Consider the following 52559-nt stretch of genomic DNA (forward strand, 5'->3'; position numbering starts at 1 on the left):
CGACGATGTGCACGTCGGCTTCCACGGCCTGGCGCGCGACCTCGTCCGGGGTCTGGAACAGCGGGCCGACGTCCACGTCGAAGCCGAGGTCGGCGAACGCGGTCGCGATCACCTTCTGGCCGCGGTCGTGCCCGTCCTGGCCCATCTTGGCGACCAGGATGCGCGGCCGACGCCCTTCGGCCTCGGCGAACGCCTCCACCACCTCGCGCGTGACCGCGACGTTGGACACCGCTCCGGCCTCCTCCCGGTACACGCCGGTGATGGTGCGGATCTGCGCCGAGTGCCTGCCCCACACCTTGCCCAGCGCCTCGGAGATCTCGCCGACGGTGGCCTTGGCGCGGGCCGCGGAGATGGCCAGCTCCAGCAGGTTGCCGTCCGAGCCCGCCGCGTTGGTCAGCGCGGTCAGCGCCGAGTCCACACTGGACTGGTCGCGTTCCGCGCGCAACCGGGCCAGCTTCGCCAGCTGCTGCGCGCGCACCCCGGCGTTGTCCACCTTGAGCACGTCGATCTTCTCGTCGAACTCGACCTGGTACTTGTTGACGCCGATCACGGGCTGCCGGCCGGAGTCGATGCGCGCCTGGGTGCGCGCGGCGGCCTCCTCGATGCGCAGCTTGGGGATGCCCGCGTCGATGGCCTGCGCCATCCCGCCTGCGGCCTCGACCTCGGTGATGTGCGACCACGCGCGGTGCGCCAGGTCGTGCGTGAGGCGTTCCACGAACGCGCTGCCGCCCCACGGGTCGATCACCCGCGTGGTGCCGGACTCCTGCTGGAGCAGCAGCTGGGTGTTGCGGGCGATGCGCGCGGAGAAGTCCGTCGGCAGGGCCAGCGCCTCGTCCAACGCGTTGGTGTGCAACGACTGCGTGTGCCCCTGCGTGGCGGCCATCGCCTCGACGCACGTGCGGGCGACGTTGTTGAACACGTCCTGCGCGGTCAGCGACCAGCCGGACGTCTGGCAGTGCGTGCGCAGGGACAGCGACTTCGGCGACTTCGGGTCGAAGCCCTTCACCAGCTTCGCCCACAGCAGCCGGGCGGCGCGCATCTTGGCGACTTCCATGAAGAAGTTCATGCCGATCGCCCAGAAGAACGACAGGCGCGGCGCGAACGCGTCGATGTCCAGTCCCGCGTCACGGCCCGCCCGCAGGTACTCCACGCCGTCCGCGAGCGTGTACGCCAGCTCCAGGTCGGCCGTCGCGCCTGCTTCCTGCATGTGGTAGCCGGAGATGGAGATGGAGTTGAACTTCGGCATCCGCCGCGACGTGAACCCGAAGATGTCGGAGATGATCCGCATCGACGGCTTCGGCGGGTAGATGTAGGTGTTGCGGACCATGAACTCCTTGAGGATGTCGTTCTGGATGGTCCCGGCGAGCTGCTCGGGCGCCACCCCCTGCTCCTCGGCCGCCACCACGTACAGCGCCAGGATCGGCAGCACCGCGCCGTTCATGGTCATCGACACGCTCATCTTGTCCAGCGGGATGCCGTCGAACAGCTGACGCATGTCGTAGATCGAGTCGATGGCCACGCCCGCCATGCCGACGTCGCCCGCCACGCGCGGGTGGTCGGAGTCGTAGCCGCGGTGGGTGGCCAGGTCGAACGCGACCGAGAGCCCCTTCTGGCCGGCCGCGAGGTTGCGGCGGTAGAAGGCGTTGGACTCCTCGGCGGTGGAGAACCCGGCGTACTGCCGGATCGTCCACGGCTGGTTGACGTACATCGTCGGGTACGGGCCGCGCAGGAACGGCGCGATGCCCGGGTAGGTGGCGAGGAAGTCGAGGCCCTCGGTGTCGGCGGCCGTGTAGACGGGCTTGACGCCGATGCCCTCGGGCGTCTCCCACGCCAGCGCGTCCGCGCCCTTGCCGGTCGCTTCCTGGAGCGCGGCGTGCCACTGCGCGGCGTCGGCGGCGGTGGGCTCGCCGAGGTCGACGTCGGCGAAGTTCGGGATCATCGCTGGACTCCAAGGGACTCGAACGCGTGCTCCAGCACGTCCAGCGCCGGGCAGCCGGTGAACACGTACTCGTCGATCTCGGCCTCGGACTGCTTCCCGGCCAGCAGGATCCGCTCGGCGCCCGCTTCGCGCAGCGCTCGCGCGACCGGTGCGGCCAGTTGGGCGTAGCCGGTATCGCTGCCGCACAGGCAGGCGATCCGGGCGCCGCTCTCGCGGAACTTCGCGACCACGTCGTCCACGGTCTTGGTGGGCCCGGCGTTCGGCGTCTCGATGCCGCCCGCCTGGAAGAGGTTCGCCGCGAACGTGGCCCGCGCGGTGTGCGCGGCGACGGGGCCGAGCGTGGCCAGGAAGACCTTCGGGCGTTCGGGGCTCGCGTCGGCCGCGTCCCGCAGCGCCTCGAAGTCCTGGGCGTAGCGGATGCGCGGCAGCCCGCCGCCCGGCTCCTCCGGCGCGGGTTCGCGGGTCACGGGCTGCTCGGCGAGGTTCGGGAACTCGCTCACGCCGGTGAGCGCGTCGGTCCGGTCGGCCAGGTTCGCCCGCCGGCGCTCCCAGGTGGCCGCGATCCGGTCCCCGACCAGGTCGAACGCCCGGGGCAGCCCGCCGGCGGCCTCGATCTCGCGGAACCACGCCCACGCGGCGTGCGCGAGGTCGTCGGTGAGCCGTTCCACGTACCAGGAGCCGCCCGCCGGGTCGATCACGCCGGCCAGCTTCGACTCCTCCAGCAGCAGCGACTGCGTGTTGCGGGCGACGCGCCGCGCGAAGTCGTCGGACAGGCCGATCGCGTGGTCGAACGGCAGCACGGTCACCGCGTCCGCCCCGCCGAGGCCCGCGCCGAAGCACGCCACGGTGGTGCGCAGCATGTTCACCCACGGGTCGCGGCGGGTCATCATCGCGGGCGACGTGACCGCGTGCTGCACCTGCGGGCTCGGCGCGCCGGCGACCTCGGTGACCCGCGCCCAGAGCCGCCTGGCGGCCCGGAACTTCGCGATGGTGAGGAACTGGTCGGCGGTCGCCGCGTACCGGAACTCCAGCAGCCGCACGGCTTCCGCCACGCCCAACCCGGCTTCGGTCAGGTGCCGCAGGTAGGCCACGCCGGCCGCGAGGGACGCGCCCAGCTCCTCCGCGTCCGAGCCGCCCGCCTCGTGGAACGGCAGGCCGTCCACGACGACCAGGCGCAGTCCGGGGAACGCGCGGGCCCTGCCGAGCAGGTCGGTCAACGCCTTCAGGTCGGCGGGCCGTCCTGTGCGCGCCTGCACGCCCAGCGGGTCCGCGCCGACGTTGCCCCGCACCTCGTCGGCGAGCACCGGCCGCTGGTCCCAGACCCGCAGCATGGCCCGCCCGGCTTCGAGGAAGTCCGCGCCCGCGTCCACGACCACCGGCGCGAGGTCCAGGTAGACGTCGGCCAGCACGTCGTCGTACGTCGCCGGGTCGAGGCCCTTGAGCCAGAGCGACGTGACGCCGTTCTGCAGGTCGGCCATCACCGCCTCGCGGTCGGCCACCCGCTGCTGCTGGCGGACGTCCCAGCCCTCGACCGCGCCCTGCGGCCGGCCGCCGCGGGTGAACGGGGCCAGCCCCGGGAAACCGGCGTCCGGAGCCCGGTCGTCGGCGGTGTAGAGCGGTTGCACGGCGATGCCGTCGTAGGTGGTGGTGATCAGCGACCCGAAGTCCGCACCCGACTTGCGCAGCACGCCGTGGACCAGGTCCAGCCACTGCTCGCGGTCAGGGGTGGGGAACTCGGCGGCCAGCGCCAACTCGCCTGACGGCTCCATCATGCCCCGCAGTGTTACTCACCAGTAGAACGACGGCTATGTGAGGTTCACCGCCGTGAACGATGCAGAGGCCAGTCTTCCACGCTGGTGAATGATGGCCGAGTGGAATCCGAGCGACTGATCGCCGGCCGCTACCGCCTGCGGCACGTCCTGGGGCGTGGCTCGATGGGCACCGTCTGGGCCGCGCACGACGAGGTCCTGCGCCGGGACGTGGCGGTGAAGGAGATCCTGCGGCCGGCCGGCGCGCCCGACGACGAGGCCGAGGTGCTGCGGGAGCGCACGTTGCGCGAGGCCCGGTCGGCGGCGGCGCTCGCGCACCCGAACCTGGTCACGCTGTACGACGTGGTGCAGGTCGACGGCGACCCGTACGTGGTGATGGAGCTGGTGCCGTCGTCGTCGCTGGCGGAGGTGGTGCGGCAGCGGGGGCCGTTGACCGACGTGCAGGGCGCGGTGGTGGCGGACGCGGTGGCCGCCGCGCTGGAGGCCGCGCACCGGGCCGGGATCACGCACCGGGACGTGAAGCCGGGCAACGTGCTCGTGGCCGACGACGGCCGGGTGAAGCTCACCGACTTCGGCATCGCCCGCAACGTCGCCGAGGCCACCCTGACCAGCCGCGGCATCATGCTGGGCACGCCCGCGTTCATCGCGCCCGAGGTGGCGGCGGGCGGTGCGGTGTCGTTCGCGGCGGACCAGTGGTCGTTGGGCGCGACGCTGTTCGCCGCGATGACCGGGCAGCAGCCGTACGAGGGCACGAACGTGCTGCGGACGATCAACGAGGTGGTGCACGGCGACGTGCCGTCGGCGGCGGCCTGCGGTGCGTTGGAGGCCGTGGTCGCGGGGCTGATGGTGAAGGCGCCGGACGAGCGGATGCCGTTGGCGGAGGTGCGGCGGCTGGTCCGGCCGTTGCTGCCCGAGCTGGGCACGGACGTGTTCCCGGCGTCGACGGCCGCCCGGCCGGTGGTGGAGATCGTGCGGCCGGCGCCGGCCAAGCCGCCGATACCGCCGGACACGCCGTTGGCCGCCGATCCCGGCCCGTTGCCGTTCATGGCGGCGGACGCGCCGACGCGCGAGCTGACCCGTCGGCCGGGGTTGACGGTGCTGGTGGCGCTGTCGGCGGCGGTGCTGTTCGCGATCGGCAGCGTGTCCGGCTTCGCCCTGACCAGGACGGTCGCGGGCGCGTCCCTCCTGCCCCCACCCACCCAGGACGCCCCGTCGCCGCCCGCGATCACCGAGACGCCGTCGCTGCTGCCGACCACGGCGTCGGCCGCGACGGCGAACGGCGAGCAGGGCGCCGAGTTCACCATCGAGGTGGGGCCGGACTGGACCAGCTTCCTGGAGCAGCGGGTGAACAACGGGCTCGGCCCGAGCACGGCGGTCCACCTGGTCTCGCCGAACGGGTGGTACGAGGTGACGGTGCAGCGGTTCCCGGACTACTACGAGCGGAACACGATCAAGGACTACCTGCAGCTGGTGCGGTCGAGGTGGGCGGAGGACCAGTACTTCGGCGAGGTGGTGGAGGGGACCGACGTCCTGCCGCCGGGTGGGAAGGAGTCGGGCGTCCAGTACAGCTACCGGACCGTCGAACGCGCCACCCCACTGGCCCGCGGCACCGCCTCGCCCGGCCCCGACCTGCGCCGCAGCCGCTACTCCCGCGTCCTGCCGCGGGGCAACGACCTGTGGGTGGTGGAGGTCGTGGTGCCGACGGAGCAGGAGGAGACGGGGCGGAGCAGGCTGTTCGACACGATCGCGCCGACCTTCAGGGTGAACGACTAGCGGACGTCGGCGGATCGCGCGGTGACGGTGATCGTGGCCGCCGCTCCGATGACCGCCGTCGTGATCACGGCGGTGGTCGGCCAGCCGAACCACTCGACCGCCGTCGCGCCGAACGCGGTGCCGAGGCTGCCGCCCACGAAGTACACCAGCATGTACGCGCTGTTGAACCGCGCCGGAGCCGAAGGGTCGAGGGCGAGCACGGTGCTCTGGTTCGCGACCTGGGCGGCGAAGAGGCCGGCGTCGAAGAGGGCCAGGCAGACCACGGTCACGACGGTGTTCGCGAGCGTGAAGCCGATGACCACCGCGGCGGCGCCCGCCAAGGCCAAGCCCACCAGGACGACGCGCCGAGCGCCCACCCGGTCGGTCCAGGCGCCGGCGACCCGCGTCGCGAGGACACCCGAGAGGCCGGCCAGCGCGTACAGGCCGATCCGCTCGGCCGAGTACGAGTGCGGTGGCGCCGAGAGGGCTGCCGCGAGCCCGGACCACAGGGCGCAGAACCCGAAGAACCAGAGGGCGCCGCGCAGTGCCGCGAGCCGGAGCGGTGCGTGCCGGGCGAACAGTCCGGGAAGTGAGCGCAGGGTGGCCAGGTAGCCGTGCTCGACGCCGCCCCGCGCGGCCGGGAGCACCGACAGCGAGCACAGCGCGACCACCGCGCAGGCGGCGGCGAACACGAGGACCATGCCGCGCCAGCCGAGCTGGTCGGCGAGCCACCCGCCCGCGATCCGGCCGGCCAGGATGCCGGCCGAGATCCCGGCGGTCACGATGCCCAGGACCGTCGCGCGTCGCCGTGCCGCGGCGAGCCGCCCGGCTACCGAACTGAGGCCCGCGCCCACCGCCGAGCAGGCGCCGATCACGCCGATCACCGATCCCAGCACCGGCACATTGCCCACCGCTGCGCTCAACGCCAACGCGACCGCCAGGACCCCGAACTGAGCCGCGAGCACCCGTCTCGGGGAGAAGCGGTCGACCAGCGGGACGAGCAGGCCCAGTCCGACCACGTAGCCGACCGGCCCGCACGCGAGCGCGAGTCCGACCGCGGCGATCGACGAGCCCAGCGACTCGGCGACGTCCGCGATCGCGGGCTGCAACGGGTAGGTCGTCGACGTCCCGAGCGCGGCCGCGAGCGACATGAACCACACCGCGGACCCGCGCAACGGGGTGGCGTTCGCGGTTTCGGCGACAGAATGGACATTCACAGGAATCGACCGTAGGGAGGCGGAAATGCCCGTGCCGGCGGAATTTCGACCAACCGTTCCGGCGAATCCCGGTCTCGGGTTCAGCAGCGCCCAGACCGGCTGCGGCGAGCCGTCACCACGGCACTGCGGGCAACGGCGTCAGGCGGCGATTAGGCTCGCGGCGTGACCGGTATCGATGAGAAGACCACCCCTGAGGCCCTGGCCACCGACGCGGCCAAGGCGTTGGCCGAGCGGACCGGGGTGGACAGGCACGACATCGCCGTCGTCCTCGGGTCGGGGTGGCGTCCCGCCGCCGACCTCATCGGCGAGCCCACCGCCGAGGTGCCCATGGGCGAGCTGCCCGGGTTCGAGGCGCCCACCGCCGTCGGCCACGGCGGCACGGTGCGGTCGGTGCGCGTCGGCGACAAGAACGTGCTGGTCATGCTGGGCCGGACGCACGGGTACGAGGGCAAGGGCGTGGCCAAGGTCGTGCACGGCGTGCGCACGGCCGCGGCGTCCGGTGTCGGCACGGTCGTGCTGACGAACGCGGCGGGCGGCCTGCGGCAGGGCATGACGGTCGGCCAGCCGGTGCTGATCAGCGACCACCTGAACCTGACCGCGTCGTCACCGCTGGTCGGGGCGCGGTTCGTGGACCTCACCGACCTCTACTCGCCGCGGCTGCGCGACCTCGCCCGGGAGATCGACCCGTCGTTGGAGGACGGCGTCTACGCGGGCCTGCCGGGGCCGCACTTCGAGACGCCCGCCGAGATCCGGATGCTGCGCACGATGGGCGCGGACCTGGTCGGCATGTCCACCGTGCTGGAGGCCATCGCGGCCCGCGCGGAGGGCGTGGAGGTGTTCGGCCTGTCCCTGGTGACGAACCTGGCCGCGGGCATCACCGGCGAGCCGCTCAACCACGAAGAGGTGCTGGAGGCGGGCCAGGCGGCGGCGAGCCGGATGGGCGCGCTGCTGCGCGAGCTGGTGACCCGGGCATGACCCTCGCCCCGGCCCTGCGCGACGCCGCGTTCCGCTGGATCGCCGACGACCCCGACCCGGCGACGCGCCTGGAACTGCAGACCGTCGTGGCGCGGGCGATGGGCGGTGACGCCGCCGCGGCCGACGAGGTCGCCGACCGGATGGCGGGCCCGCTGACGTTCGGCACGGCGGGGCTGCGCGGTCCCGTGCGGGCCGGGCCGAACGGGATGAACCGGGCCGTGGTCATCCGCACCACGGCGGGCCTCGCCGCGTGGCTCAAGGCGCACGGGCACGTCGGCACGGTGTTCGTCGGCCGGGACGCGCGGCACGGGTCGGAGGACTTCGCCGCGGCCGCGGCCGGTGTGCTGGCGGGCGCGGGGTTCACCGTGCGGGTGCTGCCGGGGCCGTTGCCGACGCCGGTGCTGGCGTTCCTGGTCAAGCGGCACGACGCGGTGGCGGGCGTGCAGATCACCGCGTCGCACAACCCGCCCGCGGACAACGGCTACAAGCTGTACCTGGCGGGCGGCGGGCAGATCGTGCCGCCGGAGGACCGCGAGATCGAGGCGGCGATCCGGGGCGTGCCCGCGGCCGTGTCGGTGCCGTTGTCGGACGACTACCTGCCGGTGTCGGACGCCGAGGTGGACGAGTACCTGGAACGGGTCGCGTCACTGCCCCGCGGCACGGCCCGTGACCTGCGGGTGGTGTTGACGCCGATGCACGGCGTCGGCGGCGCCACGGCGGTGGAGGCGTTGCGGCGGGCCGGGTTCACCGACGTGCGGGTGGTGCGCGAGCAGGCCGTGCCGGACCCGGGGTTCCCGACCGTGGCGTTCCCGAACCCGGAGGAGCCGGGCGCGGCGGACCGGTTGCTGGCGCTGGCGGCGGCGGAGGAAGCCGACCTGGCCATCGCCCTCGACCCGGACGCCGACCGGTGCGCGCTGGGCGTGCGCGAGCGGGACGGGTCGTGGCGGATGCTGCGCGGCGACGAGACCGGTGTGCTCCTCGGATCGATGGTGCTGTCCACTGTGGAGAGCCCTGATCCGTTGGTCGCCACGACGATCGTGTCGTCCTCGTTGCTGAAGTCGATCGCGCAGGCGCACGGCGCGCGTTACGCGGAGACGTTGACCGGGTTCAAGTGGCTGGTGCGCGCGGGCGACGGCCTGGTGTTCGCGTACGAGGAGGCGTTGGGCAACTGCGTCGACCCCTCGCACGTGAACGACAAGGACGGCATCTCGGCGGCCGTGGTGGCGTGCGACCTGGCGGCCGGGTTGAAGGCGGCCGGCCGCACCCTGCTGGACGCGCTGGACCAGCTCGCCGTCGACCACGGCCTGCACCTGACCGACCAGGTGTCGCTGCGGTTCACCGACCTGAGCCGGATCGGGGCGTTGATGGCCCGGTTGCGCGGCCGGCCGCCGGAGGGTTTCGCGTTCGAGGACCTGCTGCCCGAGGCCGACGTGGTCAGGCTGACCCGCGAGGGCGTGCGGGTGGTCGTGCGGCCGTCCGGCACCGAGCCGAAGCTCAAGGCGTACCTGGAGGTCGTCGAACCGGTGTCCGACGACCTGCCGGCCGCCCGCGTGCGCGCCCGGGACCGGTTGGCCGAGCTGCGGGCTCAGGTGTCCGAGCTGCTCGCGGACTGAACGGTCACGACTCGCAGGTCACGAGGCTCACGAGGCCAGGGCGATCAGCAGGCACAGCACGGCGACGACGAGCGCACCACCCGCCACCAGGTAAGGACGCCTGGTCGGCGGGCTCACCGGACGTGACCGGTGCTGCGTGACGGCGGCCACCGAGATGCGGCCGGAGATGTAGCTGACCGTGCAGAGCGCGACGCCGGTCGCGAGGATCATCGTGTTGACGTCCCACGGGCTGTGGTCGACCCCCGGCCACAGTGCGATGAAGACCAGCGGCAGGCCGATCAACCCGACCCCGATCCCCACCCCCGCGCCCCAGGTGATCCGCCGGTTCCGCTTCATCGTGGCGATGCTGCGAGTTTCCATGACTCCCTCCCGCTCACTACTACTGAGGACGTGCGACGGCCCCGCGGGTTCCCGCGAGCCATCCATCAGTGGGGTTGAGGCCATGCTAGCGAGCGGTTGCCGTCCCGCGCCGCTCGCGGCAACCTGGGCCGCGTGCCCCGCCTGTTGATCGTCCACCACACGCCGTCGCCCGCCATGCAGGAGCTGTTCGAGGCGGTGGTGGAGGGCGCGACCGACCCGGAGATCGAGGACGTCGAGGTGGTCCGGCGGCCCGCGCTGTCCGCCACCGCGTCCGACGTGCTGGCGGCCGACGGCTACCTGCTCGGCACGCCCGCCAACATCGGCTACATCAGCGGCGCGTTGAAGCACTTCTTCGACACGATCTACTACCCGTGCCTGGACGCCACGCGAGGTCGGCCGTTCGGGGCGTACGTGCACGGCAACCTGGGCACGGAGGGCGCGGTGAAGGCGCTGCGGGACATCACGGCAGGCCTGAAGTGGCGGGCCGTGGTGGAGACGTTGAGCCTGACGGGCGCGCCGGACGGTGACGCCAGGCAGCGGTGCCGCGAACTGGGCGCCACCGTCGCGGCCACGTTGATGCCCTAGCGCCGCGGCACTAGCGGCCCAACGAGGGCATCACCTCGGTCGGGTAGCGGGTGCCGGCGACCGCGTCCGGCGGCACGGCGGCGGCGATCCGGGCCAACTGCGCCTCGGTCAGGCGGAGGTCCGCGGCGGCGGCGTTCTCCTCCACGTACTTCACCCGCTTGGTGCCCGGGATCGGCACCGCGCCCTGGTGGTGGACCCACGCCAGCGCGATCTGAGCCGGCGTCACGTCCTGCTCCCGTGCCACCTCGCGCAGCGACTCGACCAGCGCGAGGTTGCGGTCGAAGTTCCCCTCGGCGAACCGCGGCTGGCCGGCCAGCCGGAAGTCGCCGGGCGCGAAGTCCTCCTTCGACGTGTACTTGCCGGTGAGGAAGCCGCGGCCGAGCGGCGAGTACGCCACGACGCCGATGCCCAGCTCACGGCACGTCGGCACGACCTCGGCCTCGATGTCGCGCGACCACAGCGACCACTCGGTCTGCACGGCCGCGACCGGGTGCACGGCGTGCGCGCGCCGGATCGTCTCCGCACCCGCCTCGGACAGGCCGATGTGCCGGACCTTGCCCTGCTCGACCAGCTCGGCCATCGCGCCGACGGTCTCCTCGATCGGCACCTTCGGGTCGACGCGGTGCTGGTAGTACAGGTCGATGTGGTCCACGCCCAGGCGCCGCAGCGACGCGTCGGCGGCCTGCCTGACGTACTCCGGGTCGCCGCGCAGGCCCCACTCGGACCGCGGCAGCCCGGGCTCGCGGACGATGGCGAACTTCGTCGCCAGCACGACCTCGTCACGGCGGCCCGCGATCGCCCGGCCCACCAGCTCCTCGTTGGTGAACGGCCCGTACATGTCGGCCGTGTCGAGGAACGTGACGCCGAGGTCCAGGGCGCGGTGGATGGTGGCGGTGGACTCGGCCTCGTCACCGGGGCCGTAGAAGTCGCTCATCCCCATGCAGCCCAAACCCTGCGCGCTCACCTCGAGCGCGCCCAACCGGCGGTTCTCCACGGTCGTCCTCCTGCGGTCACTTGTTCGACAGTTCCAGGAACTCCGGCGGGTACCGGTCGCCCGCGACGGCGGGTGCGGCGTCCTCGATGGCGCGGAGCTCCTCGGCGCTCAGTTCCAGGTCGGCGGCGGCGGCGTTCTCCTCCAGGTACCTCACCCGCTTGGTGCCCGGGATGGGGACGACGTGCTCGCCCTGGTGGTGTACCCAGGCCAGCGCGAGTTGACCGGCCGTGACGCCGCGTTCGGCGGCCAGCGCGCGCAGCGCGTCCACGATGGCCGTGTTGCGGGCGAAGTTCTCCTCGGCGAACCGGGGCAGGCCGCGGCGCATGTCGTCCTCGGCCAGGTCGGCGACGGACGTGACGCGGCCGGTGAGGAAACCGCGGCCGAGCGGCGAGAACGGCACGATGCCGATGCCCAGCTCACGGCACGTCGGCGCGATCTCGGCCTCGACGTCACGCGTCCACAGCGACCACTCGCTCTGCAGCGCGCTGATCGGGTGCACGGCGTGCGCCCGGCGGATCGTCGCGGCGCTCGCCTCGGACAGGCCCAGGTGGCGGACCTTCCCCGCGGCGACCAGCTCGGCCATCGCGCCGACGGTCTCCTCGATCGGCACGTCCGGGTCGACCCGGTGCTGGTAGTACAGGTCGATGTGGTCCACGCCCAGGCGGCGCAACGACGCGTCGACGGCCTGCCCGACGTACGCGGCGTCACCGCGCGGCCTGCGGTCCGGGTCGGCGAGCCCGAACTTGGTCGCGAGCACGACCTCGTCCCGGCGGCCCTTGACGGCCCGGCCGACCAGCTCCTCGTTCGCGCCCGCGCCGTAGACGTCCGCGGTGTCGAGGAGCGTGACGCCGAGTTCGATCGCCCGGTGGATGGTGGCGACGGACTCGACCTCGTCCCCGGCGCCGTAGGACTGGCTCATGCCCATGCAGCCCAGGCCCTGATCGCCGACCTGGAGTTGCCCCAACGACCTCACGCGGTGACCCCTTCGATGAACGTGTGCTCGATCTGCTCGTAGTGCGTGATCTTGTACTCGAGCACTTCCAGGCACGACTGGAGCTCGGCGATGCGCTCGCGGACCGACGCCCGGTGCTCGAACAGCATCTGCTTGCGGCGGCCGGCGGTGGCCGCGCCGCGGTGCCTGAGCTGCGCGTACTCGCGCATCATGCGAATGGGCATGCCGGTGGTGCGCAGCCGGGTCAGGAAGACCAGCCAGCCGAGGTCGTCGTCGCTGTAGCTGCGCCGCCCGCCGGAGTCCCGGGCGGGCGGGTCGACCAGGCCGATCCGTTCGTAGTAGCGCAGGGTGTCGATCGACAACCCACTGCGCTCGGCCGCTTGAGCGATCGAGTAAGTCACGGTGTCGACCGTAGGAGCTGGAGTGCACTCCAGGTCAACCCGATTCGCGGTATCCGGCGACGTGGGCGCCGGTCGTTCAGTCGTCCTTGGGCATTCCCCATGCCTCCAGGTGGGCGGCCATGCCGCCCACGTCGATCTGCTCCCGGCCGAGCGCGCGCACCAGGTCGAGGGCTTCGTCCTCCTCGGCGTCGATCCACCAGCCGTTGATGTCGCACAACGTCACGGCGGCGACCCAGCCCAGCCGCCAGTTGCCCTCGGCCAACGGGCGCGTGCGGACGATGGAATCGAGCAGCGCGGAAGCTTTGAGCCAGAGCGTGTCGTACGCCTCGACCCCCAGCACTGTGGCCCTGGGGCGGTGGGCTGCGGAGTCGAGGAGACCTAAGTCGCGCACGACCAGATCCCCGCCGGTGACGGCGGTCGCCAGCACGAGCAAGTCGCCGGCGTCGAGGTAGTTGACCACTGCTTGACGCGCTCCCTGTCCTGAGGGGCGGGGACTCCGGCGCGGCCACGCCGCATCCGGGACGTCTCTGGCGCCACTACCCACCCCCTCAGGTCCGTATCGCCTCCCCGCCCAGCCGGCGGCGAGGATGTTGTCGGCCGCGTTGTGCACCGAAGCGCAACCTGGACGCAGCCCGATCTTCAACGGCGCACCATACCGGTGCGCTTCGGGCCGCCGTGGACGTTCACACAGGTATATGGGTGAACGACCGATGCCGCGCCGGTTGAGCTGCATGGATCGATCGTATCGAACATGTGTTCGAACGGCGAGGGCGTGAGGGGTCGACCACCCGAAGGTGTGTCGATGTGGGCAGCGAGTAGTCGGTCGGGCGCCCTCAGTACGGGAACCCGCAATCCGGGTCGGCGTGGATCAGGCGGAACCGAGGCGGTCGAGCAGGCCCCGGTACTTGGGGAGCACGCGTCCGAGGACCTCGGACAGCTGCTCCTCCTTCTGCAATCTGGCCCACCGCTCGGCCAACGCCAAGCGCACGACCTCCTGCTTCGAACGGCCCTCGGCTGCGGCGAGTTCGTCGAGCCGCCGGTTCTCCTCGTCGCTCAGACGCAGAGTCATCGCCATGGAGAATGACGGTACCAACTTGATACCACGATGGCCAGACCGCGAATTATAACAGTGTTGCGATACGATGCCCCGGTGCCACGACCGAAGACACACGACGATGCGCTCCGCGGCCGACTGCTCGAGCGGGCGGGCGAACTGCTGTCCACCGAAGGCCCCGGCGCTCTGAGCTTGCGCAGGCTCGCGGCGGATGTCAACACCTCCACCACGGCCGTGTACTCGCTGTTCGGCGGCAAACCGGCGCTGCTGAACGCCGTGTACGAGGAGGCGTTCCGCCGATTCGGTGAACGCATCGCGAGCGTGCCGCAGACCGACGACCCGGTGGAGGATCTGGTCCAGATCGGCTTGGCGTACCGGGCGAGCGCGTTGGCCGACCCGCAGTTCTACCTGGTGATGTTCAGCAAGGTCGTGCCCAACTTCGAGCCGTCCGACGAGACGAAGGAGGCGGCCGTGCAGACGTTCCTGCCGGTCGTGCGGGACGTCGGGCGCGCGGTGGAGTCGGGCGCGTTCACGCAGGAGCCGCCCGAGCGGATCGCGTTGGCGATGTGGGGCATGGTGCACGGCCTGGTGAGCCTGGAGCTCAACGGCAACCTGCCGCCGGGCGTCGAGATCGCTCCCGTCTACGAGCGCGCCCTGCGTGCGCACGCGGACGGGTGGCGCGCCTGATCGTGGTGCGGGTGCACGTCGCGTGAAGGTGGGGCCCGGGGAGGTGGCCGCCGCGAAACCTCCCCGGACCCCGTGGACCGTCCGACTAGGACAGTCCGCTGGTGAGCGCCTTGATCAGCTCGCCGTCGGCGGTGTCGCCGTCGAGCGACCAGATCATCGCGCCGCCAAGGCGCCGTTCGGCCACGTAGCGCCCCTTGCGCTTCAGCTCGACCGGGTCGTCCCAGGTCCAGAACGTGGTGCCGTCGAACAGCCACGCGTGCCCGGCCTTGGCATCCCGGTGCACGGTGAAGTCGGCCAGTCGGGCCTTGAGGATCCGGTAGTCCTCGTACCCGGCCTCGTAGGTCGCGGGCGCGGGTCCGGTGGCGGGCTGGAACAGGCCGTCGTTCTCGTCGCGGACGCCGGTCCAGCCGCGGCTGTAGAACGGCACGCCCATCACGACCTTGCTCTTCGGCGCGCCGTTGCGCAGGTAGTGGTCGATCGCGACCTGCGAGCTGAACGGCGGCGCGGTCGGGTCGGCCGCGGGCGTGCGGAGCGCGGACTGCTGGTTCGTCAGCGGCTCCCACGCGCCGTGGTAGTCGTAGCCCTGGATCGTGGCGAACGTCAGCAGGTCGAAGACCCTGTTCACCTCGAAGCCGCGGTCGACCTGGGCGGGGTTGGCGGGCAGGAACGCGGTGAGGTCGTAGCGCTTGCCCGTGCGCCAGGTCAGCTTGCCCAGCTGCTTGCGGTACTCCACGAGCAGCGCGGTGAAGTTCTGCTTGTCCTCGGGCCGCACGACGTTGCCGGGCGCGGCTTCGGACGACGGCCACTCCCAGTCGAGGTCGACGCCGTCGAACACGCCGGCCGCCGCACCGGGCGTGGCGCCGGGCAGGTTGCCCTTGAGCCACAGGTCGAGGCACGAGGCCACGTGCGCGGCGCGTGACTCCGGGGTGAGGGCGGCGTTGGAGAAGTACTTGGAGCCGGTCCAGCCGCCGAGCGAGATGTTGATCCGGAGCTTCGGGTGCTTCGCCTTGAGCTGCTTGAGCTGGTTGAGGTTGCCGGACAGCGGCTGGCCCGCGACGTCCGCCGTGCCGTCGACGCTCTGCTCGGCGCTGAAGGGCCGCTGGTAGTCCGCCCACGGGTCGGCGCTGACGCACTTGCCCGTCTCGTCGAGGAAGCCGAAGGCGTAGTTGAGGTGGGTGAGCCGCGGTGCGGTGCCGTTGGCGACGAGGTCGCGCACCAGGAAGTTGCGGTCGTAGCCGCTCCACTGGGTGTAGTACCCGACGACGCGCTCGGCCTTTCCGTGCCCGCCGTGCCCGTCGTGGGCAGCGGCCGGCGTCGCCGGCGACACGGCCATCGCGGTGGCCAGGAGGGCTGGGAGCACCCATCTCCTGCTCGACATGCTTCTCCTCGCGGGCTGCGGTGTGTGGTCTGGACCACGGTAGTGATGAGGTCTAGACCACCTCTACGGCCGTTCGGCCGAATCCGGTAACGCGAAGTTCTCTCGCGTCCGCTGCAAAGTTTTGCATGTGCGAGGTGGGTGGTGATCGCGCTAGCTTCGGCGCTGTTCAAGTTTGAATACCTGTCTGGGGAGGGCTTGTGACGATCCTGGTCACCGGGGCTACCGGAACCATCGGCAGCGCGGTCGTTCGGCAGTTGGCGGCGGCGGGCGTGCCGGTGAAGGCGTTGACGCGCAACCCGGCTCGGGCCGTGGTGCCCGCGGGTGTGGAGGTGGTGGGAGGTGATCTGACGCGGCCGGGCGAGCTGCCGTTGGCGGGCGTGACGGCGGTGTTCCTGCTGGCGGCGATCGAGTCGGACGACGCGGCGGGGCACGCCCGGGCGTTCCTGGAGCAGGCGGCGGACCTGCGGCGGGTGGTGTTCCTGTCGAGCAGCGCGGTGACCGTGAAGCGGCCGGGGAGCTACGAGCTGCACCACGACGTGGAGCGGGTGATCGAGGCGTCCGGGGTGGCGTGGACGCACGTGCGGCCGGGCGAGTTCATGGCGAACAAGCTGATCTGGGCGCGGACGATCAGGGAGGAGGACGTGGTGCGGGCGCCGTTCCCGGAGTCGGTGGGCGCGCCGGTGCACGAGGACGACGTGGCGGAGGTGGCGGTGCACGCGCTGCTGCGTGACGGGCACGCCGGCAAGGCGTACACGTTGAGCGGGCCGGAGGCTCTGACGCACGTCGAACAGGCCGCCGCCATCGGCCGCGGCCTGGGCCGTCCGATCGCGTTCGAACGCCTGACCTACGGCCAGGCCCGCGCCACCCTGATCCGCGACGAGGGCTTGCCCTACGACGTCGCCGAGTACCTGCTGGGCTACATGGCCCAGCACGCCGAGGAACCGGCCTCCGTCACCCCCGACTTCACCACCGTCACCGCCCACCCCGGCCGCACCCTCACCACCTGGGCCACCAACCACTCCACCGCCCTAACCCCCTAACCCGCGTGTCGAACCTTCACGTCGCGCGTGTCCTACGTTCAGGTCGGGCGTGTCCTACCTTCAGGTCGGGCGTGTCCTACGTTCAGAACAGGCGAGTTCAACGCTCAGAACAGTCGATCTTGTTCTGAGCGTTGAACTCGGGGTACGCGAACGTAGGACACGCGCGTTCCGAACGTAGGACACGCGCGTTAACGTAGGACACGCGCGTTCTGAGTGTTCGACACGCGCAAGGGTTTTAGTGGACGGCGCCGTATTGGCGGTCGCCGGCGTCGCCCAGGCCCGGGACGATGAAGCCCGAGTCGTTCAGGCGTTCGTCGATGCTCGCGGTGATCAGGCGGATCGGGTGGGCCGAGTCTTCGAGGTGCTTGATGCCCTCGGGGGCGGCCAGGGCGCAGATCGCGGTCACGTCGGTGGCGCCGCGGTCGGTCAGCAGGCGGATCGTGTAGGCCATGGAGCCGCCCGTGGCGAGCATCGGGTCCAGCACGAAGACGGGACGGCCGGCCAGCGAGTCCGGCAGCGACTCCATGTACGGGGTCGGCTGGAGGGTTTCCTCGTCACGCGCCAAGCCCACGAAGCCCATCTGGGCGTCCGGGATCAGCTTGTGCGCCTGGTCGGCCATGCCCAGGCCGGCGCGGAGGACGGGCACCAGCAGCGGCGGGTTCGCCAGGCGGTAGCCGGTGGTGCGGGCGACGGGCGTGTGCACGCGCTCCTCGGCCACGGGCAGGTCGCGCGTGGCCTCGTACACGAGCATCACGGTCAGCTCGTGCAGCGCGGCGCGGAACGCCGCGTTGTCCGTGCGGGCGTCGCGCATGGTGGTCAGCCGCGCCCTGGCCAGTGGGTGATCGACAACGAGGACGTCCATGGTCGAACAGTATGTGGTACGCCCGGCCGATGCCCGACGCGAAGCCGCCCGCGCCCGCCAGTGGGTCCGGAGCGGCGTCGGCCGAGCCGATCAGCAGCTGATCACCACCGGGATCAGGTTGCCCGGGGTTGGCGAGGCGCCTCCGGGGGTAACGTCCTGACATGGCCGACCACGTGCGGATCGGGGTGCTGGGGGCGGCGCGGATCGTGCCGGCGGCGGTGGTTCGGCCGGCGCGGGACGTGGCGGCGGTCGAGGTGTCGGCGGTGGCGGCACGGGACGGCGCGCGGGCGCGGAAGTTCGCCGACCGGTTCGGGATCCCCCGCGTGCACGGGACGTACGAGGAGTTGCTGGACGACCCGAACGTGGATGCCGTGTACGTCCCCCTGCCCAACGGGTTGCACGGGAAGTGGACGTTGGCCGCGTTGGCGGCGGGGAAGCACGTGCTGTGCGAGAAGCCGTTCGCGGCGAACGCGGACGAGGCCGCCGCAGTGGCGGAGGCCGCGAGGGGCAGTGGGCTGGTCGTGATGGAGGCGTTCCACTACCGCTATCACCCGTTGGCGTCGAGGTTGGCGGAAGTGGTCGCGGAGTTGGGCGAATTGCGGCACGTGGAGGCACGGCTGTGCTTCCCGTTGCCACGGTTCGGTGACATCCGGTACTCGCTGGAGTTGGCCGGTGGGGCGTTGATGGACGCCGGGTGTTACGCGGTGAACTTGGTGCGGTACCTGGGTGGCGAGCCGGAGGTGAAGTCGGCGCGGGCGTTGCTGAAGGGCGACGGCGTCGACCGGGCGATGCGGGCGGAGCTGAAGTTCCCCGCCGGGCACACCGGGACCGTGGTGACGTCGATGTGGTCGCGGTCGTTGCTGAGGATCTCGGCGAAGGTGTTGGGCGCCAACGGTGAGGTGCGGGTGTTCAACCCCTTCGCGCCGCAGTTCGGGCACCGGCTCGCGGTCAAGCTGAACGGCCACCGCCGGGTCGAGCGGTTCGACCGGCGGCCGTCGTACGAGTACCAGTTGGAGGCGTTCGCCGACGCCGTGCTGCACGGCAAGCCGTTCCCGACGACGGCGGACGACGCGGTGGCCACGCTGCGGGTCGTGGACGACGTCTACCGCGCCGCCGGCCTGCCGGTGCGTCAACCCACCTGACCCGGTCGCGAGCACCTACGCTTGCCCGGCAGGAGCCCAGGCCGCCGGGCTCGTCGGCGCAGTCACGCGAGGAGCGCACCCGATGAACCGTGTCGTAGCCCTCCTCGTCGTGGCCGCCCTGGCGCTGGTCGGGTGCCAGGCGCGGGCGGAGCACGCGGCGAAGGCCGGGTCCGGCGAGTTGAGGACCGAACTCGACCCGCTCCTCTCCCGCTTCCCCGTGCTGGGCACGCCGGCCGGGGCGCGCTGGATGTCCGGCACGTACGGTCGCGCCGACGTGCCGGGACCGTCCACCTACTGGATCGACGCCGTCGTCACGCTGCAGCCGGTGGACGCCCAGCGGATCGTGTCGACCTACGCGCCGACCGACGAGGGCGAGGAGCCGGACGTGGTGGACGGTGTGCGCGCCGACGTGCCGGGCGGGCCCTTCCTGACCGGGGAGGCGCTGGACGCCGCGTTCGGCAGCGAGCGCTGGCACGCGTCGGCCTACCTCGAACCGGAATCCGGCAAGCTGGTCCTCGTCGCGACGGGAAACTGACCAAACGACCGACGGCCCTCCTAGACTCACCCGGGTGAGCGACGAGTTGGTGCCGGACCCCCGTCAGATGCGTGCCTCGGACGCCGACCGCGAGAAGGTCGCCCAGGTGCTCCAGCAGGCGCACGGCGAGGGCCGGCTGGACCTGCACGAGCTGGACGAACGCCTGGCGGCGGTGTACGCGGCCAAGACCTACGGCGAGCTGGTGCCGCTGACCGCCGACCTCGGCGTGCCCGCGCCTTCCGTGATGCCCGTGCCGCTGCCGCACAACGCCCCCGCGTCGCGCATCGGCGGCACGCCCGGCACCACGGTCTCGTTCGCGTTCTGGTCGGGTGTGGAACGTCGCGGCGACTGGGTCGTGCCGCCGACGCACACGGCGGTGGCGGTCATGGGCGGTGTCGAGCTGGACATGACCCGGGCCCGCTTCGCGCAGGGCGAGGTGACGATCAACGCCTACGCGTTCATGGGCGGCGTGGAGATCATCGTGCCGGAGGACGTCACCGTGCAGGTGTCGGGCATCGGCTTCATGGGCGCGTTCGAGGACGCCACGCACAAGGGCGCGCCGACGATCCCAGGCGGGCCGGTCGTGAAGATCACCGGGTTCGCGATGATGGGCGCGGTCGAGGTGAAGCGGCCGAAAAAGAAGAAGCTCAAGGGTCGCGCGCACGACGAGCTGGAGGGCTAGTCGCGGGCTGCGGAGGGCGTTACCCTTCGGCGTCCCCGCCGACCGCCCCCTCTTGCGAAGCCGCGAATGACCAGCCCAGTGTTCGTCGACCCGTCCGGCCGCCGCCGGTGGGTCCTGCGCGTCGTCATCGGCGCTGCCGTGACGTGCGTGCTCGCCTACTTGACGCTGCTCGCCATCGCGTTGGCGGGCGGCCCGGTGAACCCGTCCTCGCTGCTCCCCGTGCCCGAGGAGGAGCCGGCGGTGGTGATCGCCACGACGACCGCCGCGCCGACCACCGCCGAACCGCCCGCGCCGACCACCACCAGGACCGCCGTCGAACGCGCGACGACCACCACCACGACGGTGGTGGAACCGACGACGACCACGACGACGCGGACGCAGGGTCGTCGCACCGAACCACCACCGGGCGCGTCGAACCGGCCCACGTCCGCCGGCAGGGGCTGATGCGCGCACACCTGCCGTCACCGCGTGCGCACTGGCTGTTGTTGGCCTTGTCGCTGGTGGTGCTGCTGGGGTTCCTGCTGCTGGACCTGCTGGTGGTGCAGCGGGTCGGCCAGGGCGAAGCCCCGACGGCCGGACCGGCGGACCACGTGCCGGAGTCCGTGCGCACGGGCGGCCCGCTGATCGGCACCGACGGCACCGCGCTGACGTCGCGTTCGGTGCCGAACGGCGCGGTGGTGCTGACGTTCGACGACGGACCGGACCCGCGCTGGACGCCGCAGGTGCTGGACGTGTTGCGGCGCAACGACGTCAAGGCGACGTTCTTCGTCACCGGTGTCGCCGCGGCCCGCTACCCGGACCTGGTCGAGCGGATGGCCGACGAGGGCCACGAGGTGGGGCTGCACACGTTCACGCACGTCGACCTCGGCACGATCGGCGAGGCGCGCACGGCGTTGGAGCTGGGGCAGACGCAGCTCGTGGTGGCCGCCGCGACCGGTCGGGCGAGCACGCTCGTGCGCCCGCCGTACTCCGCGAGCCCCGACTCGCTGGACGACGAGGACCTGGCCGCCGTCGAGCGCATGGTCGGCACGGGGCACCTCGTGCTGCTGTCGACCCACGACACGGAGGACTGGCGCAACCCCGGCGTGGACGCGATCGTCGCCGCCATGCCGTCGGACGAGCGCGGCGCGGTGGTGCTGGCGCACGACGGCGGCGGTGACCGGTCGCAGACCGTGGCGGCGTTGGAGCAGGTGATCCCGAAGCTGCGCGCGGAGGGGCGCCAGTTCCGCACGGCGAGTGACGCGTTGGGCGTGCCGATCGCCCGGTCGGCGAGCTTCGTCGAGCGGGCGGAGGGCACGGCGGTGTCGCTGGCCGTGCGCGCCGCCGCGGCGACGACCTCGTTGATGACGTGGCTGGTCGTGGTGTCGAGCGTGCTGGCGTTGCTGCGGGCGCTGTTGTTGCTGGGCACGACCGGCATCCACGCGCGGCGGGCGCGCAACGTCGGGCGGCACGCGCGGCGGCTGCCCCGGCAACCGGTGACGGTGCTGGTGCCCGCGTACAACGAGGAAGCGGGGATCGAGGCGACCCTGCGCACGATCCTCGCGAGCACGGCCGACGTGCGGGTGATCGTGGTGGACGACGGTTCCACGGACCGCACCAGTGAGGTCGTGCGGGCGTTGGACCTGCCCGGGGTGACGTTGATCCGGCAGGCGAACGCGGGCAAGGCGGCGGCGTTGAACACCGCCCTGCGGCACTGCCGGACCGAGCTGGTGGTGATGGTGGACGGTGACACGGTGCTGGAGCCGGACACCGTGGACGAGCTGGTGCAGCCGTTCGCCGATCCCGACGTCGGCGCGGTGTCGGGCAACGCGAAGGTCGGCAACCGGGGCGGGCTGCTCGGGCGGTGGCAGCACATCGAGTACGTGATCGGCTTCAACCTCGACCGACGGATGTACGACGTGATGGAGTGCATGCCGACCGTGCCGGGCGCGGTCGGCGGGTTCCGGCTCAGCGCGTTGCGGCAGGTGGGCGGGGTGCCGGAGGACACGTTGGCCGAGGACACCGACCTGACGATGGCGTTGGAGCGCGCCGGCTGGGCCGTGACGTACCAGGAGACGGCCCGGGCGTGGACGGAGGCGCCCTCGACGTTGGGCCAGCTGTGGCGCCAGCGCTACCGGTGGTGCTACGGGACGTTGCAGGCGATGTGGAAGCACCGGGGCGCGGTGCGCGAGCGCGGGCTGGGCGGCCGGCTGGGCAGGCGCGGGCTGCCGTACCTGGCGCTGTACCAAATCGTGCTGCCGGTGCTGGCGCCGGTGATCGACGTGTTCGCGGTGCTCAGCCTGTTCACGGACCCGGTGCGCGGCGCGGCGGCGTGGCTGGGGTTCCTGGTGCTGCAACTCGTGCCCGCGGTGATCGCGTTCCGGCTGGACCGCGAGAGCCTGCGGCCGCTGTGGGCGGTCGTCCTGCAACCCGTCGTCTACCGGCAGCTGATGTACCTCGTGGTGATCCAGTCGGTGATCACCGCCCTGGCCGGCGCGCGGCTGCCGTGGCAGAAGCTGAAGCGCACCGGCACGGCCACCCAGCACGCGCCCGAACTGGCCCCGGCGGCCGAGGTGACCAAACCCCTCAACCGGCGCGAGTGGGCCGTGGAGGACGAGGTCACGAAGCCGCTTCACGTGGGCTGACCTGCCCGAAGTCGCTCACTTAGGACGGCCGTCCCATTCCGCCTAGACTCGGCGCCATGGCTGCTCCATCGACAACGCCGTCGCTGCCCCCGGCGCTCGCGGACGCCGTCCGCGACGACGCGTCGCTGCGCCGGTTCCTGCACGGACTGCCCGGTGTGGACCAGGTCGGCGTCGAACAGCGCGCGGCCGGTCTGGGCACCCGCAGCATCAAGAAGGCCAGCAAGCTGTGGGCCATCGACACCGCCATCGGCATGGTCGACCTGACCACGCTGGAAGGCGCCGACACCCCCGGCAAGGTGCGGTCGCTCGCGGCGAAGGCGCGGCGGCCCGACCCGGACAACCCGGACGTGCCGAAGGTCGCCGCCGTCTGCGTGTACCCGGACATGGTGGAGACGGCCGTCCAGGAGCTCCGGGGCACCGGGATCGACATCGCCAGCGTCGCGACCGCGTTCCCGTCCGGCCGGTCGAGCCTGAAGGTGAAGCTGGAGGACACCGCCTACGCCGTCGACGCGGGCGCCACCGAGATCGACATGGTGATCGACCGGGGCGCGTTCCTGTCCGGCCGGTACGGCCAGGTGTTCGACGAGATCGTGCAGGTCAAGCACGCCTGCGGGGACGCGTACCTCAAGGTGATCCTGGAGACCGGCGAGCTCGCGACCTACGACAACGTGCGCCGCGCGTCCTGGCTCGGCCTGCTCGCGGGCGGCGACTTCATCAAGACGTCCACCGGCAAGGTGTCCCCCGCGGCGACGCTGCCCGTCACGCACGTGATGCTGCAAGCCGTCCGTGACTGGCACACCCAGACGGGCGAACTCAGAGGCGTGAAGCCCGCCGGCGGCATCCGCACGACCAAGGACGCGATCAAGTACCTGGTCGCGGTGCACGAAGTCGCGGGACCGGAGTGGCTGACCCCGACCCTGTTCCGCTTCGGTGCCTCCACGCTGCTCAACGACCTGCTGATGCAGCGGCGCACCCAGTTGGCCGGCCACTACAGCGGCCCCGATTACGTGACGGTGGACTGACATGTGGGAATACGCGCCCGCGCCCGAATCACGGGACATCGCGAACCTCAAGCCGAACTACCGGATGTTCATCGACGGCCAGTTCGTCGAGGGCGCCGGTGAGCCGCTCAAGACCGTCAACCCCGGCACGGAAGAGGTGCTGGCCGAGGTCTCCACGGCCGCGCCGGCCGACGTCGACAAGGCCGTGAAGGCCGCACGCCGCGCCTACGACCGGGTGTGGGGCAAGATGCCCGGCTCCGAGCGCGCCAAGTACATCTTCCGCATCGCCCGCCTGATCCAGGAGCGGTCGCGGGAGCTGGCGGTGCTGGAGTCGTTGGACAACGGCAAGCCCATCAAGGAATCACGTGACGTGGACGTGCCGACGGCCGCCGCGCACTTCTTCTACCACGCGGGCTGGGCGGACAAGCTCGCCTACGCGGGCCACGGCCCCGACCCGCGCCCGCTCGGCGTGGCCGGCCAGGTCATCCCGTGGAACTTCCCGCTGATGATGGCGGCGTGGAAGATCGCGCCCGCGCTGGCCACCGGCAACACGGTGGTGATCAAGCCCGCCGAGACGACGCCGCTGAGCGCGCTGGTGCTGGCGGAGATCATCCAGCAGGCCGACCTGCCACCCGGTGTGGTGAACATCCTCGCCGGAGCGGGTGACGTCGGCGCGGCCGTCGTGTCGCACCCGGACGTCGACAAGGTCGCGTTCACCGGGTCGACCGAGGTCGGCAAGATCATCCAGCGGCAGCTGGCCGGCACCGGCCGCAGGCTCAGCCTCGAACTGGGCGGCAAGGCGGCGAACATCGTGTTCGACGACGCGCCGCTGGACCAGGCCGTCGAGGGCATCGTCAACGGCATCTTCTTCAACCAGGGTCACGTGTGCTGCGCGGGTTCGCGGCTGCTGGTGCAGGAGTCGGTGGCCGACGAGCTGCTGGAGAAGCTGCGCGTCCGCGTGTCCACGCTGCGCGTCGGCGACCCGTTGGACAAGAACACCGACGTCGGCGCGATCAACTCGCGCGAGCAGCTGACGAAGATCCAGCAGCTGGTCGAGACCGGCGACGCCGAGGGCGCGCAGCGGTGGACGTCCGCGTGCCCGTTGCCGGACAAGGGTTTCTACTTCGCGCCGACGGTGTTCTCGAACGTGTCGCAGGCGATGCGGATCGCGCGCGAGGAGATCTTCGGCCCGGTGCTGTCGGTGCTGACGTTCCGCACGCCGGACGAGGCCGTGGCCAAGGCGAACAACACGCCCTACGGGCTGTCGGCGGGCATCTGGACCGAGAAGGGGTCGCGCATCCTGTGGGCGGCGCAGAAGATGCGCGCCGGCGTGGTGTGGGCCAACACGTTCAACCGCTTCGACCCGACCGCCCCGTTCGGCGGCTACCAGGAGTCGGGCTTCGGCCGCGAGGGCGGCCGCACCGGGCTGGAGGCGTACCTCGATGTCTGAGAACCGGATCGCCGTCGCGAAGACGTACAAGCTCTACATCGGCGGCGCGTTCCCCCGGTCGGAGTCCGGCCGGTCGTACCCGGTGGTCGACGCTAAGGGCGCGTTCCTGGCCAACGCGGCGCAGGGTTCGCGCAAGGACGCCCGGGACGCGGTCGGGGCTGCGCGCAAGGCGTTCGCCGGCTGGTCGGGCGCGACGGCGTACAACCGCGGGCAGGTGCTGTTCCGGGTGGCCGAGGTGCTGGAGGGCCGGCGGGAGCAGTTCATCGCCGAGGTCGCCGCCTGCGAGGGCGTCACGGTCAAGAAGGCGCAGTCGCTGGTGGACGCGGCGATCGACCGGTGGGTCTGGTACGCGGGGTGGACCGACAAGGTCGCCACGGTGCTCGGCGCGTCGAACCCGGTGGCCGGGCCGTACTTCTCGTTCTCCGTGCCGGAGCCGACGGGTGTGGTGGCGGTGCTCGCGCCGCAGCAGTCGTCGCTGCTCGGGTTGATCAGCGTGGTGGCGCCGGTGATCGCGACCGGCAACACGGCGGTGGTCGTGACGTCGCAGGACCGGCCGTTGCCCGCGGTGACGTTGTCGGAGGTGCTGGCGACGTCCGACCTGCCCGGCGGTGTGGTGAACGTGCTGACCGGGCGCACGGCGGAGATCGCGCCTTGGCTGGCGTCACACGCGGACGTGAACGCGTTGGACCTGACGGGTGCGCCGGAGTCGACGCGGGCGGACCTGGAGCGGGCGGCGGCGGGGACGGTGAAGCGCGTGCTGCGTGCGCGGCCGTCGGAGGACTTCACCCGCGAGCCGGACCTGGCCCGGCTGCGGGCGTTCCTGGAGATGAAGACGGTCTGGCACCCGATCGGGGTCTAGGGGTTTGGGGGCGGCACACCGTGCCGCCCCTCCACGATCCAGTGCGCCTGGCCCGTGTTCGTCACGCTAGCCGGCGCTTGGACGGGACGGGTGTCAGGCGTACACCCGACAGGACGGCCGCCTGCTGCCGAGGGATCGGCTGACGGTGGCGCGGTGAACGTGCTGACCGGGCGCACCGCGGAGATCGCGCCTCGCCCGCCTGCGTTCTTGGAGACGGTCTGGTAACCGGATCGGGACGGCTGGGATCGGTTGTCCGGCGGCTGTCTAGCGGCGGCAGCCGAACCAGCTGTAGGCGAGCAGGCCGGTGCAGCCGAGCACGACCGCGGTGACGGTGGCCGAGGTGGTGGTGGTCGGCTGCACCGGCCACGTCAGCAGGCGGCTGAGCCAGTGGTCGTCGGCGGTCGGGACGACGAGCGTGACGCCGGTCCAGCCGACCGGCAGCGCCCAGGCGGTGCGCGGGCCGAACAGCAGCGCGCCCAGCGCCACCAGGCCGCCGAGGCCCACCACGTCGCGGAGCACGAACGCGTCGGTGGCGATCGGGTCGGCGACCAGGCCGACCGCGAGCAGCAGCGCGGCGACGAACGTGCCGCCGAGCAGCAGGTGCGCGGCCCGGCGCGGCGGCCAGCCGAACGCGGCCGTGCGGTCGAGCGCCAGGTCGTGCCCGCCGAGGCCGGTCGCGACGGCGGCGACCCCGACGGCCGCGGCGAACGCGGCGAGGCGCGGGTCGCCGTCCCGCTGGGCGAGCGCGGCGAGCGCGCCGACCCCGGCGGTGATCGCCGCCGCCGTGACGGGGATCCGGCGCGAGCGGGCGTGGAGCAGCAACCACCTCGTCACGTCGTGCCTCCTCGCGAGAGCGCCGGTGAGGCCGGGCGGAGCCCCGGAATTGTCAGACCCCGCCGGTAAAATGAAATCAGGGGTCCCCTGGCGGGTACCTCTGCGAAGCGCGTCACGTGGTGCCGTTCGAGTGCGAAGCCCGTCACGTGGTGCCGTTCGCGGCTGAAGCCCGTCACGTGGTGCCGCCGGTGAGGGTGGTCAGGGCGTCGCCGGAGCAGGCCGCCTGCACCTCGCGCGCCGCCTGGACCCGAGCGCCCTGCACGGTCTCCGGCAGGGTCCGCAGGTGCGCCCACGCCTCGGCCGCCAGCGCGTCGGTCTCCTGGCCCAGCCACTCCCGGTACACGGGCAGCGGTTCCAGCCGGCCGGTCAGCCACGCCGTCATCACGGTCCGGGCCGCCACCTCGCGGGTCAGGGTCCGCGGGATGTGGTTGCCGTAGCACGTCCGCGTCCCGGCGCCGGCCAGCCAGTACGTCGCCACCTGCGCCGGTGTGGGCGGCGTGCGGCGGAAGTACGTGAACTCGTCCAGGTCCACCCACACCGCGTCGGTCGGCTCCGGGAGGCGCATGTCCTGCTCGCCCCGCTGCGCCGACGCCACCTCCCGCACCGACGTGGGCGGTGACGGCAGCTTCGCCAGCAACCGCAGCACCTCCCGCGCGGGCACCGTCAACGCCGCGCGCTCGTGCTCGTGCGCCCGCGTCAGGCACAGCCGCTCCGCGCACACCAGTTCAGCGGCCACCGGATCGGGTGTCACGGCCTCCTCGGCCGTGGCGGGCAGCAGCGGCACCGCGACGGCGGCCGCGACCAGCACCGGCAGCACGCCCAACCACCGCCGCCGCAGCAACGCCACCAGCAGGAACCCGGTCAGCGCCACCCCCGCGAACCACACCGCCTGCACCGCGTTCACCGCACCGTCGACTGCCGTGAACACCGACGTCGGCGACGGCAGTGACGGCAGCAGCCCGGCCCACGGCAGACCCGCACCCGGCCCGCCGAACCCAGACGACGTCACCGCGAACGCGGCGACCGCCAGCACGGGCGGCGTCAACGGCGACGGCAGCAGCCGGCCCAGCCCCATGCCCACCCACCCGACGCCGACCAGCGCCAACGCCCCGACCAGGGCGGACGGCAGCCAGCCCCAGTGGAAGTAGTCAGTCGCCGACGCCACCTGCACCGCGCCGACCACGAACACCACCGCGTACGCCGCGACGAGCCCGACCGCCAACGCGCCGAGCGTCCACCCGACCCGCTGCGCCCGCGGCCGCGGCGTGGAGCCGAACAGCTCCTCCACCCCCGACCGCCGGTCCCGCAAGCCCTGCACCGCGCCCGCGCCGAGCGTCAACGGCCACGAGAGCGCCAGCATGAACCTGACCCACTCGGCCAACGTCGTCCACTGCCGCGTCCACGCCGTGCTGGCCTTGGTCGACGGCCCCCAGTACAGCAGCCCCACCATGACGACCGCGACCAGCGCGCCGAGCACCAACGCCGTGGTGCGCCTCAACTCGATCCCGAGGATCCTCACCACGCACCGCCCAGCAGCGCCGAGTAGCCGCGCTCGATGGGGCTGTCGCCGACGTCGTCCGGTCCGCCTGCCGCCGCCAGTTCGGCGGGCGTGCCCTGGAAGACCAGCTTGCCGCCGGAGACCAGCACCACGTCCGTGCACGCCGCCGCGACGTCCTCGACGAGGTGCGTCGACACGACCACGCACGAGTCGGAACCCAACTCCTGCAACAACTCCCGGAACCTGACCCGCTGACCGGGGTCCAGCCCGGCGGTCGGCTCGTCGAGCAGCAGCACCTCGGGGTCGTTCACGATCGCCTGCGCGATGCCCGCCCGCCGCACCATGCCGCCGGACAGCGCCTTCAGCCGGTCGTCGGCGCGGTCGGCCAGCCCGACCCGTTCCACGGCCCGCTGCACCGCGCCGGGGACGTCCCGCTTGGGCATCTCCTTGAGCCACGCCACGTACTCGACGAACTCGCGCACCGTGAACCGCTTGTAGTAGCCGAAGTCCTGCGGCAGGTAGCCGAGCGCGCGGCGCACGCCCCGCAGGTCCAGCCGCCCGGACACGGGCGTGCCCAACACCTCCAACGTCCCCGACACGGGCCGCAGCACGGTCGCCAGCGACCGGATCAGCGTGGTCTTGCCCGCGCCGTTCGGCCCGAGCAGCCCGTGCACGCCGCGGCCGAGCCGCAGGTCGAGCCCGTCCACCGCCATCGTCCGGCCCGCGCGCACGCGCAGCCCCCTCGCCTCGACCTGCCAGGCGTACCCCGTCGGCGCGACTTCCGCCGCGCTCACCGCACGTGCCACGAGCCCTCCTTCCATCACAGCCGCGCGTAGGCCGCGGACCTGAAGTACACGGCGGCGGCGCCCCCGACGAGCACCGCCGCCCACACCGGCGCCGCACCCGGCGCGAGCACACCGGGCACACCGCCGACGACCACCGCCGGGCCGACCACCAACACCGCCCACGCGAACGCGGCGACGAGGCCCGCCCGGCGCATCCCGATCACGCCGCCGAGCGCGAGGGTCACCGCGGTGACGCCGAGGCACGGCAGCAGCCAGTACGCGGGCGACGCGCCGGCCAGCCAACCGCCGGCCAGCAACGCGGGCAGCACGGCCACGAGCACCGCGACCGTGCGGCGCAACACCAGTTGCAGCCCGGCCCGAGGCGTGGACACGACCAGTTCGTAAGCCGGGTCCATCCCCCTCGACCACGCCGCGGCCACGCCGAGCACGGGCACGATCGGCGCGATCAGCAGCACCCCGGACGACGCGGAGTGCGCGGGCAGCAGCCCGTCCAGCGACAGCGCCGCCAGCACCACGAACGCCGTCATGGCCAGCCACGGCAGCAACGACGGGGTGGCCCACCGCGCGAGCCGGTGCCGTCGGCCGACCGGTGTGCCGGTCGGCTCCAGCTCAGCCCACACGGCTGCCGTCAACGCCGTGACCTGCGGCGGAGCCACGTCGGCCAGGCGCAGCCGGCACGTCTCGCACGTCTCCAGGTGCGCCTCGACCGCCCACAGCACGTCGGCGGGCAGGTCGTCGCCGCCCGCGTACCGGGCGATGGAGTCGGCGCTCGGGTGGTGCTCGGTCATGACAGTGCCTCCCGCATCGCGATCCGGGCCCGCCGGGCGCGGGTCTTGACGGTGCCCTCGGGCACCCCGAGCAGCACCGCGGTCTCGCGCACGGTCAGCCCGTCCAGCACCATCGCCTGCAACACCTGCCGCAGCTCCGGCGCGAGGTCGCGCAACGCGCCGCCGATGTCGTCGCTCAACGCGCCGGCCAGCACCTCGTCCTCGGCGGCGGGCGCGGTGCCGGCCAACGGCAGCGGCCGGGCCTGGTGCGCCCGCCTTCGGAACGCGTCGACCAGCCGCCGTGCCGCGATCGTCCACAGCCAGCCGACCGCCGTGCCGTCGACCGCCGCGCCCGCGAACGACCCCGCCGCCCGCCACACCGCCAGGTAGGTCTCCTGCATGACCTCGGCCACGACCTGCTCGTCGGCGCACCGGCGGCGCAGGCGCACGGCCAGCCACGGCGACGTGCGGCGGTAGAGCTCCTCGAAGGCCGCGCGGTCGCCACGGGCCACCGCGCGGACCAACTGCTCCTCGTTCACATCCGGCAAGACGCCCCGCTCGCGGAAAAGGTTCTCAGCTCGCAGTGAGCCGGGTCACATCACGCGACGCTCAAGACCGTGTCGAACAGGTCGTGCAACGCGTCGTTCGAACTGGTCAGACTCTGCTCGCACGCGTCGATGAACGCGACCCGGTCCAGCGTGTGCACGGCGACCCGCCAGCCCGCCTCCCGCGCCAACTGGCGGAAGAACGCCCGCTGCGCGCGCCCGTTGCCCTCGCGGAACGGGTGCACGGCGTTGACCTCGGCGAAGTAGTGCGTGAACCGGTCCAGGAACGCGTCCCGCGGCAGTCCGCGCAGGTAGCGCTCCTTCTTCAGGTCGTCGAACACGCCGATCGCGTAGGGCTCGATCTGCCGCCAAGCGGCGAACAACGCGGACTTCCCGATGTTCACCCGACGGAGCTCACCGGCCCACGGGTAGAAGTCGCCGAAGATGCGGCGGTGGAAGGCGCGGAGGTGGGCGAGGTCGTACAGCCCGGGCAGGGGCGCCATCGCGAGCTGCTCGACGCGCATCGTGCTCAGCCGCGTCTCGGCGAAGTCGCACTCGATCGGGTCCGTCAGGCCCAGGTTGTTGCGCAGCACCCCGGACGCGGGGTCCAGGTAGGGGTCTTCGTCCACTACCGGCGCAGCGCCTCGATCTCCCTGGCGATCGCCTCGTCCACGGTCAGCTCGCCCGCCGCGACGGCGCGCATCGTGGCCACCACGTCGTCCGGGACGGCCAGGCCCTCCAGCCGGGCGCTGCCGACGGCCTCCGCGATCGCCTCCTCGGCGCCGCTGGTCAACCGGCGGAAGTAGCGGGCCATCACCTCGTGGGAGAGGGGCGCGCTGCTCGGCTCGGACTCGGCCAGCTCGCCGCGCGCCGCGCGCCACGGCTCCTCGTCGTGCGCCATGTCGCTCAACTCGTGCCTGCTGAAGTGCGCGTACCGCTCGACCACCGACCCGACGACCTCGCGTTCACGGTCGGTGAGCCCGCGCGGATCGCCCTCTTCCCACGCGCAGACCTCGGACTGGCCCTGGTGGCGGAAGTAGACCTCGGGGACCACGGGACCTCGCCGCCACGCCTCGATCCGGGCGTCGAACAGCGGTTCGCCGTGCTCGGCCAGGTACCACGCCTGGGCGTAGTAGAGGAGCTTCTGCAGCTTCATCGGCGACTCGGGCCCGGTGGCGTCGAGCACGGCCGCGGCCACGTCGTGGACGTCCGCCATCCCACCTCCAGCGAGTGCTCTGAGCTGCGACTACTCAGTCTACCGGAGATCGCGGCCGCGGTGGGCGAACTGTGGGCGAGCCGGCTTCGGGTGCTAGCCGCGACGGTCGCGCAGCCTGGTCAGGGCCAGCGCGGTCGAGCCGGACAGGAGCAGCAGGCCGCCGAGCACCAGCAGGCCGCGAACCGGGGTGCCGGTGTCGGCCAGGTGCTCACCGTCCGGGAGAACGGCCGACGGGTGGCTCGTAGTCCCGGTGGTGGGGCCCGCGGTCGTGGTCGACGTGGTGGGTTCGGTGGTAGTCGATTCGGTGGTGGTGGTGGTCGTGGTCGGCTCGGTGGTAGTCGTCGGGGTGGTGGTCGTTGTGGTGGGGCTGGTGCAGGTGGTGAGGACGTTGTCGAACGGCGCGTTGTGGATCTCGCCGCCGCTGCCGGTCGTCGCACCGCCGTGCACGAGCGACCGGACCACCACGGCGCCCTCGACGTTGGCCGGGCTGAGGTCGACCAGGGCCGCGTTCGGCGCGTAGATCGTGCCCCACACCGTGGGCGAGGCCTCGGGCAGCGTGATCGTGCCCGAGGTGGTGAAGTTCCACAGCACGTGCCGCGACGGCTCGTTGCCCTGCCAGCTCACCTGCGGCACGTCCCAGGTGTAGTCGCCGGTCACGTCGACGTTGACGACGAGCCACGCCTGGTCGCTCGGCTGCAGGAAGCCGTTGCGCGGGTTGATGTTGTCCAGCGCGCTCAGCTGGGCGGCGGTCAGGGTCAGCACGTTCTGGCCCGGCAGGAGGCCGAGCGTCGCGTTCGGGTCGGTGCCGTTCCACGGGTTCTGCCCGTTCTGGTCCGTCAACGTCACGGTCGACGGGCACGCGGAGATCTCCGCGTTGAGCTGCCGGTAGGTCGCGAACAACGACGCGAAGTCGAACCCGCTCGGACCGCCGACCGACTCGGCGGGCTGCGAGGTCTGGATCGCGACGCCGGGCGTGGCGCCGGGAGCCGCGCCGTCGGGCACGACCCACGTCACGCCACCGGACGGCAGCACGTCCGCGCCGCTCAGGTCGCCGATCTTGGCGTAGGAGTCGTTGAGCACGTTGAGCGAGCCCGTGCTCTGCGCGAAGTCGGGCGCGCCACCGATGACGAGGCTCGTCGGCCGGGTGTCGCCGGAGAGGACGTACGTGCCGGGATCGTTGAGGCCCGCGTTGTACTGCCGGAACCGGACGTCGCCGCCGATCGCCATCGGACCCTCGGTCTCGTTCTCGTACAGCGCCGCGTCCCCTTCGACCAGCACGAGGAACCCGTGGCTCGGATCGGCGTACACGTCGTCCGGCGCGACCGGCCGCAGGGGGTTCACCACCGCCGCGAGCCTCGGCTGGGGACCGGGCGCCCACCCGATCGCGAGGACGGCGACGGCGACCGCCATCCCGACGGCTCCGACGCGGCTGATCTGCATGTCCGGCTCCCGTGGAGGTCGACACCCTCCCGGCAGCCAACGGCACCGCGCCGACTTCAGCGCGCCGACGTGCGACGTTTTCACCCACCAGAGTGATCAACCCGCGTGTCCCACGTTCACGTCCCGCGAGTCGTACCTTCACGTCGCGCGTGTCCTACGTTCAGAACACGTGAGTTCAACGCTCACGACGAACGGTTCACTAGTTCGTGCACCAGCTCAACCGGCCGTCCGTCGTCACCAACGGCTCGCAGTGGCCGAGCCGGCTGCGGTGCTCCAGGGCCGTGGCGACCTGGTCCAGCATCTCGTCGAGGCTCGTCCACTCGGGCTTGAGCATCTCGCCCGCCTCGCGGTCCCACTCGACCACGCACCCCGACAGCACGCCCGGCCGCAGGTCCAGCGCCAACGCGTCACCGCACCCGTCGAACGCGATCGGCAGCCACATCGGGTGGAAACCGCGCGTCGGCGTACCCGCCTCGGTGGTGAGGTCCGAGGGCCAGAACCGCTCCTTCAACCGCCACGAGCGCAACGCGTTGGACGGGCCGAGAGGCGTGTAGAACGGCGGCAGCACCTCGGCGAACGCCAAGTCGGCCGTGCCGCCGCACACCGCCCACCACGCGCGCAGGGCGGCGGGCGGCTCGAGGCCGCTCGCGACCGCCAACGCCTCGACCGCGGCGCCGTCCTCGGGGGGCACGAACGCCGATCCGGTCAAGGGGGCGTGGTGGTCCAGCCACGCCACAATCCGTTCCCAATGGCGCAAAACACCCACACACACATGATCAGGTGACGACACCGCCCGTGGTACCGCTCATCGGGGCAGGATCTCGCCGAACGCCGCACAACCAGGCAGGGGATGCGGCAGGATCGCGGTCGCACGGCACCAAAAGGGGGACGAGGGTGGAACGGGGTTTCGGCGTCGACACCGCGGCGCTGTCGGCGTACGGCAGCACGGCGACGGGTCTGGCGAGCGAGGTCGGCACGGTCGGCACGTCCACGTTGGCGGGCACGACGTCGTTGGCCGCGGGCAGTTTCGGCAAGATCGGCGACGAGGTCGGCCTCGGCGCCGCGTTCCAGCAGGCGGCACAGGCCCAAGTGGACGGTGTGGCCGCCGCGTCGGCCGGGTTGTCGGCGTTCGCCGCGGAGGTCCGGAAGACGGGCCAGGCGTACACCGACCAGGAGGCGCGCAACAGCGCCGACCTCAACCGGGCAGCACGGGCCTGACGTGGACGTCGGCGGCTTCCTGGCGGCACTGGTCCAGCCGATGAAGGACCACCTGGCCAAGCTCGAGGGCGACACCGGCGGCGCGACGAGCGCGGCCGAGGCGTTCGGGCGGGCGTCCTCGGCGTTGACCGAGCTCGACGGCAGGCACACGGGCGCGGCGAACGCCGCGATGAGCGAGTGGTACGGCGAGAAGGCGAACGCGTTCCAGACCCGGGTGGCCGCGTTCTCCGGCGGCGTGGGCACGTTGGCGCGCAACGCGACCACCACCCAGCAGGCCGCCACGACGGCGGTGAACGCGGTGAACTCCGGCAAGACCGCGATCCAGGGCTTGATCGACGAGTTCACCGGCTGGGCGTGGCCCCGGCTGGCGGCGGCGGTCGCGGCGGGGGTGTTCGGCGGGATCGGCGCGGTGCTCGCGGTGGCGGCGGAGGTGACCGCGAAGGCCCGTGAGTACGAGGGCAAGACCGGTCAGGAGCTGGAGAAGGTCCGCACCGAGCTGACGGCCGTGGTCACGCAGCTCCAAGGGCTGCAGCAGCCGGACTTCGCCGGGATCGGCGACCCGCTGGGCGTGGAGAGCGGTGGCACCACGTCGACGTCGTCCGCGGGTGACAGCGGCGGGTCGTCGTCCTCGACCGGCGGTAGTGGTGGGAGCAGTGGCGGTGGTGGAGGCAGCGGAGGTGGTGGAAGCGGCGGCGGAGGTGGCGGCGGCGATGCCGTCGGACCGCGCCTGCCGGTGGCCATCCCGCTGCAGCCCGGCACCGGCGTCGGCGTGAACCTGCCCGACGGCAGCTCCGCCGAAGCGCCCAACGAGACCGCCGCACGCGCCGTGCGCAACGCGTTGTCGGCGCTGGGCACCCCGTACGTGTGGGGCGGCGCGAACCCGCCCCAGGGCACCGACTGCAGCGGCCTGACCCAGTGGGCGTACGGCGGGGCCGGGTTCGACATCCCGCGGCCCGCGTCGTCACAGGCGATGGGCGCGTCCGTGCCGGCGGACCAGCTGCTGCCCGGCGACCTGGTGGTGTGGGACGGCCACGTGGCGATGGTGATCGGCAACGGGCAGATGGTGGAGGCGGGCGACCCGGTGCAGGTCAACCCGATCCGCACGAGCAACAGCGGCATGGGTTTCATGGGCTTCTACCGACCGACGGGCTGAGGACGTGGACGAGACGCAGCGGGCGGCCCAGCGGGTCGCCGACACCGAGCGGCAGGTCGCCGAGCACGTCGCGCGCACCGGGCCGGTGCGCGGCCGGGCGTCGTCACCGGACGGCGCGGTCACGGTCGTCACCGCGCCCGGCGGACCGCCGCAGGAAGTGCGGGTTTCGCCGTCGGCGTTGAACATGGGACCGCGGGCGTTGGCGGACGAGATCCTGCGCGTGTCGGCGCGGGCGTCCCGTGACGCGGCGTCGCGCATGCACCGGGCGGTGGAACGCGTGGCCGACCCGGCGGCGGTGCGGGCGTTGACCGAGATCGGCTTCGAACGCGGTCCGGACGACGACGGCTTCGACGGCACGTACCTGAGAGGTTCGCGGTGACGCAGGAACAACCGCTCGCGGTCGCACAGGAACAGCGGCTCGCGGCGGCACGGGAGCAGCGGCTCGCGGCGGCCGAGGGCTTGACCGAGGTGCTGGCCCGCACCACCGGCAGCGCCGAGCACCCGACCCGCCTGGCCCGCGCCACGGCGACCGCGACGGGCGAGCTGACGGCGCTCGACCTGCACCCGAACGCGTTGGCGCAGGGACCGGACGCGGTCGGCAGGCTCGTCGTGGAGACGGCGCGGCTGGCGACGGACGCGGCCGTGCAGAAGAGCTACAACGAGTTGGCCAAGTCGTTGGGCGACAGCATGGCGATGGCCGTCGAGGCGTTCGCCGGTCCGCCACCGCTGAAAGCGGCCTCGGCGGAGCCGGTGGCGACCCCTCAGCCGCTGGTCACGCCGCCGACGACGGCGCCGGGAGCGCACGGGGCGAGGTCGGCCGGACCGACTCCGCCGCCGTGGGCCGGGCAGGCGAAGGGACGCGCCGCGGCGCGTCCCCAACCCGAGGAAACGGACGACGACGACTACTTCGCGGACCCTTTCCGTGGTCAACGGCAGTAGTGCGTGATCGACCCCGTACTCTTGCCCCCGCATCGCAAAGGGGCATGGCGTGACCGGGAGGTCGGATGGCACAGGACATCGTCCCGATCGAGCTGGGGCTCACCCAGGGTGATGTCGTCACCCTGTGGGCCCCGCGCTGGCGGGAAGAGGGCGAGGAGTGGGAAGCCTTCCTCGGCCACGAGGAGGACCTGTACGCGTTCCCCGATGCCGCGCACTTGGCGGCGTTCGTGCGCAAGGCCGAAGAGCACGACCTGACCGACCACCCGGCGTGGCACGTCGTGCCCGCGCTGTCGGTCGGTGAGCTGTCGCCGGACGACAACCACCAGTTCGACCTCGTCGGCGTGCCCGAGCTGGTCGCCGAGGAGCCCGACACGTGGGTCATCGGCGAGCTCGCCGACGTGATCTCGATCGTGCGGTCGCTGGCGGACGTCTGCGAGCTGGAGAAGGTGCACGAGATCCTCGACTCGGCGGAGGGCTTCGCGCTGCTCCCGCAGGGCACGCTGCCGTTCACCGGCCGCGAGGGTCAGGCGTTGTGGACCGAGATCTCCCAGGTCGTCGCGGAGAAGTGGGACGAGGTGCTGGACGCGATCGACGAGGTCGTGGCCACGCCGGAGGTCGACGAGACCGCGCTCAAGGCCGCGCAGGACGAGCTGGCCGAGTACGAGGAGGCCAACGCCGCCGCGGCGGCCACCGAGGACGAGGACGACGAGGACGGCGAGGAGCCGGTCGGCTTCTGGGGCGAGGTCGGCATCGACCCGATCAAGATCATCAGTGGTGCGGGCGAGTACTACACGCTGCGCTGCTACCTGGACGACCACCCGGTGTTCCTCGGGCGCAAGGGCAGGATCGACGTGTTCGGCTCGCCGCGCGCGTTGGCCCGGTTCATCGTCGAGGCCGACGACAACGACCTGGCCGAGGTCTCGACCTGGGGCGAACTGGTCACCAAGGCCACCGGCGGCGACCTGGACGTCGAGGTCGACCCGGACAACGTCTACGTGCTCACGGGCCTGGACGAGGACATCGCCGACGGCCCGGACGCGATCGACCCCACGCAGCTCGACCTCGTGGTCGAACTGCTGGAGGACGCGGGCGAGTGGGCGAACGACGACACCGTGAAGGTGGCGTTGAACCAGTCCGAGCGGCTGGGGTGGCTGGTGTCGTACGTGCTCAAGCCCGACCCGACGCGGCTGGCGCCCAGCGCGCCGTTCGACGACGAGCAGGTGGCGTGGCGGACGCTCGTGGCGGCGTTCGAGGACCGGCTCAAGGTGCACTGATGTGCAGTGACCGCTGAGGCGGTGGGAGTGCGGTAGAAGCGGCAGAGGTCGCGGGCAGCCATCGGAGCCCGCGACCTCTGTTTGTGCGTGTTGGTTCTTCGGTGCTGCTACTTCTGCTACTTCTCGAGAGCGGCGTAGGCCGGTTCGATGACGTCCTGGATGAGCGCGCGGCGCTCCTCGTGCGAGATGAACGCGGCCTTGGCGGCGTTGACGGTGAACTTGCGCAGGTCGTCCCAGCCGAAGCCGAAGTTCTCGACCACGGTGGCGAACTCGCCGGTCAGCGACACCATGCTCATCAGCCGGTTGTCGGTGTTCAAGGTGACCCGGAAACCCAGGTCCGCCATCCGCTTGATCGGGTGCTCGGCGAGCGAGGCGACCGCGCCGGTGTGCACGTTCGACGTCGGGCACATCTCCAGCGCGATGCGCCGGTCGCGCACGTACGCGGCCAGCCGCCCGACCTCGTCGCCCTTGATGTCCTCGGCCAGCCGCACGCCGTGGCCCAGCCGCTCCGCGCCCGCGAGCTGCACGGCCTCCCACGCCGACTCCGCGCCCGACGCCTCGGCGGCGTGGATGGTGAAGTGCGCGTTCTGCTGCCGCAGGTACTCGAACGCGGACAGCTCCTTGCTCGGCGGGAACCCGGCCTCGGGGCCCGCGATGTCGAAGCCGACCACGCCCGCGTCCCGGTAGCGGACCACCAGGTCGGCGATGCGCTGCCAGCCGTCGTTCTGGCGCATCGCGCACAGCAGCGTGCCGACCTTGATGCGGCTGCCGGCGGCGGCCTCGCCCTGGCGGAAGCCCTCCTGCACGGCTTCCACGGCCTGCTCCATGGACAGGCCCTTGTCGGTGAACAGCTCCGGCGCGTACCGGATCTCGGCGTACACGACACCGTCGGCGGCGAGGTCCTGCACGGCCTCGGAGGCGACGCGCACCAGCGCGGACTCGTCCTGCATGACGCCGCACGTGTGCGCGAAGCCCTCCAGGTAGCGGACCAGCGAGCCGGAGTTGGCGTTGTCGCGGAACCACGCGCCGAGCGCGACCGGGTCCGTGGTGGGCAGGCCCTGGTGGCCGCAGGCCTCGGCGAGTTCGATCACCGTCTGCGGGCGGAGGCCACCGTCGAGGTGGTCGTGCAGGAGCACCTTCGGCGCGCGGCGAAGGTTTTCCTGGGTCAGCGGGGTCGGCATGGTCGTCACCGTATACCGGTGACACGCCGTGTCGTTCCGACGTACGATGATCAAGGACCGGTATGATCGCCCCCGCGTCACCGGGTGTGTCCAGAACCACTCGATCGGGTGCCACATTCGCTGCGGTGAAGCCGTTGTGCAGTCGTGATGCAGAACTTTCCGCTACTGGTTACTGGGCTTTAGTCACTCACACGGCGGATGCTCACGGGGAGCAGTCACAGGCGCGCGTGCGGTTACCTTGGGGTAAGGTCGCCCATTGTCACTCCAACGGACTACACGCAAGGTCGATCCAGGCGGTCCCGGTCGGGGGGCGCTACTGCCCGCCGCCCCAACCTGGTTAGGCTCCCGGAGGTCTCCCCTCCCCTGGACGAAGGCACCCGAGCCGTGAACGAGAACAACAACTCCACGATGTCCTTCGATCGGATGCGCAACATGCTCACGCGCGCCGCGGAGATCCGTGAGAGCGAACAGCAGCAGATCTTCGACGCACTGGACGAGATCCACGCGCGGATGTCCCCGCTCGAGTCGCTGGGTTCCGTTCGCAAGCGCCTGTCCGAGCTGCCCGACCGGACCGAGGTCGGCGTGCTGGCCGAGCGGCTGGACGAGGCGCTGTCCAAGCTGGAGGCGCAGGACAACGCGGTGCAGAGCATCGGTCGGGCCGTCGAGGGCCTGGTCGACAAGCTCGCCAAGCCGTTCGCGCAGCTCGACGGTCGGCTCGACGGGGTGGCGGGCCGGTTCGAGGGCGTCGCCGGGCGAATGGACGGCTTGGAGGACAAGCTCGCCCACATCCACAAGCGGCTCGACGACCTCGACGGCCACCTGGACAAGCAGGACGGCAAGGTCGAGCAGGTGCCGGGTGCGGTGACCGGGCCGTTGCGGGAGCGCATCGAGGCGTTGGAGACCGCCCTGCGCGGCCGGCTGGACGAGGTCGACGAGGGCGTGCACGAGCACCTTGACGGCACGCGTGAGGCGTTGCAGCGCTCGGTGACGGAGTCGGCCGCCGGTCTGCAGGGCAAGCTCGACGAGACCCGCGACAACCTCAACAGCACTCGGGACGGGCTGCACGCGTCGTTGACCGAGACGCGCGAGTCGCTCGTGGCGTCGTTGGCCGACACGCGCAGCACGATGACGGGCAAGCTGGACGAGGCCCGCGAGGCGCTGCACGCGGCGTTGGACGAGACGCGCGACCAGGTCGACGCGACGGACCGCCTGGAGGCGTTGGCGCAGCGCTTGGAGCAGGTGACGTCCCGGCTCGACACCATGGCGACCCGGCTCGACTCGGTCGAGGACGACTTCGCGTCGCGGCTGGGCGAGCTGTCCGGCGTGGTGGAGCAGGGCATCGCCAAGGTCGAGGGCTCGCTGTCGACGCGGCCGGACGCCGATTCGCTGGCCGGATTGGTGCGCAAGAGCAACCAGGAGTCGGAGCTGCGCATCGGTGGGCAGCTGGACGAGGCGATGGCGACGTTCGCCGAGCTGATCCTCGGTGGCGGCTCGCCGACGCCGCCCCCGCCGCCCACCGCGCTGCCGCGGCCTCAGCGGCGGACCCGGAAGAACGGGCCGAAGCCCGGGGAGAACCGGAACGTGGACGATGACGACTTGACGGCTGAGGGCGCCTGAGCGATTTGGCGTGAGGAGGCCCGGTTCCGCGGTGGCGGGGCCGGGTCTTTTTGTTGTGGTGGTTTGGGTTGGGTGAAGATCAAAAATTAAAAAAGAAAAGAGTCCTCGCCGGACGGGCAGATCAGCAGGATGACGCCTGGTTTGGCGGTTAAGCGCCGGGTCCGTTGTGGTGCGGGTTTCGTGTCATCCCACCGACCTCCCTCCGGGCTACCACCCGCGTCAAGGGGGCGGCCAACAGTCGAAGCCGTGGGTAGCGGTGAACGGCCCCCTTGACACGCGCGGTAGGGCACAGCCAGGTCGGCGGGATGACACGAAGCCCTTCCTTTGGGGAAGAAGGGCTTCGTGTGGTGGTTAGCCCCGGATCGTGTCGATGATCAGGGGGGTGGTGGGTGGTCGGTCGCCGATTTCGTAGCCCGAGGAGAGGGATTCCAGGGCGGCGGGGATGGCGTCCGGGGTGTCGGTCTGCAGTTCCAGGAGTGGTTGGCCCTTGGTCAGGTGGTCGCCCGGTTTGGCCAGGCACAGGATGCCGGCGCCCGGTTGGACCGGGTCTTCCTTGCGGGCGCGGCCGGCGCCCAGGCGCCAGGCGGCGACGCCCACGGCGTAGGCGTCCAAGGTGGTCAGGTAGCCGTCGGAGGGGGCGGTGACGATGTGCTTGTGGCGGCCGGTCGGTAGTGGGGCTTCCGGGTCGCCGCCTTGGGCCCTGATCATCCTGGCCCACGTCTCGTAGGCCTCGCCGGAGGCCAGGACGTCGCGGGGGGAGGCGGAGATGCCCACGCGGGACAGCATTTCTTCGGCCAGGGCGACGGTCAGGTCGATGATGTCCGCTGGGCCGTTGCCCTGGAGGACTTCGACCGATTCGGCGACTTCGACCGCGTTGCCGACGGCGCGGCCCAGTGGCACAGACATGTCGGTCAGGAGGGCCGAGACGCGGAGGCCGTGGTCGACGCCGATCGAGACCAGGGCCGTGGCCAGTGCGCGGGCCTGGTCCAGGGACTTCATGAACGCGCCGGAGCCGACCTTGACGTCCAGCACCAGGGCTTCGGCGCCCTCGGCGATCTTCTTCGACATGATCGAGGAGGCGATCAGCGGGATCGACTCGACGGTGGCCGTAACGTCGCGCAGGGCGTACAGCTTCTTGTCGGCCGGGGCCAGGCCGGTGGTGGCGGCGCAGATGACGGCACCTACGGAGCGGAGTTGGGAGGCGACCTCGTCCACGGAGAGCTGTGCGCGCCAGCCGGGGATGGATTCGAGTTTGTCCAGGGTGCCGCCGGTGTGGCCCAGGCCCCGGCCGGAGAGTTGCGGCACGGCGGCGCCGCAGGCGGCGACCAGGGGGGCGAGTGGCAGGGTGATCTTGTCGCCGACGCCGCCCGTGGAGTGCTTGTCGACGGTGGGGCGGCCCACGTCCAGGGTCAGCCGGTCGCCGGAGTCGACCATGGCCCTGGTCCACCGGGCGGTTTCGGCGGTGTCCATGCCGTTCAGGAAGATGGCCATGGCCAGGGCGGACATCTGCTCGTCGGCCACGACGCCGTTGGTGTAGGCGTCGACGACCCAGTCGATCTGGGCGTCGGTGAGCCGGTGGCCGTCGCGCTTGGCCCGGATCACGTCCACGGCGGTGTGGGTCATGGCAGGTCCTCCGGGCCGAACGCGTCGGGCAGCACCTTGCTCATCGGGAGGATGCCGGACGGGGTGTCGATCAGACAGGGCGCGCCGCCCAGCTCGTAGATCACCTGACGGCACCGGCCGCACGGCATCAGCAGCTCACCGGCGCCGCTGCGGCACGCCAGGGCGACGAGCCTGCCGCCGCCGGAGAGCATGAACTGGCCGGCGAGCGTGCACTCGGCGCACAGGCCGACGCCGTAGGCGGCGTTCTCCACGTTGCAGCCGACGACGATCCGGCCGTCGTCGCAGATCGCCGCCGCGCCCACCTGGAGCCCGGAGTACGGGCAGTAGGCGCTCTGGGCGGCGGCGACGGCGCGGGCCCGCAGGTCGTCCCAGTCGATGTCAACCACGGCGGTACACCACGCCGTCCGCCGCGGGCATGCGCAATCGTTGGGACGCGACCGCCAGGACCACCAGCGTCACCAGGTGGGGCGCGTAGGTGGTCAGCTCGCTCGGCACCTCCTCCACCGAGTAGTACACGGCGTAGAGGAGGCCGGCGGCCAGGATGCCGAACGCGGCGGCGAACCAGCGGCGGCGGACCAGCTGCCAGATGACGATGACGACGAGCAGCAGGACCGCGCCGTAGACCAGGGCGAGGAACGTCTTGCCGCCCGAGCGCAGCTGGAGGCCGTCGGCGTAGCCGAAGAGGGCCGCGCCGCCGAGGAGGCCGCCGGGGCGCCAGTTGCCGAAGATCATGGCGGCGAGGCCGATGAACCCGCGGCCGTTGGTCTGGCCTTCGAGGTAGCCGGGTTGGCCGGGGTTGAGCACGAGGGCCGCGCCGCCGATGCCGGCCAGCGCGCCGGACGAGATCACGGCGACGTACTTGTAGAGGTAGACGTTGACGCCGAGGGATTCGGCGGCCACGGGGTTCTCGCCGCACGACCGCAGCCGCAGGCCGAACCGGGTCCGCCACAGCACCAGGTAGCTGCCGATCACCAGCAGGATCGCCAGCATGGTCAGCGGCGACACACCGGTGACGAGGCCGCGCAGGATGCCGGCGACGTCGGACAGGCCCACTCGTTGCTGCGCCTCGAGTTCGCCGAGCCAGTCGGAGAGGCCGGAGGCGGAGTAGGTGTCGAACTTCGGCACGGCGGGCGATTCGCGGGGGTTGTTCGACAGCGGGAAGAAGATCAGCGTGGACAGGTACTTGGTCAGGCCCGCGCCGAGCAGGTTGATCGCCACGCCGGAGACGATGTGGTTCACGCCGAACGTCACGGTGGCGATGGCGTGCAGGAGACCGCCCAGCGCGCCGAACACGGCCGCCGCCACGAGTGCCGCCCACGGACCCCACTGGTAGCCGGCCCACGCCGCGCCCCACGTGCCCATGATCATCATGCCTTCGAGGCCGATGTTCACCACGCCCGCGCGTTCCGCCCAGAGGCCACCGAGGGCGGCCAGGAGGATGGGCAACGCCAGCCGCACGGCGGTCTGGATGGTGCCGGTGGACGTCAGCTGGGGCACACCGGTCAGGTACGACGTGGTGGACAGCAGCACGACCGCGCCCGCCACGCCCAGCGCGCCGACGGCCCAGCCGGGGATCCGCCGCGACTTGCGAGGCGGCGGAACGGTGGCGGGGGCCTCGGACGGGTTCATCAATGAAGTGCTCATGCCGCATCCACCGTTCCGAGCTGCCGGCCGACCTGCCGCTGCTGCGCGGCCAGTTCGAACCGGCGGACCACCTCGTACGCGACGACGACCGACAGCACGATCGCCCCCTGCATGATCGTCACGATCTCCCGGGGCACGCCCACGTTGTCCAGCGCCAGCCCCGACTTGTCCAGGAACGCCCACAGCAGCGCGCCGAACGCGATGCCGCCGGGGTGGTTGCGCCCGAGCAGCGCGATCGCGATGCCGGAGAAGCCGATGCCGGCCGGGAAGTTCAGGTTGTAGGTGTGGTCGCGGCCCAGGATCTCCGGCATGGAGACGAGGCCCGCGATGCCGCCCGAGAGCAGCATGGCGATCAGCACCATCTTCTTGGCGTTCACGCCACCCGCGGCGGCGGCCGTGGACGACTCACCGGACGCCCGCAGTTCGAAGCCGAACCGGGTGCGGTTCATCATCACCCAGTAGCCGATGCCCAGCAGCGCGGCCAGGAAGACCAGGCCGAACACCGTGCCGGACGAGCCGAACGGGATGCCGGGCACCCAGCCGGTCTCCGGGATCTCCGGGGTGCGGATGTTGTTGCCGCGCAGCTCGCCGAACACGTCCGCGCCGATCAGGTACGCGGCCAGGCCGAGCGCCAGGCCGTTCATCATGATCGTGGAGATGACCTCGTTGACGCCGCGCGTCACCTTGAGGATCGCCGGGATCGCCGCCCACAGCGCGCCCGCGACGGCGGCGGTCAGGATGATCACCAGGGCGTGCAGGCCGGGCGGCAGCGCGATCGAGCCGCCGACCACGGCCGCGACGACCGCCGCGACCCGGTACTGGCCCTCGACGCCGATGTTGAACAGGTTCATCTGGAACCCGATCGCCACCGCCAGCGCCGCGATGTAGTAGGTGCCGGTGCTGTTGATGATGTCGACGGCGGTGGTGCCCTCACCGACCTGCGCGAACATCACCCCGAACGCCCGCAGCGGGTTCGCGCCGGACACCACCAGCGCGATACCGCACAGCAGGGCGGAGAACAGGATCGCCAGCACGGGCGGCAGCAGTTTGCCGCGCAAGATTCCCATTACTCGCCTTCCGATTCCGACGCCGGCGAGGCGCCAGTGGCGTGCTCGGCGCTCGTGGCGCCGGTCATCGCACTGCCGAGGTCTTCCGGGGTGACCGTGGCCGGGTCGGCGTCCGCGACCAGTCGACCGCGCAGCATCACCCGGATGGTGTCGGACAGGCCGATCAGCTCGTCCAGGTCCGCCGAGATCAGCAGCACGGCCAGGCCGCGGGCGCGGGCGTTGCGGATCTCGTCCCAGATCAGCGCCTGCGCGCCGACGTCGACACCGCGGGTGGGGTGCGACGCGATGAGCAGCACGGGGTCGCCGGACAGCTCACGGCCGACCACGAGCTTCTGCTGGTTGCCGCCGGACAGCGCGACGGCGGCCACGTCGATGCCCGGCGTGCGCACGTCGAAGTCCTCGACGATGCGCTCGGTGTCCTTCTTCGCGCCCGCGAGGTCGAGCCACTGGCCCTTAGACACGGGACGGCGGGTCTGGTGGCCGAGAATGCGGTTCGCCCACAGCGGCTGCGTTAGCAGCAGGCCCTGGCGGTGGCGGTCCTCGGGGATGTAGCCGATGCCCGCTTCACGGCGGGAGAGCGTGCCCAGCCTGGTCAGGTCGCGGTCGCCGAGCAGCACGCGGCCGTGGTGCGCCTTGCGCATGCCCATGATCGTCTCGACCAGCTCGGTCTGCCCGTTGCCCTCGACGCCCGCGATGCCGACGATCTCGCCCGCGCGCACGACCAGGTCGATGTCGTCGAGCACCGGCCGGGTGCCCTCCGCCGCGACCAGGCCCAGGTTCTCCACCTGCAGCACGACGCGGTCGGTGACCGTGGACTCGCGGGTCTCCGGGCTGGGCAGCTCGCTGCCGACCATCATCTCGGCCAGCTGGCGCGAGCTGACGGCCTTCGGGTCGGCGGTGCCCACCGTGGTGCCGCGGCGGATGATCGTGACGGAGTCGGCGATCGAGCGCACCTCGTCCAGCTTGTGCGAGATGAACAGGAACGTGAAGCCCTGCTGCTGCATGCCGCGCAGGGTGGCGAACAGCTCGTCCACCTCCTGCGGCACGAGCACCGCGGTCGGCTCGTCCAGGATGATCACCTTGGCGCCGCGGTAGAGCACCTTCAGGATCTCGACCCGCTGCCGGTCGGCCACGCCGAGGCGTTCGACGAGCACACCGGGGTCGACGGTCAGGCCGGTGGCGTCGGCGAGTTCCAGGATGCGCTTGCGCGCCTTGCCGCCGATGCCGTGCAGGGACTCGGCGCCGAGGACGACGTTCTCCTGCACGGTCAGGTTGTCGGCGAGCATGAAGTGCTGGTGCACCATGCCGATGCCGGCCTTGATCGCGTCGGCGGGCGTGCGGAACCGGACCTGCTCGCCCGCCACCTCGATGGTGCCCTCGTCGGGCTGCTGCATCCCGTACAGGATCTTCATCAGGGTGGACTTGCCCGCGCCGTTCTCACCGCACAGCGCGTGCACCTCGCCGACCTGCACGCTGAGGTGGACGTCGCTGTTGGCGACGACACCCGGGAAGCGCTTGGTGATGCCCGACAGGACGACGGCAGGGGTCGTAGTGCTCATGGAAGCTCCGTGTGATCTCCGGCTGCGCCGGGGCTAACCACGCACTGGGCCCCGCGAGGGTGCTCGCAGGGCCCAGTGCGCCGGAGGCCGGATGGGGTTACGGCGTGGACTCGACCTTGATCTTGCCCGCGATGATCTGGGCCTTGTAGCCCTCGAGCACCGCCTTCAGGTTGTCGTCGATCTTGCCGCCGGAGGTGGAGTAGCCGACACCGTCCACGGACAGGTCGAACACCTTCGGCAGGCTCGCCAGGTCGTTCTTGGCGACCGCCTTGACGAAGTCGTACACCGCGACGTCGACCCGCTTGAGCATGGACGAGACGATGATGTCCTTCGACTCCTCGACCGTCTTCTGGTTGTACTGGTCGGAGTCGACGCCGATGGCGAGCGCGTTGCCCGTCTTCGCGGCCGAGAACACGCCCTTACCGGAGGCGCCCGCGGCGTGGTACAGCACGTCGGCGCCGGCCTCGATCTGGCCGGTCGCGGCCTCCTGGCCCTTGGTCGGGTCCTGGAAACCGGTGAAGTCGCCCGCCGGGGTCAGGTACTTCGACTCGATCTTGATGTCCGGGGCGGCGGTCTTGGCGCCCTGGGCGTAGCCCGCGTCGAACTTCTGGATCAGCGGGATCTCCACGCCGCCGACGAAGCCGATGTGGCACTTCTTCGACTGGTAGGCGGCGATGACGCCCGCCAGGAAGGAGCCCTGCTCCTCGGCGAAGACGAGCGGCGTCACGTTGGCCGCGCCCTCGACCGCGCCGTCGACGATCGCGAACTTGACGTTCGGGAACTCGGGCGCGACGACCTTCAGCGACTCCGCGTAGGCGAAGCCGACACCGATGATCGGGTTGAAGCCCTCGCTCGCGAGCTGGCGCAGCCGGGTCTGCTTGGCGTCCTCCGGCTCGTTCGGCGCGGCGGTCAGCTCCTTGACCTCGGCGATGCCGAAGTCGGCCTTGGCCTTGTCCAGGCCCGCCGCGGCGGAGTCGTTGAACGACGCGTCGCCCCGACCGCCGATGTCGTAGGCCAGACCGACCTTGAGCGCGCTGCCGTCGACCTTCTCGCCCGACGCGGCGCTGCTGGACGTGGCGGAGGCCGCCGGCGGCTTGTCAGCCAGCTTGCAGCCCTCGGCGGTGTTGGTGGACCCGGACCCGGTGTTGTTCCCACCGGTGTCCTTGGCGCAGGCGGCCATCGTGAGAACGCTGGTCAGCGCGATCGCGGCCACCGCGAGGCCACGCATTCGACGACGCACGGCTCGTCTCCCTCCCTGCTCGTCTAGGAGCAGACAAATCCCGACGGCGGGCCGTCGGGGCTTCCGAGTGGCGAACCGTACCCCGTAGTAATGACACCCGCGCACGTACCGGTCCGCACGTGACCTAATCGTTGGTGCCATCAAGCGAATCCGCCACTCGTAGTGATAGCGCGACTTCCCCGCGTCGTAGTCGATTACGCACCGTCAATGGTCGGACCGGGTGAAGTGGCCGTTCGGCGACCGTGGGCCGATCAAGGTTCGGAGGCCCGCAGGGTTAACCCGTTGGTGAGGCGTTGGGGCGGCGTTGGCGGGATCCGGTGCACTCCAGCCTGCACCGATATCCCCCCTAGGAGGTTGCCTTGGACCCCCAGCAGTGGCTCGACAACTTCGAGGCAAAGCTGGCCGATCTCCAGCGGAAGTCGGCCGACCTCCAGGAGAACTTCGAGAACTCGCAGGCCACGGCGTCGAGCCCGGACGGCGCGGTGACGATCACCGTCGGCCCGAACGGCGGGCTGCTGAACATCCAGCTCGGCCACCGGGCGACCGAACTCGGCTCCGCCCGCCTCACCGCCCTGATCATGCAGACGGCCAAGGTGGCGCAGAAGCAGGCCGCGCAGCAGGTGATGGCGGCGTTCGAGCCGCTCGGCGAGGGCACCGAGGCCATGCGGATGGTCAGCGACGCCATCCCGGACGACCAGGTCGAGGACGACGACGAGCCCGACTACGCCGAGCCGGAGGCCGAGCCCGCGCCGCACCCGGTCGCGGCCCACGCACCCGCTCCGGCAGCTCCCCCGGCCCCGGCGAGCAGGCAGCCGCAGATGCCGTCGCGACCGGCGCGCCCCTCGCGTCCCGGTGACGACGAGGACGACGACAACCAGCCCTGGTGACGAGGAGACCCTGAGCGATGACCGCCCCCGACACCCCGATCGCCTCGCCACCGGGCATGGAGATCACCGAGAAGAACAAGTTCAAGGGCTCGCTGTTCATCTCGGCCTGGGACGAGATGATCACCACGATCGGCAAGGACGCGGAGACCGAGACCGAGAAGGCGCTGGACATCACGTTCGCCGCGATCGGCACGGCGTCGTCCATGGCCATGCTGGCGGTCGACCCGTTCGGCACGATCCTCGGCGCGGGCATCGGCTGGCTGATCGAGCACGTGACGTTCCTGAAAGAACCGCTCGACCAGCTCATGGGCGACCCCGAGGAGATCGAGGCCAACGTCGAGGCGACCAAGAAGCAGGCCGCCGAGCTGCGCGTGCTGGCCGAGGACCACCGGCGCGAGCTGGCCACGTTCGACGGGTGGACCGGCGCGTCGTCCGAGGCGTTCCAGAAGAACATGGAGTCGATGGGCCAGGAGCTGGACGCGCTGGCCAACGCCGTCGAGCAGAAGGCCAAGATCGTCGCGATCTGCGGCGTGCTGGTGTCCGTGCTGCGCGACATCGTGCGCGACCTGATCGCCCAGCTGCTCGGGTCGCTGCTGGCGGGCGCGCTGATCGCCGCCGCCACCGCGGTCATCACGTTCGGCGCGTCGATCGCGGCCTACATCGGCTTCGCGGTCGGCAAGGCCGTGGCGCTCGGCGTGAACATCGCGTCCCGGATCGCCCGGCTGACCGCGGCGCTCGGCAGGCAGATGGGCCGGATCAAGAACCTCGACGAGATCACCGAGAGCGTCGGCAAGGGCTGGAACCGGTTCGAGAACATCGCCGACGTGGCCGAGGTCGGCTACGAGTCGTGGAAGGCGCAGAAGGGCGTCGACCGCGAGATCGACAAGGCGCTGGCCAAGGACGTGCAGGACGACAAGGTCTCCGACGCCAACAAGAAGGCCGAAGAGGCCAACGAGCGGTACAGCAAGGCCAAGGAGGAGGAAGCCGCCGCGGCCGAGGAGGCCAAGAAGGCCAACGAGGACGTGAACGCGGCGGCCACGAAGGCGAGCGAGGCCAACGACAAGGCCAACGCGTACGTCGAGGAGGCCAACGCCGCCGCCGCGCGCGGTGACCAGGCGGGCCGGGACGCGGCGATGGCCAAGTACGAGGCGGCCAAGGTCGAGGCGGACGCGGCCCGCGGTGAAGCGGCCCAGGCCGCGGAGAAGGCGGCGAGGGAAGCCCGCGACGTCGCCGACGCCGCCAAGGCGAGCAACGAGGCGTTGGCCGACGCGAAGCCCGCCGACGACGCCGCGAAGGCCGCGTACGAGGAGTACAAGCGCAACAACCCGGGCACGGACGACCCGGCGCGCACGTCCGCCGAGAACGACATGTCGGCCAAGAACGACGCGGCCAAGGCAGCGAACGCCACGTACGAGCAGGCCAACGTGGACTTCGCGGCGGCCAACGCGGCGGCGGCCGAGGCCAACGCCAGGGCGTTCGCGTCCGGCAGCGACGCCGACATCAAGGCCGCCGAGGAGGCCTCGCGCAAGGCCGAGCAGGCCGGCACGAGCGTCGAGCAGGCGGCGAACGACGCGAAGTCGGCCGGTGAGGCGGCGAAGTCGAGCTACGACTCGTTCCAGTCGCAGTTCTCGCAGCCCTCGTCGAGCGAGACGTCCACCAGTTCCGTCCAGGTCTAGAAGAACCACGGAGAACCAGCCATGGCACGCGGTGGCGGCGGCGTCGACTCGAACACCCCGGGCTCCTCGGGCAACCCGTCGTCACCGCCACCGTCCGCGCCACCGCCGCCCGCGGGCGGGCCGACCGGCAACACCGGCTTCGGCATGAGCGAGTCGACCATGTCCGACCTGGACAAGCGGGCCGGCAGCCTGCGGGACCGGCTGGCGGCGATCTCCGGCGGGTTGCAGGGGCTCAAGCTCGCGCCCAACGCGCTCGGTCCGATCGGCATCGTCGCCGTGCCCGCGTTGAACAGCTCGAACGACGCGTCGGTGCAGCAGGCGAACAACGCGTCGACCGCGATGGGCAACGTCCAGTCCGGGTTGAAGGCCACCGCCCAGACGCACGTGCAGAACGACCAGTTCGCCCGCGACCAGTTCACCAAGATCGACCCGAACTCGAACGCCCAGCGGCCACCGGGCTCACCCGGCAACGGGCCGCTCGGGGCGAAGGGGCCGGGCGGGCCATCCGTCACGCCGGTGACCAACGTGCCGGGCGCGTCGGGACCGAACGGGACCGGCGGGACCAAGGGCGCCGGTGGGCCTTCCGTCACGCCGGTGAAGAACGTGCCCGGCGCGACCGGGCCGAACGGGACCGGTGGGACCAAGGGGCCGGGTGGTCCGGCGGTCGGGCCGGTGAAGAACCTGCCGGGGGCGGCCGGGCCGAACGTGCCTGGTGGGACGCATGGCACCGGCGGGCCGGCGGTGGGGCCGGTCAAGAATCTGCCGGGCGCGACCGGACCCAATGTGCCGGGCGGGACGAGCGGTACCGGTGGGCCCGCGGTCGGGCCGGTCAAGAACCTGCCCGGCGGGCCGGGCGTGACCCCGCCCGGTGGACCGCGCGGCACCGGCGGACCGGCGGTCGGGCCGATCACGAACGTTCCCGGCGCGTCCGGACCGAATTCGGGTGGGTCGACCAAGTCGCCCGGTGGTCCGGCGGTCGGGCCGGTCAAGAACCTGCCGGGTGCGCCCGGCGTGACCCCGCCCGGTGGACCCCGTGGCACCGGCGGACCGGCGGTGGGGCCGATTGCCGGCGTTCCGGGTGGTCCTGGTTCTCCGGGTGGTCCGCGCGGCGGCGGTGGGGTGCCCGGCGGCGGTGTGCCCGGTGTGACCCCGCCCGGTTCCAGGTCGTCCGGCGAGCCGGCGGTCAAGGGCGGCCCGACGCCAGGTGCGGGGCCGGTGACCGGCGCGACCACGCCCGGCGCGAGCACGGCGGCCCGCAGCATCGGCGGCGCGCTGTCCGGTGCGCCCACCGTGACGCCACCACCCATGGGCGGTGCCCCAATGGCTCCCGGTGCGGCTCCTGGTGCGGCCGGTGGGACGGACCGTTCGAGCAAGTTCACGGGTGGGCCGGGCAAGGGCGTCTTCGACGTGCCCAAGCCGCCCACGGGCGACGGCAACATCAACAAAGCCCCGACCAGTTCGCCCTCCACACCACCACCCGCGCCGAAGCCGACCATCAGCGCACCCGGCGGCGGCATCCCGAGCACTCCCAGCGCCAGTGCGCCGCCGATCAGTGCGCCTCCGACCGGCGCACCCACGACCAGCGCACCCACGACCAGCGCACCCGGCAGCGGCACTCCGAGCACCGCGACGGCTCCGCCGTCGACCGGTCCGAAGTCCGCTCCGGGTGTGCCGTCGGTGAGCGCTCCGGCCGTGCCCCCGATGGGCGGTGCTCCGATGGCTCCCGGCGCCGCGCCCGGTGCGGCCGGTGGGACGGACCGTTCGAGCAAGTTCACCGGCGGGCCCGGCAAGGACGTCTTCGACGCACCCAAGCCGCCCACCGGCGACGGCAACATCAACAAAGCCCCGGCCAACTCGCCCTCCACACCACCACCCGCGCCGAAGCCGACCATCAGCACGCCCGCGGTCGGCACGCCCAGCGCCCCGACCATCAGCACGCCGGGCACCGCCACCTCTGCTCCAGGCACACCCGGTGCTGCGGCCAACAGCGCTCCTGGCACCGCCACCGCTCCGCCTCCGACCAGCCCGAAGCCGTCCCCCGCCGTCGTGCCGCCGGTGAGCGCACCGGTGGCACCGCCGGTCGCAGCGCCGCCGGCCGCGGGCGCTCCGGGCGCGAGCCCGTCAACGGACCGTTCGAGCAAGTTCACCGGCGGACCGGACAAGGGCGTGTTCGACGCACCCAAGCCCCCGACCGGCGACGGCAACGTCAACAAAGCCCCGGTCAGCTCGCCCTCGACGCCGCCACCTGCGCCGAAACCCACCATCAGCGCACCTCCGTCGCCAAGCCCGATCAGCACGCCGCCCACGGTCACCGCTCCACCCACGGTCACCCCTGCGGCAACGCCACCGGCCGCACCACCGGTCTCCACCCCACCGACCACATCTCCCGCGCCGGTCACCTCACCCACGCCTCCCCCGGCGAACACCACCCAGCCCTCACCGACCACCCGACCAGCGCCGCCCACGATCACCGCGCCGCCGACGGTCACTGCTCCACCCACGAT

General features: G+C 71.8%; 49 protein-coding genes and 1 pseudogene (1 of these 50 running past the window's edge). 22 read left to right on the forward strand and 28 right to left on the reverse strand.

The window, feature by feature from the left end:
* Both scpA and ADK67_RS24970 read right to left on the reverse strand, forming a co-directional pair.
* On the reverse strand, nt 1-1939 hold the 5' portion of the coding sequence (gene scpA, locus ADK67_RS24965) for a methylmalonyl-CoA mutase (RefSeq protein ID WP_053718925.1). The gene continues 257 nt to the left of window position 1, outside the view; 1939 of the gene's 2196 nt are visible here — the first part of the coding sequence; the start codon lies at nt 1937-1939; its stop codon lies beyond the left edge, outside the window.
* A complete protein-coding gene (locus ADK67_RS24970; RefSeq protein WP_082403743.1) occupies nt 1936-3708 on the reverse strand; it encodes a methylmalonyl-CoA mutase family protein in 1773 nt (590 codons plus the stop codon). Before ADK67_RS24970 ends, scpA begins: the two co-directional genes overlap by 4 nt.
* Nucleotides 3709-3810: 102 nt before the next feature.
* Here ADK67_RS24970 and ADK67_RS24975 point away from each other — a divergent pair, with 102 nt between their 5' ends.
* Nucleotides 3811-5481 carry a serine/threonine-protein kinase gene (locus ADK67_RS24975; protein ID WP_053718927.1) on the forward strand — a complete coding sequence of 557 codons (1671 nt, stop codon included), beginning with the start codon at nt 3811-3813 and terminating at the stop codon, nt 5479-5481.
* Here the strand turns inward: ADK67_RS24975 and ADK67_RS24980 are convergent.
* On the reverse strand, nt 5478-6677 hold the full coding sequence (locus ADK67_RS24980; RefSeq protein ID WP_053718928.1) for an MFS transporter: 1200 nt from the start codon (nt 6675-6677) through the stop codon (nt 5478-5480). The two genes, ADK67_RS24975 and ADK67_RS24980, sit on opposite strands and share 4 nt — an antisense overlap.
* A gap of 171 nt (nt 6678-6848) precedes the next feature.
* On the opposite strand from ADK67_RS24980, the gene ADK67_RS24985 reads away from it, so the two are divergent.
* Together ADK67_RS24985 and ADK67_RS24990 are read left to right on the forward strand one after the other, a co-directional pair.
* Complete coding sequence (locus ADK67_RS24985; protein ID WP_053718978.1) at nt 6849-7652, forward strand: purine-nucleoside phosphorylase; 804 nt, start codon at nt 6849-6851, stop codon at nt 7650-7652.
* Nucleotides 7649-9265 carry a phospho-sugar mutase gene (locus ADK67_RS24990; RefSeq protein WP_053718929.1) on the forward strand — a complete coding sequence of 539 codons (1617 nt, stop codon included), beginning with the start codon at nt 7649-7651 and terminating at the stop codon, nt 9263-9265. Before ADK67_RS24985 ends, ADK67_RS24990 begins: the two co-directional genes overlap by 4 nt.
* Before the next feature lie 27 nt (nt 9266-9292).
* Here ADK67_RS24990 and ADK67_RS24995 read toward each other — a convergent pair whose 3' ends face one another.
* On the reverse strand, nt 9293-9625 hold the full coding sequence (locus ADK67_RS24995; protein ID WP_053718930.1) for a hypothetical protein: 333 nt from the start codon (nt 9623-9625) through the stop codon (nt 9293-9295).
* A gap of 132 nt (nt 9626-9757) precedes the next feature.
* Between ADK67_RS24995 and ADK67_RS25000 the strand changes: the two genes are divergently transcribed.
* Nucleotides 9758-10210, forward strand: coding sequence for a flavodoxin family protein (locus ADK67_RS25000; RefSeq protein ID WP_053718979.1), 453 nt, complete (start codon nt 9758-9760; stop codon nt 10208-10210).
* Nucleotides 10211-10220: 10 nt separating this feature from the next.
* Here ADK67_RS25000 and ADK67_RS25005 read toward each other — a convergent pair whose 3' ends face one another.
* From ADK67_RS25005 to ADK67_RS25025, 5 genes are all read right to left on the reverse strand, one after another.
* Nucleotides 10221-11150, reverse strand: coding sequence for an aldo/keto reductase (locus ADK67_RS25005; protein ID WP_082403745.1), 930 nt, complete (start codon nt 11148-11150; stop codon nt 10221-10223).
* A 70-nt stretch (nt 11151-11220) separates the two neighbouring features.
* The gene (locus ADK67_RS25010) at nt 11221-12129 is read right to left on the reverse strand and encodes an aldo/keto reductase (protein ID WP_053718980.1); all 909 of its coding nucleotides are present in this window, start codon (nt 12127-12129) and stop codon (nt 11221-11223) included.
* A 44-nt stretch (nt 12130-12173) separates the two neighbouring features.
* A complete protein-coding gene (locus ADK67_RS25015; protein ID WP_053718932.1) occupies nt 12174-12557 on the reverse strand; it encodes a MerR family transcriptional regulator in 384 nt (127 codons plus the stop codon).
* 76 nt (nt 12558-12633) lie between these two features.
* Nucleotides 12634-13017, reverse strand: coding sequence for a type II toxin-antitoxin system death-on-curing family toxin (locus ADK67_RS25020; RefSeq protein ID WP_053718933.1), 384 nt, complete (start codon nt 13015-13017; stop codon nt 12634-12636).
* Nucleotides 13018-13425: 408 nt separating this feature from the next.
* Nucleotides 13426-13632 carry a type II toxin-antitoxin system VapB family antitoxin gene (locus tag ADK67_RS25025; RefSeq protein ID WP_015105038.1) on the reverse strand — a complete coding sequence of 69 codons (207 nt, stop codon included), beginning with the start codon at nt 13630-13632 and terminating at the stop codon, nt 13426-13428.
* 75 nt (nt 13633-13707) lie between these two features.
* On the opposite strand from ADK67_RS25025, the gene ADK67_RS25030 reads away from it, so the two are divergent.
* A complete protein-coding gene (locus ADK67_RS25030; RefSeq protein WP_053718934.1) occupies nt 13708-14298 on the forward strand; it encodes a TetR/AcrR family transcriptional regulator in 591 nt (196 codons plus the stop codon).
* A gap of 85 nt (nt 14299-14383) precedes the next feature.
* Here the strand turns inward: ADK67_RS25030 and ADK67_RS25035 are convergent, their stop codons facing one another.
* Nucleotides 14384-15676: a glycoside hydrolase family 18 protein gene (locus ADK67_RS25035; RefSeq protein ID WP_053718935.1), complete on the reverse strand. Its 1293-nt coding sequence runs from the start codon at nt 15674-15676 to the stop codon at nt 14384-14386.
* A 197-nt stretch (nt 15677-15873) separates the two neighbouring features.
* On the opposite strand from ADK67_RS25035, the gene ADK67_RS25040 reads away from it, so the two are divergent.
* Nucleotides 15874-16716 (forward strand): SDR family oxidoreductase, encoded by an 843-nt coding sequence (locus ADK67_RS25040; RefSeq protein ID WP_053718936.1) that lies wholly within the window; start codon nt 15874-15876, stop codon nt 16714-16716.
* A 235-nt stretch (nt 16717-16951) separates the two neighbouring features.
* Here ADK67_RS25040 and upp read toward each other — a convergent pair whose 3' ends face one another.
* Nucleotides 16952-17578: a uracil phosphoribosyltransferase gene (gene upp, locus ADK67_RS25045; RefSeq protein ID WP_053718937.1), complete on the reverse strand. Its 627-nt coding sequence runs from the start codon at nt 17576-17578 to the stop codon at nt 16952-16954.
* A 161-nt stretch (nt 17579-17739) separates the two neighbouring features.
* Here upp and ADK67_RS54750 point away from each other — a divergent pair, with 161 nt between their 5' ends.
* From ADK67_RS54750 to ADK67_RS25085, 8 genes are all read left to right on the forward strand, one after another.
* On the forward strand, nt 17740-18720 hold the full coding sequence (locus ADK67_RS54750) for a Gfo/Idh/MocA family protein (RefSeq protein ID WP_053718938.1): 981 nt from the start codon (nt 17740-17742) through the stop codon (nt 18718-18720).
* Nucleotides 18721-18802: 82 nt separating this feature from the next.
* Nucleotides 18803-19255 carry a hypothetical protein gene (locus tag ADK67_RS25055; protein WP_053718939.1) on the forward strand — a complete coding sequence of 151 codons (453 nt, stop codon included), beginning with the start codon at nt 18803-18805 and terminating at the stop codon, nt 19253-19255.
* Nucleotides 19256-19289: 34 nt separating this feature from the next.
* The gene (locus ADK67_RS25060) at nt 19290-19937 is read left to right on the forward strand and encodes a DUF1707 SHOCT-like domain-containing protein (protein ID WP_053718940.1); all 648 of its coding nucleotides are present in this window, start codon (nt 19290-19292) and stop codon (nt 19935-19937) included.
* A 66-nt stretch (nt 19938-20003) separates the two neighbouring features.
* Complete coding sequence (locus ADK67_RS25065) at nt 20004-20381, forward strand: hypothetical protein (RefSeq protein WP_157620812.1); 378 nt, start codon at nt 20004-20006, stop codon at nt 20379-20381.
* Nucleotides 20381-22561: a bifunctional polysaccharide deacetylase/glycosyltransferase family 2 protein gene (locus tag ADK67_RS25070; protein ID WP_063797717.1), complete on the forward strand. Its 2181-nt coding sequence runs from the start codon at nt 20381-20383 to the stop codon at nt 22559-22561. The genes ADK67_RS25065 and ADK67_RS25070 overlap by 1 nt, the downstream gene beginning before the upstream one ends.
* A 56-nt stretch (nt 22562-22617) precedes the next feature.
* Nucleotides 22618-23583 (forward strand): deoxyribose-phosphate aldolase, encoded by a 966-nt coding sequence (gene deoC, locus ADK67_RS25075; RefSeq protein ID WP_053718942.1) that lies wholly within the window; start codon nt 22618-22620, stop codon nt 23581-23583.
* 1 nt (nt 23584) lies between these two features.
* Nucleotides 23585-25012 (forward strand): aldehyde dehydrogenase family protein, encoded by a 1428-nt coding sequence (locus ADK67_RS25080; protein ID WP_053718943.1) that lies wholly within the window; start codon nt 23585-23587, stop codon nt 25010-25012.
* Nucleotides 25005-25871, forward strand: a complete 867-nt coding sequence (locus ADK67_RS25085; RefSeq protein ID WP_053718944.1) for an aldehyde dehydrogenase family protein — start codon at nt 25005-25007, stop codon at nt 25869-25871. The genes ADK67_RS25080 and ADK67_RS25085 overlap by 8 nt, the downstream gene beginning before the upstream one ends.
* A gap of 264 nt (nt 25872-26135) precedes the next feature.
* On the opposite strand, the gene ADK67_RS25090 is transcribed toward ADK67_RS25085, so the two are convergent.
* From ADK67_RS25090 to ADK67_RS25130, 9 genes are all read right to left on the reverse strand, one after another.
* Entirely contained in the window at nt 26136-26705 is a 570-nt protein-coding gene (locus ADK67_RS25090; protein ID WP_053718945.1) for a hypothetical protein, read from the reverse strand.
* 172 nt (nt 26706-26877) lie between these two features.
* The gene (locus tag ADK67_RS51160; protein WP_157620813.1) at nt 26878-28224 is read right to left on the reverse strand and encodes a hypothetical protein; all 1347 of its coding nucleotides are present in this window, start codon (nt 28222-28224) and stop codon (nt 26878-26880) included.
* Nucleotides 28221-29024, reverse strand: coding sequence for an ABC transporter ATP-binding protein (locus tag ADK67_RS25100; protein ID WP_053718947.1), 804 nt, complete (start codon nt 29022-29024; stop codon nt 28221-28223). Before ADK67_RS25100 ends, ADK67_RS51160 begins: the two co-directional genes overlap by 4 nt.
* Nucleotides 29024-29797, reverse strand: coding sequence for a hypothetical protein (locus tag ADK67_RS25105; RefSeq protein ID WP_053718948.1), 774 nt, complete (start codon nt 29795-29797; stop codon nt 29024-29026). Before ADK67_RS25105 ends, ADK67_RS25100 begins: the two co-directional genes overlap by 1 nt.
* Nucleotides 29794-30324 carry an RNA polymerase sigma factor gene (locus tag ADK67_RS25110; protein WP_053718949.1) on the reverse strand — a complete coding sequence of 177 codons (531 nt, stop codon included), beginning with the start codon at nt 30322-30324 and terminating at the stop codon, nt 29794-29796. The genes ADK67_RS25105 and ADK67_RS25110 overlap by 4 nt, the downstream gene beginning before the upstream one ends.
* Before the next feature lie 50 nt (nt 30325-30374).
* Nucleotides 30375-30950, reverse strand: a complete 576-nt coding sequence (locus ADK67_RS25115; RefSeq protein WP_053718950.1) for a Fic/DOC family protein — start codon at nt 30948-30950, stop codon at nt 30375-30377.
* Complete coding sequence (locus ADK67_RS25120; RefSeq protein ID WP_053718951.1) at nt 30950-31537, reverse strand: type II toxin-antitoxin system antitoxin SocA domain-containing protein; 588 nt, start codon at nt 31535-31537, stop codon at nt 30950-30952. Before ADK67_RS25120 ends, ADK67_RS25115 begins: the two co-directional genes overlap by 1 nt.
* Nucleotides 31538-31630: 93 nt before the next feature.
* Nucleotides 31631-32977 (reverse strand): choice-of-anchor A family protein, encoded by a 1347-nt coding sequence (locus tag ADK67_RS25125; protein ID WP_053718952.1) that lies wholly within the window; start codon nt 32975-32977, stop codon nt 31631-31633.
* A 199-nt stretch (nt 32978-33176) separates the two neighbouring features.
* On the reverse strand, nt 33177-33686 hold the full coding sequence (locus tag ADK67_RS25130) for an SMI1/KNR4 family protein (RefSeq protein ID WP_197289600.1): 510 nt from the start codon (nt 33684-33686) through the stop codon (nt 33177-33179).
* A 185-nt stretch (nt 33687-33871) separates the two neighbouring features.
* Here ADK67_RS25130 and ADK67_RS25135 point away from each other — a divergent pair, with 185 nt between their 5' ends.
* The 5 genes from ADK67_RS25135 to ADK67_RS25155 all read left to right on the forward strand — a co-directional run bounded on the left by ADK67_RS25135 (nt 33872) and on the right by ADK67_RS25155 (nt 37561).
* Nucleotides 33872-34195, forward strand: coding sequence for a type VII secretion target (locus ADK67_RS25135; protein ID WP_053718954.1), 324 nt, complete (start codon nt 33872-33874; stop codon nt 34193-34195).
* 1 nt (nt 34196) lies between these two features.
* On the forward strand, nt 34197-35348 hold the full coding sequence (locus tag ADK67_RS25140) for a C40 family peptidase (protein WP_053718955.1): 1152 nt from the start codon (nt 34197-34199) through the stop codon (nt 35346-35348).
* A gap of 4 nt (nt 35349-35352) precedes the next feature.
* The gene (locus ADK67_RS25145; RefSeq protein WP_053718956.1) at nt 35353-35727 is read left to right on the forward strand and encodes a YbaB/EbfC family nucleoid-associated protein; all 375 of its coding nucleotides are present in this window, start codon (nt 35353-35355) and stop codon (nt 35725-35727) included.
* On the forward strand, nt 35724-36287 hold the full coding sequence (locus ADK67_RS25150) for a hypothetical protein (protein WP_053718957.1): 564 nt from the start codon (nt 35724-35726) through the stop codon (nt 36285-36287). Before ADK67_RS25145 ends, ADK67_RS25150 begins: the two co-directional genes overlap by 4 nt.
* 65 nt (nt 36288-36352) lie before the next feature.
* Nucleotides 36353-37561 (forward strand): hypothetical protein, encoded by a 1209-nt coding sequence (locus ADK67_RS25155; RefSeq protein WP_053718958.1) that lies wholly within the window; start codon nt 36353-36355, stop codon nt 37559-37561.
* A 116-nt stretch (nt 37562-37677) separates the two neighbouring features.
* Here the strand turns inward: ADK67_RS25155 and ADK67_RS25160 are convergent, their stop codons facing one another.
* Nucleotides 37678-38742 carry an adenosine deaminase gene (locus ADK67_RS25160; protein ID WP_053718981.1) on the reverse strand — a complete coding sequence of 355 codons (1065 nt, stop codon included), beginning with the start codon at nt 38740-38742 and terminating at the stop codon, nt 37678-37680.
* A 408-nt stretch (nt 38743-39150) separates the two neighbouring features.
* On the opposite strand from ADK67_RS25160, the gene ADK67_RS25165 reads away from it, so the two are divergent.
* Nucleotides 39151-40359 (forward strand): hypothetical protein, encoded by a 1209-nt coding sequence (locus tag ADK67_RS25165; protein WP_053718982.1) that lies wholly within the window; start codon nt 39151-39153, stop codon nt 40357-40359.
* Between the two features lie 351 nt (nt 40360-40710).
* Here ADK67_RS25165 and ADK67_RS25170 read toward each other — a convergent pair whose 3' ends face one another.
* From ADK67_RS25170 to ADK67_RS25195, 6 genes are all read right to left on the reverse strand, one after another.
* Nucleotides 40711-41982 carry a thymidine phosphorylase gene (locus ADK67_RS25170; RefSeq protein WP_053718959.1) on the reverse strand — a complete coding sequence of 424 codons (1272 nt, stop codon included), beginning with the start codon at nt 41980-41982 and terminating at the stop codon, nt 40711-40713.
* Entirely contained in the window at nt 41979-42368 is a 390-nt protein-coding gene (locus ADK67_RS25175; protein WP_053718960.1) for a cytidine deaminase, read from the reverse strand. Before ADK67_RS25175 ends, ADK67_RS25170 begins: the two co-directional genes overlap by 4 nt.
* Nucleotides 42361-43626: an ABC transporter permease gene (locus ADK67_RS25180; RefSeq protein ID WP_197289601.1), complete on the reverse strand. Its 1266-nt coding sequence runs from the start codon at nt 43624-43626 to the stop codon at nt 42361-42363. The genes ADK67_RS25175 and ADK67_RS25180 overlap by 8 nt, the downstream gene beginning before the upstream one ends.
* Nucleotides 43623-44693, reverse strand: coding sequence for an ABC transporter permease (locus ADK67_RS25185; RefSeq protein ID WP_053718962.1), 1071 nt, complete (start codon nt 44691-44693; stop codon nt 43623-43625). Before ADK67_RS25185 ends, ADK67_RS25180 begins: the two co-directional genes overlap by 4 nt.
* Nucleotides 44693-46252 carry an ABC transporter ATP-binding protein gene (locus ADK67_RS25190; RefSeq protein ID WP_053718963.1) on the reverse strand — a complete coding sequence of 520 codons (1560 nt, stop codon included), beginning with the start codon at nt 46250-46252 and terminating at the stop codon, nt 44693-44695. Before ADK67_RS25190 ends, ADK67_RS25185 begins: the two co-directional genes overlap by 1 nt.
* Before the next feature lie 97 nt (nt 46253-46349).
* Nucleotides 46350-47480: a BMP family lipoprotein gene (locus ADK67_RS25195; protein WP_053718964.1), complete on the reverse strand. Its 1131-nt coding sequence runs from the start codon at nt 47478-47480 to the stop codon at nt 46350-46352.
* A gap of 371 nt (nt 47481-47851) precedes the next feature.
* Between ADK67_RS25195 and ADK67_RS25200 the strand changes: the two genes are divergently transcribed.
* The gene (locus tag ADK67_RS25200) at nt 47852-48379 is read left to right on the forward strand and encodes a YbaB/EbfC family nucleoid-associated protein (RefSeq protein ID WP_053718965.1); all 528 of its coding nucleotides are present in this window, start codon (nt 47852-47854) and stop codon (nt 48377-48379) included.
* 17 nt (nt 48380-48396) lie between these two features.
* Nucleotides 48397-50055, forward strand: coding sequence for a WXG100 family type VII secretion target (locus ADK67_RS25205; protein ID WP_053718966.1), 1659 nt, complete (start codon nt 48397-48399; stop codon nt 50053-50055).
* Here the strand turns inward: ADK67_RS25205 and ADK67_RS52705 are convergent.
* Nucleotides 50052-52559: pseudogene (locus tag ADK67_RS52705) on the reverse strand (hypothetical protein); the annotation flags it as partial. The gene ADK67_RS25205 and the pseudogene ADK67_RS52705 sit on opposite strands and share 4 nt — an antisense overlap.

Source organism: Saccharothrix sp. NRRL B-16348 (assembly GCF_001280085.1).
GTDB lineage: Bacteria > Actinomycetota > Actinomycetes > Mycobacteriales > Pseudonocardiaceae > Actinosynnema.

Coding starts and splice junctions, on each gene's coding strand:
- ADK67_RS25055 (WP_053718939.1), top strand. CDS start 18,803: ATGAACCGTGTCGTAGCCCTCCTCGTCGTGGCCGCCCTGGCGCTGGTC.
- ADK67_RS25170 (WP_053718959.1), bottom strand. CDS start 41,982: ATGACCCACACCGCCGTGGACGTGATCCGGGCCAAGCGCGACGGCCAC.
- ADK67_RS25165 (WP_053718982.1), top strand. CDS start 39,151: ATGTCCTTCGATCGGATGCGCAACATGCTCACGCGCGCCGCGGAGATC.
- ADK67_RS25005 (WP_082403745.1), bottom strand. CDS start 11,150: ATGGGGATGAGCGACTTCTACGGCCCCGGTGACGAGGCCGAGTCCACC.
- ADK67_RS25065 (WP_157620812.1), top strand. CDS start 20,004: ATGACCAGCCCAGTGTTCGTCGACCCGTCCGGCCGCCGCCGGTGGGTC.
- ADK67_RS25160 (WP_053718981.1), bottom strand. CDS start 38,742: ATGCCGACCCCGCTGACCCAGGAAAACCTTCGCCGCGCGCCGAAGGTG.
- ADK67_RS24970 (WP_082403743.1), bottom strand. CDS start 3,708: ATGGAGCCGTCAGGCGAGTTGGCGCTGGCCGCCGAGTTCCCCACCCCT.
- ADK67_RS25010 (WP_053718980.1), bottom strand. CDS start 12,129: ATGGGCATGAGCCAGTCCTACGGCGCCGGGGACGAGGTCGAGTCCGTC.
- ADK67_RS25080 (WP_053718943.1), top strand. CDS start 23,585: ATGTGGGAATACGCGCCCGCGCCCGAATCACGGGACATCGCGAACCTC.
- ADK67_RS25070 (WP_063797717.1), top strand. CDS start 20,381: ATGCGCGCACACCTGCCGTCACCGCGTGCGCACTGGCTGTTGTTGGCC.
- ADK67_RS25120 (WP_053718951.1), bottom strand. CDS start 31,537: ATGGCGGACGTCCACGACGTGGCCGCGGCCGTGCTCGACGCCACCGGG.
- ADK67_RS24995 (WP_053718930.1), bottom strand. CDS start 9,625: ATGGAAACTCGCAGCATCGCCACGATGAAGCGGAACCGGCGGATCACC.
- ADK67_RS24990 (WP_053718929.1), top strand. CDS start 7,649: ATGACCCTCGCCCCGGCCCTGCGCGACGCCGCGTTCCGCTGGATCGCC.
- ADK67_RS25125 (WP_053718952.1), bottom strand. CDS start 32,977: ATGCAGATCAGCCGCGTCGGAGCCGTCGGGATGGCGGTCGCCGTCGCC.
- ADK67_RS25035 (WP_053718935.1), bottom strand. CDS start 15,676: ATGTCGAGCAGGAGATGGGTGCTCCCAGCCCTCCTGGCCACCGCGATG.
- ADK67_RS54750 (WP_053718938.1), top strand. CDS start 17,740: ATGGCCGACCACGTGCGGATCGGGGTGCTGGGGGCGGCGCGGATCGTG.
- ADK67_RS25105 (WP_053718948.1), bottom strand. CDS start 29,797: ATGACCGAGCACCACCCGAGCGCCGACTCCATCGCCCGGTACGCGGGC.
- upp (WP_053718937.1), bottom strand. CDS start 17,578: ATGGACGTCCTCGTTGTCGATCACCCACTGGCCAGGGCGCGGCTGACC.
- ADK67_RS25190 (WP_053718963.1), bottom strand. CDS start 46,252: ATGAGCACTACGACCCCTGCCGTCGTCCTGTCGGGCATCACCAAGCGC.
- ADK67_RS25025 (WP_015105038.1), bottom strand. CDS start 13,632: ATGGCGATGACTCTGCGTCTGAGCGACGAGGAGAACCGGCGGCTCGAC.
- ADK67_RS25085 (WP_053718944.1), top strand. CDS start 25,005: ATGTCTGAGAACCGGATCGCCGTCGCGAAGACGTACAAGCTCTACATC.
- ADK67_RS25195 (WP_053718964.1), bottom strand. CDS start 47,480: ATGCGTGGCCTCGCGGTGGCCGCGATCGCGCTGACCAGCGTTCTCACG.
- deoC (WP_053718942.1), top strand. CDS start 22,618: ATGGCTGCTCCATCGACAACGCCGTCGCTGCCCCCGGCGCTCGCGGAC.
- ADK67_RS25180 (WP_197289601.1), bottom strand. CDS start 43,626: ATGAGCACTTCATTGATGAACCCGTCCGAGGCCCCCGCCACCGTTCCG.
- ADK67_RS25155 (WP_053718958.1), top strand. CDS start 36,353: ATGGCACAGGACATCGTCCCGATCGAGCTGGGGCTCACCCAGGGTGAT.
- ADK67_RS25100 (WP_053718947.1), bottom strand. CDS start 29,024: ATGGAAGGAGGGCTCGTGGCACGTGCGGTGAGCGCGGCGGAAGTCGCG.
- ADK67_RS25185 (WP_053718962.1), bottom strand. CDS start 44,693: ATGGGAATCTTGCGCGGCAAACTGCTGCCGCCCGTGCTGGCGATCCTG.
- ADK67_RS25205 (WP_053718966.1), top strand. CDS start 48,397: ATGACCGCCCCCGACACCCCGATCGCCTCGCCACCGGGCATGGAGATC.